The sequence below is a fragment of the Nocardioides convexus genome, from assembly GCF_011090295.1.
This window is the reverse complement of the sequence record NZ_JAAMYA010000001.1, coordinates 1,083,108-1,137,902: the sequence shown is the minus strand read 5'-3', so window position 1 is coordinate 1,137,902 and position 54,795 is coordinate 1,083,108. Positions and strand designations below refer to the sequence as shown.

Here is a 54,795-nt window from a genome sequence, read left to right as displayed (position 1 = left end):
GGCTGGCTGTGCCGCGACACCGCCCTGGTCGGGATCGCGGCGGTGGTGGTCGCCAGTGTCGTCGCCGCGGTGGCGATGACCCTGGTCGGCATCAGCCAGAGCCCGGGCGACCCGCAGGCCCAGGCGAGCGTCGCGACGATCGGCAAGGCCTTCCCGGGTCACCTGGAGGTGGCCGGGTTCACGCCGTACCTGGTGTGGCCGGTGGGTGCGCTGCTGGGCTTCCTGGTCGTGATGCTCTCGCTCACCTCCGGATCGTCGCGACCCGCGCAGCCGTCAGCCGCACCAGGCCAGCAGGGCTGAGACTCGACCTCCATCCCGCGCCGCCCGGCGGAGACGTAGACCGTCGGGTGGTCCAGCGCGGACGCGTCCACGACGGTCGGGTGCGCCCTGCGCTGCCCGAGCGGCGAGATGCCGCCGACGACGTAGCCGGTGGCGCGCTCGGCGGCCCGCGGGTCCGCCATCGCCGCCTTGCGCCCGTCCACGGCACGCGCCAGCGCCTTGAGGTCCAGGCTGGCCGGCCACCGGGACCACGCCCACGACCAGGGCACCGTCGACCTCGGCGAAGAGCGTCTTGAGCACCCGGTCGGGGTCGATGCCCAGCACCTCGGCCGCCTCGGTGCCGTACGACGCCGCCCGCGGGTCGTGGTCGTACTCGTGCACCGTGAACGCGACCCCCGCCGCCGTGAGCGCGGTCGTGGCCGGCGTTCCTCCGGGCTGCTTCCTCTTCGCCATGACTCCCCGTCCCGCTCAGCCGCGCAGGGCCTCGACCGCGACCCGTGCAGCGTGCCCGATCGCCAGGCTCCGCCTCCATCTGCACCGCGGCCGGCACCGCGGAGCGGGTGAGCACGGCGACCGCGACCCGCTCGCCGGTGCCCAGGCTCGACCACGCCGGCCTCGTGGCGCAGGTCCAGGAAGGTACCGGTCTTGGACCGCACCCGCACCTGGTCGCTCACGAGCTCGACGGCGAGGCGGTGCCGGACGAGCCTGGTGGCCGAGCATCTCGCGCAGCCGCTGCGCGACGCCGGGCGCGCCGACGCCGTCGGTCCAGACCCGGTCGAGCAGGGTGACCAGGGACCGGGCGGTGCCGACATTGGCCCGGGCCGGGTCGAGCTCGTCGATGACGTGCCCGCCGCCCGGCGTACGGCCCCCGCCGGTGAGCGCGAGCCCGGCCGCGGTGACGGTTCCCGAGGTGCCGTAGATCGCCCGCATCGGGTGGCGCAGCACGATCTCCGGGAAGCCGAGCGCGACGATCCGGGCGGCCACCTCGTCGCGGCCGAGCCGGTCCAGGAGCAGGTCGGTCGCGGCGTTGTCGCTGACCGCGAGCGCCAGCCTGCAGCAGGTCCTCGGCGGCGACCCGGCTCGGGTGGCGGAAGGCGGCGACGCCGGTCGGGCCGCTGGTGGTGACCTGCGGGTCCAGACTCGAAGGGCTCGGCCGGATCGAGCTCGCCGCGGGCGAAGGCGTCGAGGACGACGAGGGCGACCGGCAGGCTTCACGACCGAGGCAAGCGGCCACAGGCTCGTCGGCGCCGAAGCCGAGCTCCTGCCCGGTCCCGAGGTGGCGGGCCAGCAGCGAGCCGGTGAGCCCGACCGCGGCCCACTCGCGCTGGATGTCGGCGACCTGCGCCGCGTGCTCAGGACGCATCGCGGGCCGCCGTCCCGCCGAGTCCCTCGGCCAGGCGCCGGACCAGCGCGCGCTGCTGGTCCGGGTCCACGCCGGCGCCCTCCAGCCGGTAGCCGCGGACCAGGGGAGCGGCCAGCGGCGACCAGGCGACTCCCTCGCGGCCGGCCTCGGCCGCACTGGCGAGCACCACGTCGTCCCACTCGTGCACGCGGGTCCAGGCCTCCGTGCCCGGCGTGCCGACGACGACCTGGTCCGCGCGCAGGCCGGCGGCGAAGGCGGCGGTGCGCAGCGGGTCCCGGACGGCCGGTACGTCGTCCTCGGCGAGCAGGTGCACCGCCCGCGCCGGAAGGCTCGCGCTGGCGCACCGGCCGGCGCAGCCCGTCGAGGTGGAAGGTGCGCGGCGGCCGGGAGTCGACGTGCGCGATGCCGAGCGGGACGAGCACGTCGGCGGCGTCGGGCGCGGCGGGGAGCAGCGCCAGCGCGGCGGCTCCGGTGCGCAGCGCGGTCTCGCGGGCGGGCGGGTCGGCGACGGCGAAGCCCACGCGGAGGCCGGGCAGCCCGCGCCGTACGGCGGCCCGGGAGGCCGCCGCCACTCCCTCCGGTACGGCGACCACGAGGCCGCCGGCGTCCCCGAAGGCCCGCTCGATCCGCTCCACCCCGGCCAGCACGTCGTCGGCCAGCGGCAGCAGCCGCTCGCCCTCGGCGGTCAGGTCCACCTTGCGCGAGGAGCGCCGCAGCAGGCTCACCCCGAGGTGCCGCTCCAGCGCTGCCACCCGGCGGCTCGCGACCGGCTGCGGCTGGCCGCACGCCTCCGCGCCGCGGGTGAAGCCTGCGCTCGTGAGCGACCGCGCTGAACGTGCGCAAGGACGCCACGAGATCCATGCGGGAAACATACAGATCCGGCATGAATCGGGGCGCGTCTGTCTTGGTCCGGCAGGACCGGCAGGGGTCATCGTCGCGTCATGACTCCCCACTCTCGGATCACTCGCCGCTCGGCGCTGGGCGGTGCGGCGGTGCTCACCGGCACCGTCGTCCTCGCCCGTCCCGCGGCCGCCACCGCCGACGCCGTCGGCGCCATCGACGCCGTGCGTGCCGTCGAGGCCCGCCACCACCGCCGGGTCGGGCTCTACGCCCGCAACCTGCGCACCGGCCGGGTGCTCGCGCACCGCGCCGACGAGCGGTTCGCGCTCTGCTCGACCTTCAAGACCTTCGCGGTCGGCGCCCTGCTCGATGGCCGCCTGGTCGCCCCCGACCGGCACGTGCTCGACCGCCGGGCCTCCTACCCGCCCTCGCTGGTCCGGGGCGAGTCTGTGGGCGCCGGCGACCCGGCGCTGGCTGGCCGAGGGCCACGACCCGACCTTCGCGGAGGTGTGCGAGGCGGCCCTGCGCGACAGCGACAACGGCGCCGCCAACCTCGTGCTCCAGCGAACTCGGCGGCCCGGAGGTCGTGACCGGGCTGTTCCGCGACCTCGGCGACCGGACCAGCCGGGTGGACCGCTGGGAGCCGGACCTGAGCGGCTACGCGCCCGGGCAGGAGAACCGACACCAGCACCCCGCGCGCGCTCGGCACCAGCCTCGTGGCGCTGCTGCAGGGCCGGACGCTGGCCGGCCGTGAGCGCGCGCGGCTGCTCGGCTGGTTGCGCGAGACCCGGACCGGCTCGCCGTTCCGCACGGTGCTTCCGGCGGGCTGGACGATCGCCGACAAGACCGGCTCGGGGGACTGGGCGACGCGCAACGACGTGGGGATCGCGTGGTCGCCCGGCGGCGTACCGGTCCTGGTGAGTTCGCCTGACCCGTGCCGACGATCCGGACGCCGACCGGCTCGACGCCCCTGTCGCCGAGGCGTTCACGGTGGCCCTGGAGGCGCTGCGATGAGCGTACGGATCGCCGCCCTGGAGGAGCGGCACGCACGCCGGATCGGGCTGTACGCCCGCAACCTGCACACCGGCCGGGAGAACCAGCCACCGTCCCGACGAGCGGTTCGTGATGTGCTCGACGTTCAAGGTCCTGGCCGCGGCGGCCGTGCTCGACGGACGGCTGGTCACGCCGGACGCCCAGGTGCTGCGGCGCCGGGCGAGCCTGGCCGCCGTCGCTGGTGGAGGGCGCGGGCTACGCCGTGCGGATGCAGGCCTGGCAGGACGCGGGCCACCGGCCCCGGGTCGCGGAGGTGTGCGAGGCGGCGGTGGCCGAGAGCGACAACGCCGCCGGGAACTGGCTGCTCGGGCTGATCGGCGGGCCGGCCGCGATCACCCGGCTGGCCCGCGACCTCGGCGACCCCGTCACCGCGCTGACCCGCTGGGAGCCCGACCTCAACCAGTGGGTGCCGGGCGCCACCCGGGACACCACGACGCCGCGCGCCCAGGGCAGGAACTACGCCGCCCTCCTGCTCGGACGCGCGCTGGCTCCCTCGGACCGCCGGCGCCTGCACGCGTGGATGACGGCCAGCACGACCGGCGCGGCCGCACTGCGAGCGGGGCTGCTGCCGGGCTGGACGATCGCGGAGAAGACCGGCTCCGGCGACTTCGGCGCGCGCAACGACGTGGGCCTCGCCCGCACCCCGGACGGCGCCCCGGTCGTGATCAGCCTGCCTGACCCACGGCCTGCGCGGCACCGATGCCCCGCTCGATGCCGCGCTGGCCGACGTGGGCCGGGTGTGCGCGCAGGTGTTGGGGTGAGCGCGCCACGATGGGGGACATGAGTGAGCCCACCCCGCCCCGCCGACTCCGGCTGATCATCGAGGCCGACGACTTCGACGACGCCGTGCGCTACTTCCGAGACGTCCTCGGCATGCCCGAGCAGGCCGCCTTCGCCACGACCGGCGACGACCGGGTCGCCATCCTGCACGCGGGCCTGGCGACCCTGGAGATCGCCAGCCCCGCGCACGCCCGGGCGATCGACGAGGTCGAGGGTGCGCCGCCCACGGCCGGTCCGACGCTGCGGATCGCGATCGAGGTCGACGACACCCAGGCGGCGCTCGACGCCTCGACCGCGGACGGGCGGCCGCTGATCGCGCCGGCCGTCGAGACGCCCTTCCGCTCCCTCAACGGGCGGGTGCAGGGTCCGGCCGGATGGCAGGTGACCTTCTTCCAGGAGCTCGAGACGCTCGAGGAGCGCAGCGCGCGCGACGGCTTCGCCACCGACGACGAGCGGCCCTAGTTCGGCGACCAGCGGGTGCGCGCGACCTCGGTCGCGGGCAGCGAGGTGATCACGTTGATCGCCCGCAGGCTCCGCGCGGAGCAGGTCGGTGACCAGCACCAGCCGCTCGGCGGTGTCGGTGGCCTCCAGCAGCCTGCTGACGCTCGCCGAGAGGGAGCGGCGAGCAGGCCGCGAGGGTCCAGGACAGGAACGACGGGTCCTTCGGCGGCTCGCCCTCCAGCGGGTCGCCGGCGATCTGCCGCACCACCTCGCGGTACGCCGCGAAGGTGCTCCGGGCGCGCTCCACCGACTCGACCGGTACGTCGACGGGCGGCTCCGGCAACGCCTGCACCTCGCCCATCGGGAAGGTGTCGGTCGTGCGGAGCCGGTCGAGCCTGGATCCGGTCGCGGCCCACGGCCACCACGTCGAAGGTGCCGTCGGGGTGGGCCTCGACGTCGGTGAGCCTGCAGCCGCACGCCGACCCGGAAGAGCGACTGTGCTCCGTGGTCGCCCACCTCGTATCCCTCGCGGATCGCGACCGAGCCGAACACCCGCTCGGCCGGGTCGGGGATCCGGAGCAGGTGGTGGACCAGGGCGCGGTAGCGGTCCTCGAAGACGTGCAGCGGCATGCTGACCCCCGGGTAGAGCACCGCGTTGAGCGGGAACATCGGGAGCTCGTCCGTCACGGGTTCAACCTAGTCCCCGCCCGGTCGCGGACGCCGCGATCAGCCCGGCGCGCCCTCCGCGCTCGCCTTGATCCCGGCCAGCGTCGTGCGCATCCCCGCGCGCAGGCTCGCCGTGAACTGCTCCTGGCCGCCGAGGTAGCCCTCCGTCAGCCCCAGTGACAGCGGGGAGATTCCCTCCGGGGTGGCCCGGCGCTGGTGCAGGACGGTGCCGCCGTCCTCGGCCGGCTCGAGGGCGAAGGACCAGACCGACCAGTTCTCCTCGATCCGGAAGGCCAGGCGCCGCTCGGGCTCGTGGTCGACGACCTCGCCGTGGGTGATCCAGGCGAGTCTCGCCGTGCACGTTGCGGTTGGTGAAGCGGGTGCCCGGGCCCGTCGTACCGGGCTCGGCGAGGCGGGTGGAGTCGACCTGGGGGCTCCAGGCGGCCATCCGGGTGAGATCGCCGACCAGCGCCCACACGGCGGCGGGGGAGGCGGCGATCGTGACGTGCTCGTGGAGGTCCACACGCGTCCCTTCGAGATCAATGCGACCGATCGGTCGTAGATTGGGCAGCCTAGCAGACTTTGCGACCGGTCGGTCGGGTATCTTCGGCTCATGAGCGACGGACGACGCCGGCGGGGCGACCGGACCCGGCAGCGCGCGGCACGCGCCGCGGCCGAGCCTGGCGACGGTCGGTGGCCTCGAGGCGATCACAGTCGGTGGCCTCGCCGAGGCGACCGGCGCCAGCAAGAGCGGCCTGCTCACCGTCTTCGGCAACCGCGAGGAGATCCTGCTCGCCGCCGTCACCGAGGCCCGCGACCTGTACGTCGAGCACGTGATCGCCCCCGCCTGGCCGGCGGCCGCGGGCGCGCCCCGGCTGCACGCCCTGCTGGCGCAGTGGGTGGCGTACCTGCGTGCCGAGGTCTTCCCGGGCGGCTGCTTCGTGGCGAGCACCTCGGCGGAGTACGGCCATCGCACCGGCCGGGTCGCCGACGCCGTGCGCGCGCTCAAGCGCGAGTGGCTGGACCTGCTGGAGCGCGAGCCTGGCGACCGCGGGCGCCGCCGACCCGGCCGAGGCGGCGTTCCGGATCGACGCCTACCTGGTGGCCGGCAACACCCGTCGTGAGTTCTACGGCGACGACACGGCCCTCGAGGTCGCCCACCGGCTCGCTGCCGCGGTCGTCCCGGCAGGCGTCACCGGCACCGGGCGGAGTGCCCCGCGCCCGTAGAATCGGGGACATGTCCCTCATCCGCCGCATCGACCTGCGTGACGCCGGCCCCGACGTCGACTACCGCGCAGCCGTGCCCCGTGCCGACTTCGACATCGAGGCGGCGGTCCCGGCGGTGCATGCGATCTGCGAGGAGGTCCGCACCCGCGGGCTGGACGCGATCGTGGACTTCGGCGAGAAGTTCGACGGCGTCCGGGTCGACGACATCCGCATCTCCCCGGCGGCGCTGCGGACCGCGCTCGACGAGCCTGGACCCCGGCATCCGTGCCGGGCTGGAGGAGTCGATCCGCCGGCTGCGGGCGACCTGCGCCAACGAGCCTGGAGACCGACGCGGTCACCGAGTCTCGCCCCCGGCGCGCGGGTGACCCACCGCAAGATGCCGGTCGGCCGGGTCGGCCTCTACGTCCCCGGCGGCCTGGCGCCGCTGGTCTCCAGCGTGCTGATGAACGTCGTGCCCGCGCAGGTCGCCGGCGTGGAGTCGATCGCGCTGGCCAGCCCGCCGCAGAAGGAGTTCGGCGGTTCGGTGCACCCCACGATCCTGGCCGCGTGCGCGCTGCTCGGCGTCGAGGAGGTCTACGCCGTGGGCGGCGCCCAGGCGATCGCGATGTTCGCCTACGGCACCGGCCCCTGCAGGCGGGTGGACCTGGTGACCGGCCCCGGCAACATCTGGGTGGTCACCGCCAAGCGGATCCTCAAGGGCCAGATCGGCATCGACTCCGAGGCCGGCCCGACCGAGATCGCGATCCTCGCCGACGACACCGGCGAGGCGTCGTACGTCGCCGCGGACCTGATCAGCCAGGCCGAGCACGACCCGCTGGCCGCCTCGGTGCTGGTGACCACGTCCGAGCGGCTGGCCGCCGCGGTCGAGGGTGAGCCTGGAGACCCAGGTCGCCGCGACCAAGCACAGCGAGCGGATCACCACCTCCCTCGCCGGGCAGCAGTCCGCCATCGTGCTGGTGCGCGACCTCGAGCAGGGCCTCGACGTCGTCAACGCCTACGCCGCCGAGCACCTGGAGATCCACACCGAGGACGCCGCGGCCTGGGCCGCGCGGGTGCGCAACGCCGGCGCGATCTTCGTCGGCCCGCACGCCCCGGTCAGCCTCGGCGACTACTGCGCCGGGTCCAACCACGTGCTGCCGACCGCCGGTTGCGCGTGCCACTCCTCGGGGCTGTCGGTGCGCGCGTTCACCAAGTCGGTGCACGTCGTGGACTACTCCGAGGCCGCGCTGCGCGAGGTCGCGGGTCACGTGGTGACCCTTGCCGAGGCCGAGGACCTGCCCGGCCACGGTGCCGCGGTCACCGTGCGGGTGGCCCGATGACCTGGCCGCCGCTGCGCGAGGAGCCTCCAGGGCATCGAGCCGTACGGCGCGCCGCAGCCTGCCTGTCGACCAGGTCCCCGTCCAGACTCAACGTCAACGAGAACCCCTACGGCCCGTCGGCCGCGTGCGTCGCCGACATCGCGGCGGCCGCGGGGGAGGCGGCCGCGACCCTGAACCGCTACCCGGACCGGGAGTTCGTGGCGCTGCGCCAGGCACTGGCCTGGTACCTCTCCCGCGACACCGAGGCCGGCATCACGCCTGAGCAGGTGTGGGCCGCCAACGGCTCCAACGAGGTCATGCTGCAGCCTGCTGCAGGCCTTCGGCGGGCCGGGCCGCACGGCGCTGAGCCTTCGCGCCGACGTACTCGATGTACCCGGAGTACGCCCGTGACACCCACACCCGATGGGTCGCCGGGCACCGCGCCGAGGACTTCTCGATCGACCTCGACGCCGCGCACGACCTGGTCAAGACCGAGCAGCCGGGCGTCGTCCTGCTGCCCAGCCCCAACAACCCGACCGGCACCGCGCTGCCGCACGACGCGATCGGCGTACTCTGCGAGGCGGCGGGGGACGGGCTGGTCGTCGTCGACGAGGCCTACGGCGAGTTCCGGCGCACGGGGGTGCCGAGCGCGCTGGATCTCTTGCCGACGTACCGCAACCTCGTGGTGACGCGCACCATGAGCAAGGCCTTCGCGGGCGCCGGGCTGCGGCTGGGCTACCTCGCTGCGGCGCCAGAGATCTGCGACGCGATCCGGGTGGTCCGGCTGCCGTACCACCTCTCGGCCCTCACCCAGGCCGTCGCGCTGGCGGCGCTCAAGCACGCGCCCGAGCCTGCTCGGCCGGGTCGACGAGCCTGCGCGCCGAGCGGGACGGGCTGGTCGCGTGGCTGCGCGCCGAGGGGTACGACGTGGCCGACTCGGACGCCAATTTCGTGTTGTTCGGGCGATTCGCCGACCGTCATGCTGTCTGGCAGGGTCTCCTCGACCGGGGAGTCCTGATCCGGGAGACCGGGCCGGACGGCTGGCTGCGGGTCTCGGTCGGCACCCCGGACGAGATGGCGGCCTTCCGGGCCGCACTGCGAGAGGTCAGCACTGAAGTGAACGGAGAGCGCGCATGAGCCGCACCGCACGCATCGAGCGGCAGACGAGCGAGTCGAAGGTGCTCGTCGAGGTGGACATCGACGGCACCGGCCGTCACGACATCTCCACGGGTGTGGGCTTCTACGACCACATGCTCACCGCCTTCGCGCGACACTCCCTGGTCGACCTCACCGTCCAGACCGAGGGCGACGTGCACATCGACGCCCACCACACGACCGAGGACACCGCGATCGCGCTCGGCCGGGCGCTGCGCGAGGCGCTGGGGGACAAGAAGGGCATCCGCCGCTTCGGCGACGCGACCGTCCCGCTGGACGAGGCGCTCGTGCACGCCGTCGTGGACGTCTCCGGCCGGCCCTACTGCGTGCACACCGGCGAGCCCGAGGGACAGCAGTACGTCCAGACTCGGCGGCTCCGGGGTGTCGTACCTCGGCTCGCTGACCCAGCACGTCTTCGAGTCGATCGCCTTCCACGGGCACTTCGCCCTGCACGTGCGGGTGCTCGCGGGCCGCGAGCCGCACCACATCGTGGAGACCCAGTTCAAGGCCTTCGCCCGGGCCTTCCGCGACGCGGTCGCGCTCGACCCGCGCGAGACCGGGATCCCCCTCCACCAAGGGTGCTCTGTGACGGGTCCTTCCGTCGTCGTCCTCGACTACGGTTCCGGCAACCTGCGCTCCGCCGTCCGCGCGGTCGAGCGCGCCGGTGCCTCGGTGAGGTTGACGAGCGAGCCTGGACGCGGCGATGGAGGCCGACGGCCTGGTGGTGCCCGGGGTCGGGGCCTACGAGGCGTGCATGCGCGGCCTGCGGGCGATCCGCGGCGAGCGGATCATCGCGCGCCGGCTCTCCGGCGGCCGGCCGGTGCTCGGCATCTGCGTGGGCATGCAGGTCCTCTTCGACAAGGGAATCGAGCACGGCGTCGAGACCGAGGGCTGCGGCGAGTGGCCCGGTGTCGTCGAGCGGCTGCAGGCGCCGATCGTGCCGCACATGGGCTGGAACACCGTCGAGACGCCGCCCGGCACCCGGCTCTTCGCGGGCCTCGAGGACGAGCGCTTCTACTTCGTGCACTCCTACGGCGTGCGCGACTGGACGCTGGTCACCAACGACCGCACGCCCGACAGCCACCAGCCGCTGGTGACCTGGGCGGAGACGGGATCGGTGGAGGGGGCGGGCGACCGCTTCGTCGCCGCCGTCGAGAACGGACCACTCTGCGCCACGCAGTTCCACCCGGAGAAGTCGGGGGACGCGGGCGCCCAACTGCTGAGGAACTGGGTGACTTCACTGTGACTGCCTATCTGGGTCTGCTGCCCGCCGTGGACATCAAGGGCGGCCAGGCCGTCCAGGCTGGTGCAGGGCGTCGACGGCTCGGAGAAGCGTTTCGGCGACCCGATCGAGGCCGCCCTGCGCTGGCAGGAGGCCGGTGCGGAGTGGCTGCACCTGGTGGACCTCGACGCCGCCTTCGGGCACGGCGAGAACCGTGCCCTGCAGGCCGAGATCGTCGGCCGGCTCGACATCCAGGTCGAGATGAGCGGCGGCATCCGCGACGACGACTCGCTGGAGGCCGCGATGGCGACTGGCTGCCGGCGGGTCAACATCGGGACCGCCGCGCTGGAGCAGCCCGAGTGGTGCGCGAAGGCCATCGCGACGTACGGCGACCGGGTGGCGGTGGGCCTCGACGTCCGCGGCCGCACGCTGGCCGCCCGCGGCTGGACCCAGGAGGGCGGCGACCTCTACGAGACGCTGGCCCGGCTCGACGCCGAGGGCTGTGCCCGCTACGTCGTCACCGACGTCAACAAGGACGGCATGCTGCAGGGCCCCAACCTGCAGGCTCCTCCAGGACGTCTGCGCCGCCACGTCGCGCCCGGTCGTCGCCTCCGGTGGCGTCACCACCCTCGACGACATCCGGGCGCTGATGGACCTGGTGCCGATCGGCGTCGAGGGCGCGATCGCCGGAACCGCGCTCTACACCGGCCAGTTCACCCTCGAGGACGCGCTCGCGCTGACCAAGGGCGGGCTCGTATGACCCTCGCCGTCCGGGTGATCCCCTGCCTGGACGTCGACGGCGGCCGCGTCGTCAAGGGGGTCAACTTCCAGGACCTGCGCGACGCCGGGGACCCCGTCGAGCTCGCCAAGCCTGTACGACGCGGAGGGCGCCGACGAGCCTGACCTTCCTCGACATCTCCGCCTCCCACGAGGGCCGGGCAACGACGATGGAGATCGTCTCCGCCACCGCCGAGCAGGTCTTCATCCCGCTCACCGTCGGCGGCGGCGTCTCCTCCGTCGAGGACGTCGATCGCCTGCTGCGCGCCGGTGCCGACAAGGTCGCCGTGAACACGGCCGCGATCCGCCGGCCCGAGCTGGTCGCCGAGATCGCCCAGCGCTTCGGCAACCAGGTGCTCGTGCTGTCCGTCGACGCGCGCCGTGTCGGCCCGCACGGGCCGGCGACCGGATCGGGCTTCGAGGTCACCACCCACGGCGGGCGTCAGTCCGCCGGCATCGACGCCGTCGAGTGGGCGGTCAAGGCCGCCGAGTACCGGCGCGGGGGAGATCCTGCTGAACGCCATGGACGCCGACGGCACCACCGACGGCTTCGACCTGGAGCCTGATCCGCGCCGTGCGTGCCGAGGTCTCCATCCCGGTCATCGCCTCCGGGGGCGCCGGCGCCGTCGAGCACTTCCCGCCCGCCGTCGCGGCCGGCGCGGACGCCGTGCTCGCCGCCACCGTCTTCCACTTCGGCACGCTGCGCATCGCCGACGTCAAGCAGACCCTCGCCGGCGCGGGCGTGCCCGTCCGCTGAGCGGGTAGGAGGCGGCCATGACCTACCAGCCGTACGACCCGGCCGGCGCCGCTCCCGCAGCCGTGCCCGGTGAGGACCCGCTCGGCAGCGCCGGCCCGTGGCGCGTCCTCGTGGAGTACTCCAACCAGGGCCAGGCCAAGCCCGCCACCATCGTGCAGATCGGCCGCACCCTCCACGCCGACCGCTCGAACGCCCTGCTGGCAGCCCGCCGTGCGGCCTTCGAGTACGACCCGCCCGACCCCTGGTCGCCGAAGAGCCGCGAGGTCTTCCGCGACGGCCCTGACGGGTTCCTGGTGATCATCGAGGGCGCGACCTCGACGTTCCACATGAGCGTGCGGATCGTGGCTCCGGTCGCCGAGAGCCTGAGCCACGACGACACGGCGTCCCGCACCGAGCCGGTGGGGGACGCCGTGTCGCTCGCGCGCGGGCTACTTCTGCCAGCCGACCGTCTCGGGGAGCGGTGTCGCGAACAGCGTGCCGCCGATGTTGGCGAGGCCGCGGGACACGCCGTAGATCGAGGGGCCACTGAACAGTGGGAGCGAGCCGTAGAGCGCCAGCGCCTTGCGCTCGACGACATTGGTCTGCTTCAGCCTGCTCGGCCAGGTCGGGGATGTTCGCGAGTGCGGCGATCTCCTTGTCGAGCTCCGGCGTGCCGGTGCCGGTGATGTTCTCGTCGCTCGTCGAGCCGTAGGTCGGGAACATGTAGTGCGCCGAGAACGGGTCGGTGAGCCGGTTGCCGGCGAGGAAGATGTCGTACTTGCGCCCGCTGATGACCGCGTCGAACTCGCTGTCGGCGACGGTCTTGATCGTGAGCTTGATGCCGACGGTCTTCAGGCTGGGCGGCCAGGGCGTTGGCGGTGGCCTTCTCGAGCGGGTCGTCGCCGATCAGCGTGTAGGTCAGGTCCAGCGGCTCGCCGTCCTTCTCCCGGATGCCGTCGTCGCCAGGCTTCCATCCGGCGCCGTCGAGCAGGTTCTCCGCGTCGGCCGGGTCGTGCGGGATCACCTTCGAGACGTTGTCCTCGTAGCCCTTCTGGAAGGAGAAGACCACCGACGAGCCCGGCAGCGGCTCCTTGTAGTCCAGGCCCTGCAGGTTGATCGCGGCGATCTGCTTGCGGTCGACGGTCTCCAGCACCGCCTTGCGGACGTCGATGTCCGAGAGCAGCGGGGACTTCGCGTTGACGTAGAAGTAGTACTCGAAGGGACTGCCGGACTTGCGGACCTCGGTGCCGGAGACCCCGGAGATCTGCTTGAGCCCCTCGGCGTCACTGGCGCTGACGTAGTCGAGTCTCGTGGTTGCGGAAGGCGTTGATGGTCGCCTGCGAGTCGTCGCCGAGCCCGACGTAGACCCGCTTGTCGAGCTTTGCCGCGGCGCCCCCACCACTTCGGGTTCCGCTCGAACACGGCGTCACCCGTCTGCTGGTTGTAGGCTCTTCACCACGTAGGGACCGGCGCCCCACTGCGGCTGCACCTTCTTGAGGTACGCCGTGTTGAACGTGCTCGCGTCGGCGGCGGCCTTGGGGTGGAGCAGCGTGGTGAACAGGGCCGACCAAGCGGGGTTCGCGCCCTTGAGCCGATCACCGCCTGCCGGTCGCTCGTGCCGGCGTGCACGGACGTGATCTGGGCGTAGGAGAGGGGATCGGTGCCGACGTAGGCCTTGTCGGAGCCGTTGTTCGCCTTCCAGGTCGCCTCGACGGCGCGCCAGTCGATCGGCGTGCCGTCGTTGAAAGCCGCCTTCGGGTTGATGTCGATCGTCACCGTCTGGTTGCCGCCGGCCGTGGTGACCTTCACCTTGCTGAAGTAGTCGGGGTTGTACTGCACCTCGCCGGTGGGCGAGTAGGTGATGGTGTCGGCGTTGTACCAGAACCAGAACCGCTGCGCGCTGAGGTTCGCGTCGGCCTGGAACGGGTTGCCCTGCTCGAAGACCGAGCCTGGCACGCGCAGCGTGCCCCCGTCCTTGACCTTGTCGTAGGGCTGCGGGTTGTAGTCGACGGCGGCCGAGGCGGCCGTGACGCCGGACGAGGTGTCCTGGTCCCCGGACTTGTCAGCGGTGCAACCAACCAGACCGAGGGTGAGGGCGGCGGCCGTGAGGGCCACCAGCCCGCCTCGCTGGTTCCTGAGAGCGGTGCGCATTCGTGTTCATTTCCTTCCTGGGTGGACGACACCGGTCGGTGCCGGATCGGGCTGCGCCGCGGACGCTCCGGCAGGGGAGGCGTCCTCGGTGGCGTGGCACGCGGCGTGGCTGCCCGCCCCGGTCTCGGCGAGGGCCGGGCGCTGGAGGCGGCACCGGTCCTGGACCGGCGCGGGCAGGGTCGGTCGCAACGGGCACCGGTCGGCGAACACGCAGCCCGGCGGGAGTCGTGCGGCACTCGGCGGCTCGCCGGTGAGCACGATCCGCCGCCGTGACCGCTCCCGGGCCGGATCGGGGATCGGCACCGCCGACAGCAGGGCCTGGGTGTAGGGATGCCGTGGGCGGGTGAAGATCTCGTCGGCCGAGCCGCTCTCGACGATGTGACCGAGGTACATCACCGCGACCGAGTCGGCGATGTGGCGCACGACTGCGAGGTCGTGGGCGACGACCAGCAGGGCCAGCCCGAGCTCGTCGCGCAGTCGCGCCAGCAGGTTGAGGATGTCCGCCTGCACCGAGACGTCGAGGGCCGAGACCGGCTCGTCGAGCACCAGCAGGCGGGGCCGGGTCGTCAGGGCACGAGCGATGGCCAGCCGCTGGCGCTGACCGCCCGAGAAGGCGGACGGGAACCGGTCGAGCGAGTCGGGCGAGAGCCCGACCAGGCTCGAGCACCTCCGCGACCCGACGCCGCGTGGTCGCGGCGTCGTGCCCGGTCGCACGCAGGGGCTCCGCGAGGAGGTCGAACGCGGGCAGCCGCGGGTCGAGTGCGCCGGCGGGATCCTGCATCACGATCTGCACCGACTGCCGGAGGCGCCGTCGCTCCTGGCGCGTGGCCACGGTCCCGGCCCCGTTGCCGAGGATGGTGATGGTGCCCGCCTCCGGCCGCTCGAGGCCCAGGATCTCCAAGAGGGTGGTGCTCTTGCCGGAGCCCGACTCGCCCACGAGGCAGAACGTCTCGCCCGCGTGGACGGTGAAGCCCACGTCGCTGACCGCTGCGAGGGTGCCGACCCGGCGCCGCGTCAGGCTCCCGCGCGTGATCGGGAAGGTACGCCGAAGACCCTCGACGCTCAGCACGACCTCGGCCCCGGTACGGCGCTCGGGCGGCGTCGTGGCCTCGGCCGTGAACACCTCGCCCGGTGAGCGGCCGAGCACCTCGCCGGTGTGCAGGCACGCCGCTTCGTGCCCGGGCCCGACGGGTGCGAGCGCCGGCTCGGTCTCGAGGCAGGAGGGGGTCTGCAGCGGGCAGCGAGGCGCGAACGGGCAGCCGGTCGGGGCGACCAGCGAGGACGGCGGATCGCCGTGGATCGGCGCCAGGCTCCGCGCGCGCCGGGCGCTCGGGGTCAGGGACGGACCCGAGCAGGCCGAGCGTGTACGGCGCGGCCGGAGCGGCGAAGAGGTCCTCGACGCCCGCGCGCTCGACGACACGGCCGGCGTACATGACGGCGACGTCGTCGGCGTGGCCGGCGACGATCCCCAGGTCGTGGGTGATCAGGAGGACCCCGGCGCCGGTCTCGGCCTTGGCGACCTCGAGCACCTCGAGGATCTGCGCCTGCACGGTCACGTCGAGTGCCGTGGTCGGCTCGTCGGCGATGATCACGTCGGGGTCGTTGGCGATGGCCAGCGCGATCACGACGCGCTGGCGCATCCCGCCCGAGAACTGGTGCGGGAAGTCGCGGGCGCGAGATCGAGGGTCCGGGATCCCGACGAGGTCGAGCAGACTCGACGGCTCGCTCCCACGCGGCCTTCCGGGAGACCGGCGTGTGCACCCGCACCGCGTCGGCCAGCCTGACGGCCAATGTTGAGGATGGGGGTCAGCGCGGAGAGCGGGTCCTGGAACACCATGCCGATCCGCGCACCGCGGATGCGTGCCATGCCTCGCTCGTCGAGGCCCAGCAGGGGCTCGCCGTCCAACCGGACCTCGCCGGATGTCCGGGCGCCCGGCGGGAGCAGGCCCATGATCGCCGTGGCCGTCGCGGACTTGCCCGAGCCCGACTCGCCGACCAGCGCCAGGGTGCGACCGCGGTGCAGGTCGAGGTCGACGCCGCGCACGGCGGCGACCGGGCCGTGCTCGGAGGCGAAGCCGACCGTGAGGTCCCGCACGGTGAGGAGGGGTGCGCTCATCGTCGGCCTCCCGCCGAGGACGTGGGGTCGAGGGCATCGCGCAGCCCGTCACCGATGAGGGTGACCGACACGGTGAGCAGGACCAGCAGGACCGAGGGGACGACGAAGAGCCAGGGTGCCGACGTCACGCTGTCCGAGCCGTCGGCGAGCATCGACCCCAACGACACGTCCGGGGTCTTCACCCCGAAGCCGAGGAAGTCTCAGCGACGTCTCGCTCAGCACGGTGCCGACGACGCCGAGCCCGAGGTTGACGATGAGCAGCGCCCCGAGGTGGGGTACGACGTGGCGCAGCACGATCCGCCACGGCGCCACCCCCATGAACTCCGCCATCCGCACGTAGTCCCGTTCGCGCAGCGAGGTCGAGACCGACCACACGACGCGGGCCGTGAACATCCAGCCGAACAGGGTCAGCACGCCGATCAGCACGCGCCAGTCGCCGCCCACACGGTTCGAGACCAGCGCCAGGATCAGGAACGACGGCACGACCAGCAGGAAGTGGACGAGGGTCAACGCCCACCGCTCGGTACGTCCACCCAGGTACGCCGCACCGGCGCCGACGACCGTCGCGATCAGCAGGGTCAGCACCGACACGCTCACCGCGATGATCAGCGAGCGGCCCAGTCCGTGGGCGGCCTGCGCGAACACGTCGTTGCCTCCTTGCGTCGTCCCGAGCCAGTGCTGGCTGCTCGGCGGCTGGGTCAGGGCGAGGAAGTCCTGCTCGTCCCACGCCCACGGCGTCATCAGGTGTCCGAGGGCGGCGTACAGCACGAGGAGGCCGAGGATGCCGACGCCCGCGAGCGCGGCCCGGTTGCGCGCGAACCGGCGCGCGTAGAGCCGGCGGCGGCCGAGGCGCACGTCGACGAGTGCGCCGGGGTTCGTGAGGTCCATCGCTCAGGCTCACCCGGACCCTCGGGTCGAGCAGCACCGTGGCGAGGTCGGCGAGGATGGCGCCGACGGCGGTCATCAACGCCCCGAACGCAGCCACCGCGACAACGCCGTGGACGTCGTTCTGCGCGATCGTCGAGGTGAAGTAGGACCCCATGCCCTGCCAGCCGAACACCGTCTCGGTGATGATCGCGCCGGTGAACACGGCCGGGATCGTGAACGCGACCGACGTGGCGGTCGGGATCAGCGATGCGCGCAACGCGTGGCGCCGGATCGCCTGGGCGCGGGTGAGCCCGGTCGCCCTGGCGGTCCGGACGAAGTCGGCGTTGAGGGTGTCGAGGAGGAGCGAGCGCTGGGTGAGGTGCCAGCTGGCGTAGCCCACCACCACCAGGTTCAGGGTCGGCAGGACGAGGTGGTCGACCCGGTCGACGACGCTCGGCCACCAACCGGTGACGCCGACGGTGCTCGCGCCGGCGACATGGAGCACGGTGTGGCCGACGAGGTTGTTGAGCCAGACGGCGATCCCGACCAGCCCGAGGGCGCTCACCGCGCTCGGGATGTTGTAGAGCACGACCGAGATGCCCTGCGTGAGGCGATCGGCGGCGCCGTACTGGCGGCTTGCGGTGTGCACCCCCAGCGCGATCCCGAGCAGCATCGACACCACGGTGCCGACGAGGACCAGCTCGCCCGAGGCCAGGACGCGGTAGCCGAGCTCGTCGTTGACGCGCACGCCCACCGGGGAGGTGCCCCAGTCGAAGTGCAGCACGACGTTGCGGAGCCAGAACCACCACTGGTGGAACACCGACCAGCCGGGGTCGAGCCCGAACGGGTGCAGCGCGCTGGCGACCTGCTCCTCGGACGGCCGCGGCCGCTTGTCCCGGTAGTTGGATCGCGGGTCCAGGAACCAGCCTGGCGAGGAAGAACGTCGCGTTCGTGGCGACGACGATCATCGCCAGCCAGCCGAATGCCTTCCTGGCGACGTAGCGGATCAAGGCAATTCCTCTATCTAGTTGACTGACTCACTCGACTTTTCACAGTCAATCATGCCCGCGCGCCACCGCGCCAGTCGACCGTGCGGCCGCCGCTGACGGGCCCCCTCAGCCCTCCCAGCCCGGCGGGCGGTGCACCTTCGGCAGCCTTCCCCACCACCGCCCGGTACGACGCGTCGACCGCCTCGAGGAGCTCGTCGTCCGGGATCGCTCCGGCCAGCGCGAGGTTGTTCCAGCCCGAGCGGCCGATGTAGGGCATCACGCTCGCGTCGTCGGGGTAGCGGTGCAGCCACTCGTCGGCGACCTCGCGGGTCGCGCCGGCCTTGACGCCGACGTGCTCGGCACCGAGGAACGCGAAGATCTTGGCGCGCTCGCCCTCGCCGACCTTCACCACCGGGTACTCGTGGTCCCAGGGGTTGTCCGGCCAGGCCCCGGGCTTGGCGAGGCAGTGCTCCAGCAGGGCGTTCACGTCCACACGGCGACGATATCCACCGGCGCATCCACCGGCGCGCGGATCGGCGAGGCGCGTGCACGCGCCGTCGGCGAGGTCGTTGTCCCCGGGTCGGAATAGGCTCGCCGCGGCCCCGGTTGGGCCCAGGTCGTGCAAGGTGAGAGCAGGGAAGAGTCTATTGGCAGCGTCTGGCAGCACCGGTACGACGTCGGCGGGTTTCGGCGTCCTGTGGGTGGCCATCAAGCGCGAGCCGCTGATCTTCACCCTCTCGACGGTGGGCAGTGTGCTCTTCGGTGCCCTGACCGTGGCGGACGCGTGGGTGCTGGGCTGGTCGACCGACCACGTCGTGCTGCCGGCGTTCCGCGACGGGGAGATCGGCGCGGGCCTGCTCTGGGCGGTGCTCGGGCTGTTCACCGGCGTGGCGATCCTGCGCGCGGTCGGCATCGTGGCGCGCCGCCTGGGCGCCGGCGTCATGCAGTACCGGATGCAGGCGCACAGCCGCCGCGCGGTCACCCGCCAGTACCTCCGCCTGCCGATGGAGTGGCACCAGCGGCACCCCACGGGCGAGTCTGCTGTCGAACGCCAACTCCGACGTCGAGGCGGCGTGGGGCCCGATCGCGCCGCTGCCGATGGCGGTCGGCACGATCGCGATGATGGTGATCGCCGTGGTCCAGATGCTGCTGACCGACCTCGCGCTCGCGGCCGTCGGGCTGCTGGTGTTCCCCGTCGTGATCGGCACCAATGTCGTCTACCAGCGCCTCGCGCAGGGCTGGGCGACCCGCGCGCAGCAGCTGCGCGCGGAGCCTCTCCGAGATCGCCCACGAATCCTTCGACGGCGCGCTCGTCGTCAAGACCCTGGGCCGTGAGCCGGAGGAGACCGCGCGCTTCCGGGCGAAGGCGGCCGACCTGCGGGAGGCCAACATCAAGGTCGGCCGGATCCGGGCGGCGTTCGACCCCACGCTCGCCGCGCTGCCCAACCTGGCGGTGCTGGTGGTGCTCGTGCTCGGCGTCCACCGGGTCACCTCGGGGGCGACCGTCGCCGGTGACGTGGTCACGGTGACCTACCTGCTGACCGTGGTCTCCTTCCCGATCCGCTCCATCGGCTGGCTGCTCGGCGACTTCCCGCGCAGCGTCGTGGGCTACCGCCGGGTGGCGGCGGTGCTGCGGGCCACCGGGGCGATGGAGTACGGCGACCAGCGCCTCCCCGCGCACACCGGCGGCGCCCGCCTCGAGGTGGACCGCGCCGCCTTCGGCTACACCCCGGAGCGACCGCTGCTGCGCGAGCTCTCCTTCGACGTCGAGCCCGGCCGCACCGTGGCCCTGGTCGGCGCGACCGCGTCCGGCAAGAGCACGCTCACCACCCTGCTCGCGCGGCTCGTCGACGTCGACGAGGGCGCGATCCGGGTCGACGGCAGGGACCTGCGCGACCTGGACCGCGGGGCGCTCGCGGAGTCCCTGGCCGTCGTCCCGCAGACCGCCTTTCTCTTCGACGACACGGTGCGCGGCAACGTGACGCTCGGCCTCGACGTACCGGACGAGGCGGTGTGGGCCGCGCTGCGCACCGCCCAGGCCGACGGCTTCGTCGCCGCCCTGCCCGAGGGCCTCGACAGCCGGCTGGGGGAGCGCGGCACCACGCTCTCGGGCGGCCAGCGACAGCGGCTGTCCCTCGCCCGCGCACTGGTACGACGCCCGCGGCTGCTCGTCCTCGACGACGCCACCTCCGCGGTGGACCCCGAGGTGGAGGCCCGGATCCTCGGCGCGCTCGGCGAGGAGGACACCACCCTGGTCGTGGTGGCCTACCGCAAGGCGACGATCGGGCTGGCCGACGAGGTGCTCTTCCTGGTGGACGGGGCGATCGCCGACCGCGGTCCCCACCGCGACCTGGTCGCGCGCAACGCCGACTACGCCCGGCTGGTCAACGCCTACGAGAGCGACGAGGTGCCCGCATGAGCACCACCACGAGCACCACCATGAGCACGGCCCCGAGCACGGCCACGAGCACCGCGCTGAGCTCCGGTGAGGAGATCGGCGCCTGGGAGACCATCCGCCGCGGCGTGCGGCACTCGCCCGAGCCTGGTCGAGGGGATCGGCTGGACGCTGGCGCTGGCCGTGCTCGCCTCGGTCGGCCAGGTGGTGGTCCCGATCGCCGTGCAGCAGACCGTCGACAAGGGGCTGCGCGGGCCCGACGGCCCGGACCTGACCTACACGACCTGGCTGGCCTTGGCCGCGGCCGCCGCGATCGTGGTGACCAGGCTGGGCGTCGTACGCCATGACGGCGCGGCTGTTCTCGACCGCCGAGCGCGGCCTGGCGACGCTGCGGGTCAAGGCCTTCCGCCACGTGCACGACCTGCCCCTGCTCACCCAGAACACCGAGCGTCGCGGCGCCCTCGTCTCGCGCGTGACCAGCGACGTGGACCAGGTCAGCCAGTTCCTGGTGTTCGGCGGGCTGCTGTTCGTGGTGAGCATCGGGCAGATGCTCATCGCCACCGTGGTGATGGTGTTCTACAGGCTGGCAGTCTCGCGATCGTCGTGTGGGTCTGCTTCGCCCCGCTCTTCCTCAGCCTGCGCTTCTTCCAGCGCAAGTCGGCCGCGGCCTACGGCGTCGTACGACGCCAGGTCGGCGTGCTGCTCTCCGCCGTCTCCGAGCCGGTGGTCGGTGCCGCGGTCGTGAAGTCGTACGCCGTCGAGGAGCGCACCCAGGCCCGGATCGACACCGCGATCGAGACGCACAAGGCGGCGAGCACGCGCGCGCAGGGGTTCACGGCGTTCTCGTTCAGCCTGGGCGGCATCTCGGCGGGCTTCGCCAACGCCGGCGTGCTGATCGTGGGCATCTGGCTGGGCCAGGGCTTCGCCTGGGGCGGCGGGATCACGGCCGGCGAGGTGCTGGCCTTCGCCTTCCTCGTCACCCTCTTCGTCGGGCCGGTGCAGATGGGCACCCAGATCCTCACCGACGCCCAGAACGCGATCGCCGGCTGGCGCCGCGTGATCGGCATCCTGGACACCCCCGCCGACCTGGTCGACCCCGGCCCGGACGGCCGCACCCTGCCGAAGGGCGCCATCGACGTCCGCTTCGAGGGTGTCGGCTTCGCCTATCCCGGAGGTGCGGAGGTGCTCTCCGACGTCGACCTGGTCGTCCCGGCGGGGCAGCGGGTCGCGGTCGTCGGGGAGACCGGGTCCGGCAAGTCGACCATCGCCAAAGCTTGCTCACCCGGCTGATGGACCCCGGCCGGGGCCGGGTCCTGCTCGACGGCGTGGACCTGCGAGAGATCAGCGAGACGGCGCTGCGCAGCAGCGTGGTGCTGGTGCCGCAGGAGGGCTTCCTCTTCGACGACACCCTCGCCGCCAACGCCCGCTACGGCCAGCCTGGGCGCCACCACCGCCGAGATCGAGCAGGCCGCCGATGCCATCGGCCTCGGTGACTGGCTGGCCGGGCTTCCCGACGGGGTCGAGACCCGGGTCGGCCAGCGCGGCGAGGCGCTCTCGGCGGGGGAGCGCCAGGCCGTCGCGCTGCTGCGCGCCCAGCTCGCCGACCCCGACCTGCTCGTGCTCGACGAGGCGACCAGCGCGGTCGACCCGGAGCCTGGAGACCCGGATCGCACGAGCCCTGGAGCGCCTGATGTCCGGCCGCACGTCGGTCACCATCGCCCACCGGCTCTCCACCGCCGAGGCCGCGGACGTCGTCGTGGTGGTCGACCGGGGCCGGATCGTGCAGCACGGGCCGCACGACGAGCTGGTCGCCCAGCCGGACACCCCTTACGCGAGGCTGCACGCCTCGTGGGTGGCGCAGCACGGATAATGGAGCCCGTGAGCCTTCCCGCCGACCTGGCCGACCGCCTCAAGCGCACCCCCGACGGGTTGGTGCCCGCGATCGTGCAGCAGCACGACACCGGTGAGGTGCTCATGCTCGCGTGGATGGACGACGAGGCGCTGCACCGCACGCTGACGACCGGCCGGGCGACGTACTGGAGCCGCTCGCGGCAGGAGTACTGGGTCAAGGGGGAGACCTCCGGCAACCCCCAGCACGTGCACGAGGTCCGCCTCGACTGCGACGGCGACACCCTGCTGGTGAAGGTGGACCAGGTCGGTGTGGCCTGCCACACCGGCGCCCGGACCTGCTTCGACGAGGGGTTGCTCGGTGGCTGAGCCGGGGCGCCGCGCCTTCGGGCCGACAGTGCTGCTCGGCCTCGCCGGAGCCGGCCTCGCGGCTGTCGCCGGTCACCGGCAGATGCTGACCGTGCCGGAGTCGACGCTGGTCGCGGCCGGCGGGCTGGCCCGCGGCGTGGAGGACCGGTCGGTGCAGTTCCCGCTCGCCGGTGCGCTGGCGCTGGTCGCGCTCGCGGCGTGGGGGGTGCTGCTGGTCTCCCGGGGCGTCGTACGACGCGTGGTGGCGGTGCTCGCGCTGCTCGCCGCCGCCGGCATCGGCGCCGTGGTGATCGTCGGCGGCTTCGTCCAGGACGACCAGGCACGCACCGACCTGGCCGTCCGGCTCGGCCTCGACGGCGCGAGCATCGACGTCGAGCGCACCCCGTGGCTCTGGCTCGCCCTCACCGGCGCCCTGGTGGCGCTGGTGGCCGCCGGTCTCGCGGTCCGGCTGGTCCCGTCGTGGCCCGAGATGGGCACCCGCTACGACGCCCCGACGGGTGCCGGCCCGCTCCCGGAGAGCCCCGGCGCGGACCCGGCGGAGCGGAGCAACCTCGACCTGTGGAAGTCGCTGGACGAGGGCAGCGACCCGACGCAGGAGTGACCCCCTAGAATCGTCCCGACCGACCCGCTTGAACGAGGAGTTCCCACTCATGGCCGACAGTCACGGCAACACCCCCGCCGCTTGGACCGCAGTCCTGGTCTCGCTGGTCGGCTTCGTGATCGGCGCCGTCGGCACCTCGCTCTCGCCCATCAACTGGCCGCTGTTCTGGATCGGCGCGGTCATCGCGGTCGGGGCCGGCCCGCTCTTCCTCGTCCTCGCCAAGATGGGCCTGCACGAGTCGGGCCACTGATCCCGTGACCCTCACGGCACCTCCCGCGCCCGCCGGCGAGCAGACTCGCCGGCGCCGGATGGTGCCGCCCCTGGCCCTGGCCGGGGGTCTGGCGGCCGTCACGGTCGCCCTGCACTTCCGCGACCCGCACGAGAAGGGCACGTGGGGGCTGTGCCCGACGGCGGCGCTCGGCTTCTCCTGCCCGGGCTGCGGCGGCCTGCGCGCTGTCAACGACCTGACGAACCTCGACCTCGGCGCCGCCGCGTCGAGCAACCTGGTCTTCGTCCTGTCGATCCCGCTGCTCCTGCTGGCCTTCGGCCGGTGGTCCTACGGCCGGTGGACCGGCCGGCCCTGGGAGCCCTCGCCGCGCGCGATGCGGATCGGGCTGAGCATCGTCGCGGTGGTGCTCGCTGTCTTCACGGTGGCGCGCAACACGCCGGCCGGCGCCTGGCTCGCTCCCTGAGCCGCCCCGTTCCGCACCAAGCACTCCGCACCAAGCACACGACGCCCGGACCCTGTGGGTCCGGGCGTCGCGACGACGATCGCCTGTAGAGCGAGTTGCCGCTCGCGAGCAGCGCGATCTGCAGGACGAGGCCGATCACGGACAGCGCGGTGCCGATGATGCCGCAGATCCAGCCGCCCTTGATGATGCCCTCGTTGGCGTAGTGGGCGCTCTTCGACTCGTCGAGAGCCTTCTTGCCCATGATGATGGCCGGGATGCCGGTGAACAGACCACAGCAGATGATGCTGAGGATGCCCAGCACCAGGATGGTGGTGCCCCGCGGGTGGTTGCCGCCGGCGGCGAAGTTGCCACCGCCGTAGCCACCGCCGGGCGGCGGGGGAGGGGTTCCGTAGTTGGGCGGCTGGTTGTAGGCCAACGTGGTTCCTAACCGTCGGGCCCGGCGAAGTCCGGGCGGTCGCAGGAGCCTAACCGGGCAGACGCCTCCCAAACCACCGCGAACCACCGGGAATCGCCGTCCAGAACCCCGGCCACCCTGCGAGGCGTTCCCTGCTGCGTGGAACACTGACGACGATGGGAACTGTGCTGGACGAGATCGTCGCCGGTGTTCGAGAGGACCTCGACCTCCGGCGCTCGCGCGTGCCCGAGGCCGACCTGCGGGCGGCGCTGGCCGACGCGCCACCGCCGCGTGACCCGATGCCGCACCTGCGCGGCGCGGGCTCGAGCGTGATCGCGGAGGTCAAGCGGAAGAGCCCGAGCAAGGGCGCCCTGGCCGACATCGCCGACCCCGCAGCGCTCGCCCGGGCCTACGCCGACGGCGGAGCCGCCGCGATCAGCGTGCTGACCGAGCAGCGGCGCTTCGGCGGCAGCCTGGACGACCTGCGCGCGGTCCGGGCCGCGGTCGACGTACCGCTGCTGCGCAAGGACTTCATCGTCACCGAGTACCAGCCTGCTGGAGGCCCGCGCTGCCGGTGCCGACCTGGCGCTGCTCATCGTGGCCTCGCTGCCGGGCGACCGGCTGGACCGGCTCCACGACGCCGCCCGGGCGCTGGGGCTGACGGTGCTGGTCGAGGTGCACGACGAGGCGGAGACCGAGCGCGCCGTCGCGCTGGGCGCCGAGCCGATCGGCGTCAACGCCCGCAACCTCAAGACGCTCGCGGTCGACGCGGCCACCTTCGGCCGGCTCGCACCGCTCATCCCCGACGACCGGGTCAAGGTCGCCGAGTCCGGGATCTCCGGGCCCGAGGACGTGCAGCGCTTCGTCGAGGAGGGCGCCCGCGCGGTGCTCGTCGGCGAGGCGCTGGTGAAGGACGGCGCCCCCCGCGAGGCGGTCGCCGCGATGACAGGGATCCGACGATGACGTACGACGCCGACGCACTCGGCTGGTTCGGGGGCACCGGTGCCTTCGGCGGCCGGTTCATGCCCGAGGCCCTGATGGCCGCCCTCGACGAGCCTGGACGTCGCCTGGCAGAAGGCCATGGCCGACGCCAGGCTTCGTCGCGGAGTTCGAGACCCTGCTGCGCGAGTACGCCGGCGTCCCGAGCCTGCTCTACGACGCCACCCGGCTCTCCGAGCGGGCCGGTGCGCGGATCCTGCTCAAGCGCGAGGACCTCAACCACACCGGCGCGCACAAGATCCGCAACGTGCTCGGCCAGGCCCTGCTCACCAAGCGGATGGGCAAGACGCGGGTGATCGCGGAGACCGGCGCCGGCCAGCACGGCGTCGCCAGCGCGACTGCCGCGGCGTACCTTGGCCTGGACTGCACCGTCTACATGGGCGAGGTCGACACCGAGCGCCGGGCGCTCAACGTGGCCCGGATGCAGTCTGCTCGGTGCCGAGGTGATCCCGGTCAAGAGCGGCTCGCGCACGCTCAAGGACGCCATCAACGAGGCGCTGCGCGACTGGGTCGCCAGCGTCGACCACACCGCCTACCTGTTCGGCACGGCCGCCGGGCCGCACCCGTTCCCGAGCCTGGTGCTCAGGCTCCGTGCGCGGCATCGGCGACGAGGCCCGCCAGCAGTGCCTGGACCAGTACGGTGCCCTGCCGGACGCCGTCGCGGCGTGCGTGGGCGGCGGGTCCAACGCGATCGGCCTGTTCGCGGGATTCGTGGACGACCCGGACGTGGCGATCTACGGCTTCGAGGCCGGTGGGGACGGCGTCGACACGGGTCGCCACGCGGCGACGATCTTCGCCGGTTCCATCGGCGTGCTGCACGGCGCGCGCACCTTCGTGCTGCAGGACGAGGACGGCCAGACCGTCGAGTCGCACTCCATCTCCGCGGGCCTGGACTACCCGGGCGTCGGCCCGCAGCACGCCGCACTGTCGGCGGGTGGCCGGGCGACGTACCTGCCGGTGACCGACGCGGAGGCGATGGACGCGATGTCCCTGCTGGCGCGCACCGAGGGCATCATCCCGGCGATCGAGAGCGCGCACGCCGTCGCGGGGGCGCTGCGGGTCGCGAAGGAGCGGCCCGGCCAGACCATCCTCGTCAACCTCTCCGGCCGCGGCGACAAGGACATGGGCACCGCCCTGGAGTGGTTCGGGCTCGGCACCGCGGGGGAGCGGAAGTGACCAGCAGCAGCATCGCCTACGACAAGGCCCGCGCCGAGGGCCGCGCCGCGCTGGTGGGCTACCTGCCTGCCGGCTTCCCCGACGTCGCGGGCAGCGTCGAGGCGTTGAAGGTGATGGTCGACGCCGGCTGCGACGTGATCGAGCTCGGCCTGCCCTACAGCGACCCGGTCATGGACGGCCCGATCATCCAGGCCGCCGCCCAGCAGGCGCTGGAGGCGGGGGTGCGCACCGCCGACGTGCTGCGCGTCGTCGAGGCGGTCGCCGCGACAGGCGTGCCCGTGCTGGTGATGACCTACTGGAACCCGATCGAGCGCTACGGCGTGGAGCGGTTCGCCCAGGACCTGGCGAACGCCGGCGGGTCCGGCCTGATCACCCCCGACCTGACGCCCGACTTCGCGCCGGAGTGGGTCGAGTCCGCGGACCGGCTCGACCTCGACAAGGTCTTCCTCGTCGCGCCGTCGTCCACCGACGAGCGGATCGCGATGACCACCGCGGCCAGCCGCGGCTTCGTCTACGCCACCGGCATCATGGGCGTGACCGGCACTCGCCAGGCGACCGCTGCCGGGGTGGCTCCGCTGATCGCGCGCACCAAGGCGACGACGGACCTGCCGGTCGGCGTGGGCGTCGGAGTGAACACCGGCGCGCAGGCCGCGGAGCCTGGCGTCGTACGCCGACGGGGTGATCGTGGGCTCGGCCTTCGTCCGCGCCCTGCAGGAGCACGCCGGCGACCACGCCGCGGGACTGGCCGCGGTCCGGGCGCTCGCCGAGGACCCGGCCGCCGGAGTGGCGGGAGGCGTGCGTGCGTGATCGGCTGAGGGCGACGCTGGCACTGGTCGTCGTCGGGCTGCTCGCCGCGGGCTGCGGCACGGGCGGCGCGGAGAAGGGCTTCACCGGCACCCGGCTCGAGAGCCCCTACCAGGCGGCGGACATCGCGCTGACCGACACCGCCGGCCGGCCCTACTCCCTGGGTGCAGATGCCGACAAGCCGCTCACCCTGGTCTTCTTCGGCTACACCCACTGCCCGGACTTCTGCCCGCTGGTGCTCAACAACATCGCGGCCGCGGTCAACCTGCTCGACGCCGAGGACGCGAAGAAGGTCGACGTGGTGCTCGTGACCACCGACCCGACCCGCGACGACGAGAAGACGATGCGGGCCTACCTGGACCGCTACAACAAGTCCTTCATCGGGCTGACCGGTGACCTCGACACCATCATCAAGGTCGGCGAGCCGCTGCACGTCTACGTCAACGACGGCAAGAAGCTCGCCGACCGGGGGCTACGACCTGGGTGGCCACTCGACGTTCACGCTCGCCCTCGACGGCTCGCACCGCGCCGTCACCCTGTGGAACCAGGAGACCTCGGCCAAGGAGTTCGCGGCCGACATCCACACCCTGCTCACCGACGACTGACCCACGACTGATCGAGACCGAGGACCCGCCGTGCTCACCCAGGCTTCTCACCGCCAGCATCCCGAGCCCGGCCAACGGCGTGTGGCACATCGGGCCGTTCCCGCTGCGCGGCTACGCGCTGTGCATCATCTTGGGCATCGTCGTCGCGATCTGGCTCGGTGAGAAGCGCTGGCAGGCCCGCGGCGGCACCCTCGGCGAGATCCAGGACGTCGCGCTGTGGGCCGTCCCGTTCGGTCTCGTCGGAGCGCGGCTCTACCACGTCGCCACCGACTGGAAGAAGTACTTCGGCGCCGGTGGGGAGCCGATCGAGGCGCTCTACGTCTGGCACGGCGGGCTCGGCATCTGGGGCGGTGTCGCCCTCGGTGCGCTCGGCGCCTGGCTCGGTGCGCGCCGCAAGGGCATCCGGCTGCTGCCGCTGCTCGACGTGCTCGCGCCCGGGGTGCTGGTCGCCCAGGCGATCGGGCGATGGGGCAACTGGTTCAACCAGGAGCCTGTACGGGCGCCCGACCGACCTGCCGTGGGGCCTGGAGATCGACAAGGACCACTACAGCGGCGCCTACCTGGCCAGCAAGGACTACGCCGACGCGCTGGCGGCCAACGGTGGGGTGCCGCCGGCCATGGAGACCTTCCACCCGACCTACCTCTACGAGTGCATCTGGAACCTCGCCGCCTTCGCGCTGATCATCTGGCTGGAGCGGCGCTTCCGCCTCGGCCACGGCCGGGTGATGGCGGCGTACGTCATGGCCTACACGCTGGGTCGCGGCTGGATCGAGTACATCCGCATCGACGACGTCCAGGCTGAACGACGTGCTGGGGCTGCGCTTCAACGTGTGGACCTCGATCGTGCTCTTCGTCGCCGCGGCGGCGTTCTTCGTCTGGTCGCTCAAGAACCGGCCCGGCCGCGAGGAGAGCGTGTACGTCGACGGGCGGAGGCCCGCGCCCGAGGGAGCCGGCGAGAGGACCGGGGAGAAGACCGGCGAGGAGACCGCGGAGAAGACCGGCGACGAGCCCTCCGAGGACACCGCCGAGGACGATCCGTCCACGATCTGAACTCATTTATCCAAATAAATACAGCCGAACCACTAGACTTAAGGTCTTCACTGGTTCGGCCATCGGGGGCCGCGAGCGGGTAGGGGTGCCCCCGTCATGTCGCGTGCTGCTGTTTCCACGCCTGCGCCGTCCCCGGACGACGCCTGGCCCGCGGAGGACGTCCCTCGCGTGCTCGGTGTGCGCTACTCCCTGCAGGACCGGGTGTTCCTGCACGTCGTCCGGGTGCTGGCGTTCACCGTCCTCGCAATCACCTCCGGCATCGGCATCTTCCTCGGCGCGCAGTCGGTGCCGACCCTGCGCCACTACGGGCTCTCCTTCTTCACCGAGTACCGCTGGCTGCCCAGCCAGGACATCGTCGGCATCGCCGCGGTCGTCCTCGGGACGCTGCAGGTCGCGGTCATCGCGCTGCTGCTCGCCTTCCCGCTCTCGCTGCTGACCGCGCTCTTCATCACCGACTGGGCGCCCGCCTGGGCCCGGCCCCTGCTGGTGCGGATGGTCGACCTGATGGCGGCGGTGCCGGGCATCGTGTTCGGCCTGTGGGTGCTCATCGTGATCCAGCCGCACGCCACTGTGGTGACCCACTGGATCAGCAAGCACTTCGGCTGGATCCCGTTCTTCCACGTGCGCACCGACGTGGACTACCCGATCTGGACGCAGGCGCCGGGCTACCCGTCGTACGCCGGCTCGGCGGCCATCGCCGCGCTGGCCGTGGCGATGATGATCTTCCCGATGGCCACCTCGGTGATGCGCGAGGTGTTCGCGGAGGCGCCGGCAGGGGAGAAGGAGGCCGCGCTCGCGCTCGGTGCCACCCGCTGGTCGATGGTGCGCACGGTGGTGCTGCCCTTCGGTCGCGGCGGCATCATCGGCGGCACGATGCTGGCCCTGGGCCGCGCACTCGGCGAGACCATCTCGGTGGTGATGGTGATCTCGCAGGCCTTCGAGATCAAGCCGTACGTGCTGGAGTCCGGCACCGCGACCATCTCCGCGCTCATCGCCTCCGGCTTCAAGGAGGCCTCGCCGGCGCAGACTGTCCGCGCTGCTCACCGCCGGCTTCCTGCTGTTCGTGATGACGCTGGTCGTCAACAGCCTGGCCGCCATGGTCGTGGCCCGCTCCCGTGGCGGCGGGGTGACCGAGCTGTGACCACGCTCGCGCCCCCCGCCGCGCCACCTCGCCGAGCCCGAGGCGCCGCCGGCCGAGACCCTGCGCCAGGCCGGCCACCGCACCCGCGAGGACGTGCTGACGCTCGTGGGAGCGGTCGTCGGGTCCGTGGCGACGACCTGGCTGCTCTACACCCAGATCCTGCCGTTCTCCGGCGCCGTCGGGTTCACCGTGTGCTGGTACGCCGTCTTCGTCGCCTTCTACGCCGGCCTCACCGCGCTCACCCAGCCCCGCCGGATCGTGGTCGACCGGGTGGTCACCGCCGTGGTGATGGCCGCGCCCGCGCTGATCGGCCTGGCGCTGCTCAGCACGGTGGTCAGCACGGTCTGGAAGGGCCTGCCCGCGCTGAGCCACCTCAACTTCTTCACCGACGACATGGCGGGCGTGCGCGCCGAGGACCCCTTCACCCGGGGCGGCATCGCGCACGCCATCCTCGGCACCGTCATCGAGGTCTGCATCGCCGTGGCCATCGCGATGCCCCTGGGCCTGGCGACCGCGGTCTACATCTCTGAGGTCGGCGGCAAGGGTGCGGTGCTCGTCCGCACCGTCGTCGAGGCGATGACGGCGCTGCCCTCGATCGTGGCCGGCCTGTTCATCTACTCGATCTGGATCGTCAGCCTCGGCATGGAGACGAGTGGGCTCGCCGCCTCCCTGGCGCTGGCCGTGATGGCGCTGCCGATCATGGCCCGGGCGAGCGAGGTCGTGCTCCGCGTCGTCCCGAACGGGCTGCGCGAGGCGTCGTACGCCCTCGGGGCGGGGCGCTGGCAGACGGTCTGGAAGGTCGTCCTGCCGACCGCCCGGCCCGGTCTGGCGACCGCGCTCATCCTCGGCGTGGCCCGTGCGGTCGGCGAGACCTCGCCGCTGCTGCTGACGTCCGGCGCGTCCACCTTCTTCAACGCCGACCCGCTCCACGACCCGATGAACTCGCTGCCGCTGTTCGTCTACTCCGCCGTCACCACGGGCAGCCCGCAGATGGAGCAGCGGGCCTACGCCGGTGCCGCGGTCCTGCTCGTGGTCGTGCTCTCGCTGTTCCTGCTCGCCCGCGTGGCGGCCAGGGGAAGGAAGAACCGATGACCCCGCTGCTGCGCCGAGGTGCCCGCACCGTCGCGCTCGCCCTCGCCGGCTACCTCGCCGTCGCCGCCGGTCCTGGTGCCGCGGTGGCCGCCGCACCGACGTACGAGCCTGATCAAGGGCTCGGGCTCCTCCTGGGCCGGCAACGCCGTCGCCGAGTGGGTGGCCGAGGTGGACGCCAAGGACATCAAGGTGGTCTACACCGCCAACGGTGCCGCGCAGGGGCGCAAGGACTACGCCAACAAGTCCAGCGACTTCGGGGTCACCGACTCGCCGTACCGCGGCAAGGACCCGTCGACCGGCGCGGTGGACTCCTCGCTGGGCCGCTCCTTCGCCTACCTGCCGATCGTCGCGGGCGGCACGGCGTTCCCCTACAACGTCACCGTCGGCGGCAAGAGGGTGAAGAACATCCGGCTGTCGGGGGAGACCCTGGCGAGGATCTTCACCAACCAGATCACCAACTGGAACGACGCGGCGATCACCAAGGACAACAACGGCCGCGCGCTGCCGTCGATCCCGATCATCCCGGTCGTGCGCGCGGACGGCGCGGGCGTCACCAACCAGTTCACGACCTGGATGGTGAGCCAGTACCCCGCACTGTGGAAGGACTGCAACGGCGGGCGGCTCGCCGCGACGGACTACTTCCCGCTCAACTGCGGCGAGGCCCGCGGCCAGCAGCGTGCGCAGACCGGCTCCGACGGCGTGATGAACTTCCTCAAGTCCAAGGGCTCCGTGGGCGCGATCGCGATGGAGGAGTACTCCTACCCTCTCGCCGCCGGCTACCCGGTCGCCAAGTCTGCTCAACAAGGCCGGCTACTTCACGCTGCCGACGCAGTACAACGTCGCGGTGGCGCTCACCCGTGCGCAGATCAACGACGACCCGAAGGATCCGAACTACCTCACCCAGAAGTCTGGACCAGGTCTACGTCAACCCGGACAAGCGGACCTACCCGCTGTCGTCGTACGTCTACGCGATCATCCCGACCGCCGCGAACGACTCGAAGATGACGACCCCGAAGCGCCAGGCGCTGACCGACTTCCTCCAGCACTCGGTCTGCGTGGGCCAGTCGGCGATCGGTCCCATCGGCTACTCGCCGCTGCCCGTCAACCTGGTCCAGGCCAGCCTCACCCAGGTCAACAAGCTCAAGCTCGCCGACCCGAAGGTCGTCTTCGACGCCTCGATCATCAAGAACGTCAAGAACTGCCACAACCCGACCTTCGTGCCGGGCAAGCCGTCGGAGAACTACCTGGCGAAGATCGCGCCCTTCCCGGCCGAGTGCGACCGGCCCGGCCAGGGCCCGTGCGGCGACGACGTCGGCACGTTCAACGACAACCCCGGTGGCACCGGCACCAAGACCCCGAGCGGCGCGCCCGCCGCCGGCGCCGCGCCGGGCGCCGGGCCGGCGGCCGGCCCGGGTGCCGGGGCGCCGGCGGTCGACACCGACGGCGACGGCGTGCCGGACGCTCCGGCCGCCGCGGGTGGCGCGCCGGTGGTCGGCGCCGACGGCTCCACCACCGGTACGACGAGCGACGGGATCACCACGGTCGCGACGACCCTCGACCCCGACGCCCGCTCCGGCCCGCCGAAGGTGCTCGCTGCCCTGGTGCTCGGGCTCTTCCTCGGCGTGCTCGTCGTACCGCCGGTCGTCGGGCGACTCGCCGGGACCCGCAGGCGGTCGCGATGACCACCCTGCGCCGGCGCGCCGAGCGCGTCTGCTTCGCCGTCGCCGTGCTGCTGGGCGTGCTCGCGGTGGTCGCCCCGTCCGGCACCGCACCGGCCGGCGCGGCCGGTGGCCTGACCCGGACGGTGACCGCGCAGCGAACCTTCGTCGACGCCGACGGCAGGACGACGGTCGCCAGCACGAACAAGATCACCCTGCACGTCTCCCAGGCCGACAACCTGCGCGGACGCCAGGAGATCAAGGTCAGGCTGGGAGGGCGCGACCCCGACCGGCGCGGTCGTCGCCGACCCGAACTCCTCCGAGGGCCGCAACCAGGAGTACCCCTTCGTGCTGCTGCAGTGCCGCGGCGTGGACGCCGACAAGGTGCCCGCGGGCCAGACCCGGCTCAGCCCGGAGACGTGCTGGACGCAGACCTCGCCCGAGCGCTACCTCGCCGCCGCCTCGACGACCCCGGCCTGGCGCTTCGACGCCTATGCCAGCGCCCCTGACCGCGCCCCCGTGGTGGGTGAGCCCGCCGACCTGCCGGACGCCTGCACCAAGGCTGGCTCCGGCGACGACCGCACGCTGGGTGCCCTTCAAGGCCGCCGGCGGCAAGACCTACTACGGCGGCCCGGACCCCGAGGCCGGCTGCACGCCTGCGGCGCCGGAGACCGACTCCGCCGAGCGCGGCGGCGTGCCGAGCAACACGACGTACGGCATCACCGGCAAGGACGGCAAGGGCAGCGCGGACTTCGCGGTGTGGACCCGCGCCGAGAACGGCTCGCTGGGCTGCTCGGCGAAGGTGCGCTGCGCCCTCGTCGCGGTGCCCGTCGTCGGGGTCAGCCTGCGACGCCTTCGGCTACGAGTCGCCCGCCGGTCAGCCGCAGACCAACAAGGCCGGCGTGCCGCTGACCGACGCGCAGAAGACCAGTGCGGACACGACCTGCCGCCGCACCGGCGCCTACGCGCCGGGGGAGCCCGCCACCACCCGCAGACTCGGACCAGGCGGTGCGCGGCAACCTGTGGTGGAGCGCGTCGAACTGGCGCAACCGGATCACGGTGCCGCTGACCTTCGCGCCCACGGCCGAGGTCTGCCCGCCGGAGTCGGCGGAGAAGCCGCTGGAGCCTGATGGGCTCGGTCGTGCTCAACGAGCCTGACCGCCTCCTGGCGCCCGAAGTTCTGCACCACCGACAGCCTGTTCTCCTTCACCCACGTGCAGCAGTCCGAGTCGCTGGCGCGCAGCCTGCTGGAGAGCGGCGAGATCACCGGCGCGTTCAGGCTCCACCCCGCAGCCGGGCGGCTACCAGCGCCCGGTCGTCCAGGCACCGGTGGCGCTCGGCGGCTTCGCGATCGCCTTCTCCATCGACGACGCCGACCAACGACGGCGGGAGAGCCTGCGGCTCAACGCCCGCCTGGTCGCCAAGCCTGCTCAGTGCGTCCTACCCCGCCACGTCGTTCGTGCGCTCGGGCCACGCAGGGCTGGGGGACAACCCCTACAACCTGACGGTGGACCCGGAGTTCAAGGCGCTCAACCCGGGGATCGCGGAGAGCACGACGCTGGAGTCCGCGGCGGCGCTGCAGGTCTTCTCCTCCAACTCCGACATGGTCTGGGCGCTGACCCGGTGGATCGACGCGGACCCGGAGGCCCGGGCCTGGCTCGACGGGAAGCCCGACCCGTGGGGGATGAAGGTCAACGCGGCGTACCAGCGCATCGAGTCTGCCGGTCGACAACTGGCCGCTGCTCGACGAGTTCCTCGCGCCGCAGTGGTACATCGACCAGAACCGTTGCTATGCCAACAGCCCCACGCCGTACCTGCAGACTGGTCGCGAACCCGCTCTCCGGGCTCGGCCCGGTCAGCCTCAACCTGCAGTTCGCCAACTCCGCCGTCGCCACCGTGTGCCGCTACGACGGCAACGACGCGACCACGCTGCCGCTGCGCACCGAGGGGCGCCAGGCCGTCGGGCACCGCTTCGTGCTCGGCCTGGTCTCGCTGTCGGCCGCGCGCCGCTACAACCTGCGCACCGCGGACCTGCAGACCGCCACCACCCTCGCGCCGACGGCGACCTTCGCCGACGCGGGCGGGCGCACGTTCGTCTCCGGCGACTCCGCCGGCCTCGCCGCGGCCGCGCCGCTGCTGAAGCCGGATGTCGAGGACGGCACCTGGGCACTGGACTACGCCGCCCTCTCGACCGCCAAGGGCAGCAAGGCCTACCCGGGCGCTTTGCCGGTCTCCGCGGTCTTCCCGACCAGTGCCCTGGACGCCGCGACGGCGGCCAGGCGGCGCGCTTCCTGTGCTACGCCGGTGGCCCGGGTCAGCGCCCCGGCCAGGCCAACGGCGAGCCTGCCGGCGGGCTACCTGCCGCTGACCGCGGAGAACGGGTTCGGCGGCGAGGAGTCCTACCTCGCGAGCGCGGTGGTCGCGGTGCGCACCCAGAAGGGCGCTGTCCCGGCCGTGGGCGCCGCGCCGGCGACCACGCTCGCGAAGGCGTGCGACTTCTCCAAGGCCGCCCCGCCGGTGAAGACGCCGCCGAAGAACACCGACCAGAGCGGGCCCGGCACCGGGGTCGCGCCGGCGGTGGCCGGTCCGGCGGGCGTCGTACCGTCGGCGGCGGGCGGGGGACCGGCCGTGGCCGCGCCGTCCGCCGCAGCGGCGGGTGACCAGGCTCGCGCTCACCTCGGGGGAGCGCTCCTCCCTGGGCCGGGTCGGGCTGCCGACACTGCTGCTGATGGCCGCGCTGTGCGCGGTGGCCGGTGGCGTGCTGCGCTGGCTGGAGTCTGCTGCAGACCGGCCTCGCGGCCGCCTGGGCGCATCGTCCGCGGAGGTCGCGATGACCCTCGCGCCCACCGGGCCCGCCCGGACCGAGGTCCACAGCGGTGAGGTCGACGCCTCCCCGCCGCCGGGCATCGCGGACCGCCAGATCCGGGTCGCGGGCGGCCGCGTGCTGCTCGGCGTCTCCCTGGTGCTGGGCTGGGTCCTGCTGTACCTGCTGGTTCTGAGCGACTTCGAGCAGAACCACGCACAGAACGTGCTGTACGGCGAGCCTACGCACCCAGGCTCGCCGAAGGCACGGCACCGACGGGCGCGCCGGTGGACACCGGCGCGCCCGTCGCGCTGCTCTCGATCCCCTCGCTCGACGTCGAGGACCTCGTCGTCGTGGAGGGCACCCGCTCGCGCCAGGCTGCAGGACGGTCCGGGCCACCGGCCCGGCACCGTGCTCCCGGGTCAGCAGGGCGTGAGCGTGGTCGCGGGGCGCTCGGTGTCCTACGGCCGGCCCTTCGCCCACCTGCCGGAGGTCCGGCGCGGCGCGCGGGTGGTGGTCACCACCGCGCAGGGCCGGTTCACCTACGACGTGACGGGCATCCGCCGCGAGGGCGACCCGTCACCGGCGCCGCCTGGCGCCGGAGCGAGCCGGCTGACGCTGATCACCGCTGCCGGCAAGGGCTCGCAGGTCTCCCTGCTCCACTCCTCCGAGACCGTGTACGTCGACGCGGTGCTCTCCTCCGGCGCGGTCGCCGCCGGCCCCCGCTCCGGCACCGACCCCCGCCCCGAGTCTGCTGGAGTCCCACGTGGACTCCGGCACGCTCGCCGAGCTCGCGCTGAGCCTGCAGGCTGCTGCTGGCCACGCTCGCGGGCTTCGCCTGGTCCTGGACCCGCTGGTCCCACCGGGCCGCCTGGATCGCGGGTGCGCCCGCGGTCGTGGGTGCGCTCTGGTTGGCCTCGTCGATCGGAGCCCGCCTGCTGCCCGCCCTCCTCTAGCCGGGCAGGTCTCGCGATGCGAGACCGAGGACCACGGGAAGCGCGTGCCGCGGTTACCGTCCTCCTCACGCTCGGGAGTATCTCTACTGGATTACTAAAAATAGGTCATCCGATGTTGATTCCCCGGAAGTCTGCTTCCGTCGCGTTCGTGGGGCTGGCCACCGCCGCCGGGCTCACCCTCACCTTCACCCCCGCGCAGGCCGACCCGGCCCCGCAGCCCCAAGACGTCGTCGCCACCGGCTCCGACATCATCCAGAACTCCTTCAACTTCCTCGCCGACGGCTACCACGAGCCTGCCGGGCTACAACACGGCCGGCAACCGCTGGCGCTTCGTCAACTTCGACTCCTCCGGCGACGCCCAGGGCCGCAGCGCCTACACCGATCCGCGGCGACTCGCCACGATCACCGGCAACGGCACGATCGGCGAGAACGGCGTGAAGTACATCAAGCAGTCGGACGTGAAGCCTGCTCAACCCGACCGTCGGCCTGCGCGCCGGCCAGGACCTCGTCGTGCGCCCCTCCGGCGGCGGCGCCGGTGGACGCGACGCGATCATCAACGACGACCAGGGCTGGATCGACGTGGGCCGCAGCCCCGACGGCCTCTCGGCGGACAACCAGAACACGATCCAGGCCAAGCAGGGCACCAAGGCTCTACCGGGTCCAGATCGCCACCGACCGCCAGGCTCATCGCCGTCGCCGCGACCACCAACGCGCCGGCCACGCTCAGCGCGGACGACATCCTCAAGATCTACACCGGGCAGTACACCAAGTGGAGCGACGTCCCGGGCTACACCGGCCCCGCGCCCGACGACACGATCATCCCGCTGACGCTGCCCTCCGACGCCGGCATGTGGAACACCTTCCTCGCCAACGTCAAGCGGCAGAACCCGGGCAACAGCACCTTCACCGGTCGCAACAACCCGAACTCGTTCAACGTCCAGCAGAACGACCCGACCGCCATCGCGCTGCTGCCCGAGGCCCAGCGCAAGAACGCGATCGTGCCCTTCCCGCGCGGGCGCTACCGCACCCTGAACAAGGGCTACTACACGCTCACCTCGGACGGTCAGAAGACCAACAACTACAACACCGAGGACGGCCACCGCACCGCGGCCGACGCCAGCGCCATCAAGGCTGCTCGACGGTGACAGCACGGCCGACAACAACACCCCCACGGCGCCGTACGGCGGCAACTTCGCCTACAACGCGCTGATCCGGGAGTCGGACCTGACCTCCACCACCCCGTGGCAGCCGGGCAGCACCCTGAACTGGGTCAAGGCGCTGTTCTACAACCCCGACGGCCCGGCGCCCTTCGTGCGCACGCCCGCCGGCCAGGCCCTGCTCGAGGCAGCCGGCGTGACGCCGGACTACCACGTGTTCGGCACCGACAACGCCGAGATCGCCGTCGACTGACCGCGCCCGGGAACCAGGAACCGTCATGACGAACTCCACCCTCGCCCGTCCGCGGGTCCGCGTGGCCGCCGTGCTGCTCGTGCTGGCCGTCGGCGTCGCCGGCGTGCTGGTGTGGCGCCTCGGCAAGGACCCCGTGGCGCCGTACGACGACGCGCGGTCCACGGGCTTGCTCACCCTGTGCAAGCACGGGGAGCGGGTGAGCGGCGGCAAGGCTCGACGCGCGGCCGTTCGCCGACGTCGTGCTGGGCTCCACGGCGCTGCCCGCGGGCAGCGACCCGGAGGGCGCGGTGGCGACGCTGTTCGCCTACCAACCGCGTGAGGGCGTGGGGCCCGAGGAGTTCAGCGGCTCGCCGATCACCGCAGCGGTGGCCTTCGCCGACCCGGCCCGGCCGGCGACGCGGATCACCAAGGAGGCGTGGACGCTGCAGGACTTCGTCACCGCCTTCCCGGCGGACCTCGACGGCTTCGTCCAGGCTGCGGCTCGTCCTCGGCACTCCCGCCGGCGGCACCCTCGCCGACCACTACGACACCGCCGACATCGAGGTCGACGGCGACTCGTGGGAGTCTGGTCGGCGGCGGGGACGCCTCCTGCGCGGATGCCGGCTCTGCCGTGAGCGGTTCCTGACCCAGCGGTCAGCACAGACCTAGGAGACACACATGCAGACCATCAAGAAGAGGTGGAGCGCGGCCCTCGGGCTCGCGCTCGTCGCCTCGGCGCTCGGCGGCATCGCCGTCGCGGCGCCCTCCTTCACCGGCGACCCCGACAGCCTGGAGTGGTACGTCGGCGACAACGCCTCGGTCGACGACCCGGCCCGCACCGCCGTCGGCCTGCACCTGTACGACGCCTCCGGCACCGAGGTCACCTCGGGCTCCGTGAACGCCGCGCTGCCGCCGTTCGCGGCCGCCGGGGGCACCGTGCGCGCCGACGACACCTACGCCACGCTGTTCGTCCACGCCGCCCGCTCGGGCAGCGCGGCCGGCGCGTGGCCGGGCGTGCAGGCCACCGGCACCGACAAGTTCAGCGGGACCGGCGCGGTCAGCGCTCCCGCGGCGCTCGCCGGCAAGCCCTACGTCCGCACCGCCGGCGGGGCGAGCCTCGCCGACGCCGTCGCCACCTTCCCGGCCTCGGGCCAGGGCACCTACGGCGGTGTCTTCGAGCCTGCGCCTGCGCACCAGGCTCGCCGGCCCAGGGCGTGACCGACCGCTACGCCTCGGCGTTCGTCAAGGTCACCGGCGACCAGTGGTCCGTCGTCAGCGGCCCGGTGGTCACCCCGCCGAAGTCGGCGACGACGACCAAGGCGGTCGCCCCGGCGAGCTCCTACTGGGGCCGGGCCTACGCCGTGACGGTCACCGTCACCGGAGCCGGCGCCAACGGCGGCACGGTCGTGGTCAAGAGGGGCACCACCGTGCTCGCGACCAAGGCGCTGGACGCGGACGGCGTGATCACGCTGCCCGTCGCCGGCACCCGGCTGGCGCCGGGGACGCACACCCTCAGCGTCACCTACGGCGGCACGGCGCAGACCCTACCGAGCCAGACGACCCGTGCGATCCGGATCCTGCAGGCCCCGTCGGTCACCTACGGCAAAGCTCGCGGCGACGACGATCAAGCGCACGACGTACCCGAAGATCACGGCGCGGGTCGCCGCGACGAGCGTGCCGGTGGCGTACCTCACCGGCACCTTCACGGTGTACGACGGCGCCAAGGTCATCAAGCGCGTGACCCTCAAGGCGGCGAACCTCGGCAGGCTCACCGTCACCCTGCCGAGGCTGGCGAAGGGGACCCACAAGATCCGGGTCCTCTACTCCGGCAACGGCTACGTCGCCCGCAGCGCCAGCGCGTACTCGACGCTGATCGTCAAGTAGCACCCGCAGCAGCCGGTCGGCCGCCGGGGGAGACCCCGGCGGCCGGCCACCCCACGAAGGAGAAGTGCCGTGTCCGATTCCACCCTCGTCATCCCCGCCGTCGGCCCGGAGTCGCCGCCCGCGCCGCCGGTTCCGGAGTCGCACGGCCCGCTGCCCGGCCGTCTGGAGGCAGAGGCGGTGTCCGCCTGGTTCGGGCAGCGCAAGGTGCTCGACCGGGTCTCCATCGACGTGCCCGCCGGCCAGGTGACCGCGCTGATCGGGCCCTCGGGCTGCGGCAAGTCGACCTTCCTGCGCATCCTCAACCGGATGCACGAGTCTGGTGCCGGGCGCGGCGCTGGCAGGGGAGGTGCGCCTGGACGGGACGGACATCTACGACCCCGACCGCCGGCTCACCGACGCCCGCCGGGCGATCGGCATGGTGTTCCAGAAGCCCAACCCGTTCCCGGCGATGTCGATCCAGGACAACGTGCTCGCCGGGCTCCACCTGGTCGGCGCCAAGATCCGCAAGTCCGAGCGCGAGGACCTGGTCGAGGAGTCGCTGACCCGGGCCGGGCTGTGGGCCGAGGTCCGCGACCGGCTGCGCCAGCCCGGCTCGGCGCTGTCGGGCGGACAGCAGCAGCGGCTGTGCATCGCGCGCTCGCTCGCCGTACGGCCCCGGGTGCTGCTGATGGACGAGCCGTGCTCGGCCCTCGACCCCACCTCCACCCGCGTGGTGGAGGAGACGATCCGCGAGATCGGGTCCCAGGTGACGATCGTGATCGTCACCCACAACATGCAGCAGGCGGCCCGGGTCTCGGACCGCTGCGCCTTCTTCCTCGCCGCTCACGGGACCCCCGGCGTGATCGTCGAGCAGGGCCCGACGGGCGTGATCTTCGACGACCCGCAGGACCCCCGGACGGCGGACTACGTCAACGGCCGCTTCGGCTGAGCGGTCCCGCGGTGTCCAGGACCGCGTCACCTCGGCGAGACACGGCGTCACAGAGTGGTAATCTGAGCGCTCCGCCGCGTGGGCCAGTGCTGTCCCTTGCGCCCCACCTTCCGTGGACGTCCTCGCTCGCTCAAGGCGACGGGGTGACACGGACGTAGTCGACGGGAGAACCCTGGTGCCCTATTCGCACGCGTTCCCGCCGCCGGAGGGTCTTTACGACCCGCGTCACGAGAAGGACGCCTGTGGCGTCGCCTTCGTCGCGACGCTGACCGGTGAGGCCAGCCACGACATCGTGGTGAAGGCCCTGACGGCCCTCCGCAACCTGGATCACCGCGGTGCCGCCGGCGCCGAGGCCAACTCCGGCGACGGTGCCGGCATCCTGCTGCAGGTCCCGGACGCCTTCCTGCGCGCCGTGGCCGCCGACGCCGGGGTCACCCTCCCCGCCGCCGGCTCGTACGCCGTGGGCACGGCCTTCCTGCCCGGCGACGAGGAGCAGGTGGCCAAGACCCGTGGCCGGATCGAGGAGCTCGCCGCCGAGGAGGGCCTGACGGTCCTCGGCTGGCGCGAGGTGCCGGTCAACCCGGACATCCTCGGCACGATGGCGCTCAGCGTCATGCCGACCTTCACCCAGCTTGTTCGTGCAGGCGCCCGGTGGCGCACTCAACGGCATGGACCTCGAGCGCCTGGCCTTCTGCCTGCGCAAGCGCGCCGAGCGCGAGACCGACGTCTACTTCCCGTCGCTGTCCTCGCGCACGCTCGCCTACAAGGGCATGCTGACCACCGACCAGACTCGACAACTTCTTCCCGGACCTGCGCGACGAGCGCATGGCCTCCGCGATCGGTGTCGTGCACTCGCGGTTCTCGACGAACACCTTCCCGAGCCTGGCCGCTCTCGCACCCGTTCCGCTTCATCGCGCACAACGGCGAGATCAACACCGTCATGGGCAACCGCAACTGGATGCGGGCGCGCGAGGCGCTGCTGGAGTCCGAGGAGATCCCGGGCGACCTGGAGCGGCTCTTCCCGATCTGCACCCCGGGCGCCTCGGACTCGGCGTCCTTCGACGAGGTCCTCGAGCTCCTCCACATGGGTGGTCGCAGCCTGCCGCACGCGGTGCTGATGATGATCCCGGAGGCGTGGGAGAACCACACCGAGATGGACGCGCAGCGGCGCGAGTTCTACAGCCTTCCACTCCACGATGATGGAGCCGTGGGACGGCCCGGCCTGTGTCGTCTTCACCGACGGCACCCAGATCGGCGCGGTCCTGGACCGCAACGGCCTGCGCCCCTCCCGGTTCTGGGTGACCGAGGACGGCCTCGTCGTGCTGGCCTCCGAGGTCGGCGTGCTCGACCTCGACCCGGCCACGGTGGTCCGCAAGGGCCGGCTGCAGCCGGGCCGCATGTTCCTCGTCGACACCGAGGAGCACCGGATCATCGAGGACGAGGAGGTCAAGGACCAGGCTGGCCGCCGAGCACCCGTACGGCGAGTGGCTGCACGCCGGGATGATCCACCTCGACGACATCCCCGAGCGCGAGCACATCGTGCACACCCACGCCTCGGTGACCCGTCGTCAGCAGATCTTCGGCTACACCGAGGAGGAGCCTGCGCGTCCTGCTCACCCCGATGGCCAACACCGCCGGGGAGCCGCTCGGCTCGATGGGCACCGACACGCCCATCGCGGCGCTGAGCGAGAAGCCGCGGCTGCTCTTCGACTACTTCAGCCAGGCTCTTCGCGCAGGTCACCAACCCGCCGCTGGATGCCATCCGCGAGGAGCCTCGTCACCTCGCTCTACGGCTCGATCGGCCCGGAGTCGAACCTGCTCCACCCGGCCCCGGCCTCGTGCCGGCAGATCGTGCTGCCGTTCCCGGTCATCTCCAACGACGACCTGGCCAAGATCCGCCACATCAACCGCGAGGGCGACCACCCGGGCTTCATCACCCACGTCTCCCGCGGCCTGTACGACGTGCAGGGCGGCGGCGCGGCCATGGCGGCCCGGATCGACGAGATCTGCGCCGAGGTGTCCGCGGCGATCGCCAGCGGCGCGCGGATCATCGTGCTCTCCGACCGGCACTCCACCGCCGACCTGGCTCCGATCCCGTCGCTGCTGCTGACGGGCGCGGTCCACCACCACCTGGTGCGCGAGAAGACCCGCACCCAGGTGGGGCTGCTCGTCGAGGCCGGCGACGTCCGCGAGGTGCACCACGTGGCGCTGCTGGTCGGTTACGGCGCGGCCGCGGTCAACCCGTACCTCGCCATGGAGACCGTCGAGGACCTCGCGCGCGAGGGCTACTACGTCAAGGCCGAGCCCGAGCAGGCCGTGAAGAACCTGATCAAGGCGCTCGGCAAGGGCGTCGTGAAGGTGATGTCCAAGATCGGCGTGAGCACCGTGGCGTCGTACACCGGTGCGCAGATCTTCGAGTGCATCGGCCTCTCCCAGACGGTCGTCGACAAGTACTTCACCGGCACCACCTCCAAGCCTGGGCGGCGTCGAGACTCGACGTCATCGCCGAAGAGGTGGCCGCACGCCACGCCAAGGCCTACCCGCCGGCCGGGATCGTGCCCGCGCACCGCGAGCTCGAGATCGGCGGCGAGTACCAGTGGCGTCGCGAGGGCGAGCCGCACCTCTTCAACCCGGAGACGGTGTTCCGCCTGCAGCACGCCACCCGGACCGGTCGCTACGACATCTTCAAGCAGTACACCGCGGCCGTGGACGAGCAGTCCGAGCGGCTGATGACGCTGCGGGGACTGTTCAAGTTCAAGGACGCCGGTGCGTTCGGCCGGACCCCGATCTCCATCGACGAGGTCGAGCCGGTCAGCGAGATCGTGAAGCGGTTCTCGACGGGAGCCATGTCGTACGGCTCGATCTCGCGGGAGGCGCACGAGACCCTCGCCATCGCCATGAACCGGCTCGGCGCGAAGTCCAACACCGGTGAGGGCGGCGAGGACTCCGAGCGGCTGCACGACCCCGAGCGGCGCAGCGCGATCAAGCAGGTCGCGTCCGGCCGCTTCGGCGTCACCAGCGAGTACCTCACCAACGCCGACGACATCCAGATCAAGATGGCGCAGGGCGCGAAGCCCGGTGAGGGCGGCCAGCCGCCCGGCAACAAGGTCTACCCGTGGGTCGCCAAGACCCGGCACTCCACGCCGGGCGTCGGCCTGATCAGCCCGCCGCCGCACCACGACATCTACTCGATCGAGGACCTGGCGCAGGCTGATCCACGACCTCAAGAACGCCAACCCCTCGGCCCGCGTCCACGTGAAGCTGGTCTCCGAGGTGGGCGTCGGCACGGTGGCCGCGGGTGTGTCCAAGGCGCACGCGGACGTCGTCCTGGTCTCGGGCCACGACGGGGGAACCGGCGCCTCGCCGCTGACCTCGCTCAAGCACGCCGGTGGTCCCTGGGAGCTCGGCCTCGCCGAGACCCAGCAGACGCTGCTGCTCAACGGCCTGCGCGACCGGATCGTGGTGCAGACCGACGGCCAGGCTCAAGACCGGGCGGGACGTGGTCATCGCCGCGCTGCTCGGTGCCGAGGAGTTCGGCTTCGCGACCGCCCCGCTGGTGGTCTCGGGCTGCATCCTGATGCGGGTCTGCCACCTCGACACCTGCCCGGTGGGCGTGGCGACGCAGAACCCCGCGCTGCGCTCGCGGTTCAGCGGCAAGGCCGAGTACGTCGTGAACTTCTTCGAGTTCATCGCCGAGGAGGTCCGCGAGTCTGCTCGCGGAGCCTGGGCTTCCGCTCGATCGAGGAGGCCATCGGCCAGGTCGAGGCGCTCGACACCGTCGAGGCCGTCACGCACTGGAAGGCGCAGGGTCTCGACCTGGCGCCGATCCTGCACAAGGTCGACATCGCCGCGACGCACTTCCCCGAGCAGGACCTGCGCAACACCGGCACCCAGGACCACGCGCTGGACAAGTCCCTCGACGTGACGGAGATCCTGCCCCTGGCGGCTCCGGCGCTGGAGCGGGGCGAGCCGGTGCGGGCCCAGGCTGGCGATCCGCAACGTCCACCGCACCGTCGGCACCATCCTCGGCCACGAGGTCACCAAGAGGTACGGCGGCGACGGGCTCCCCGAGGGCACCATCGACCTGACCTTCCTCGGGTCGGCGGGCCAGTCCCTGGGCGCGTTCCTGCCGAAGGGGATCACCCTGCGGCTGGAGGGCGACGCCAACGACTACGTCGGCAAGGGCCTTTCCGGCGGCCGGATCGCGATCCGGCCCGACCGCGCGGCGACGTTCAAGGCCGACGAGCACATCATCGCCGGCAACACCATCGCCTACGGCGCGACCTCGGGTGAGATCTTCATCCGCGGCGGCGTCGGCGAGCGGTGCTGCGTGCGCAACTCCGGAGCCACGATCGTGACCGAGGGCGTGGGCGACCACGGCTGCGAGTACATGACCGGCGGCCGGGTGGTCGTGCTGGGCAAGACCGGGCGCAACTTCGCGGCCGGCATGTCCGGCGGCATCGCCTGGGTGCTCGACCTCAAGGACTTCCGGGTCAACGGCGAGTCTCGTCGACCTGCGTCCGGTGAGCGAGGAGTACGCCGGCGAGCCTGCAGGCCATCGTGCGCAAGCACTTCGAGGAGACCGGCTCCGAGGTTGCCGGTGCGCTGCTGGACGACTGGGAGGCCGCACTGCCGCGGTTCACCGAGGTCATGCCGCGCGACTACGCGAAGGTCCTGGCGGTCCAGGCCGAGGCGGAGGCCGAGGGCCTCGACGCCGACGCCGCCGCCAACCGAGTCATGGAGGTGCTGTATGGCTGACCCGAAGGGTTTCCTCAAGAACACCCGCGAGGTCGCGACCCGTCGCCCGGTCGAGGAGCGGGTCAACGACTGGAACGAGGTCTACCCGGGCGGGATCGGCCGCGCGCTGCTGCCGATCATCAACGTCCAGGCGAGTCGCTGCATGGACTGCGGCATCCCGTTCTGCCACTCCGGCTGTCCGCTGGGCAACATCATCCCGGAGTGGAACGACCTGGTCTGGCGCGACGACTGGGAGGGCGCGATCGAGCGCCTGCACGCGACCAACAACTTCCCGGAGTTCACCGGTCGCCTCTGCCCGGCTCCCTGTGAGACCGCCTGCGTGCTCGGCATCAACCAGCCGGCCGTGACGATCAAGAACATCGAGGTCTCGATCATCGACAAGGCCTTCGAGTCCGGCTACGTGCGGCCGCAGCCGCCGGAGTGGCTCTCGGGCAAGACGATCGCGGTCATCGGATCGGGGCCCGCGGGCCTCGCCGCCGCTCAGCAGACTCACCCGGGCCGGACACACCGTGGCCGTCTACGAGCGGGCCGACAAGCCCGGCGGGCTGCTGCGCTACGGCATCCCCGAGTTCAAGATGGAGAAGAAGCACCTCGACAAGCGCCTCGAGCAGATGATGCGCGAGGGCACGGTGTTCCGCTCCGGCGTCACCGTCGGCGAGGGCAAGGCTCACCGGCCAGGCGCTCAGGGACCGGTACGACGCCGTGGTGATCGCCGTCGGCTCGACCGTCCCGCGCGACCTCCCGGTGCCCGGGCGCGAGCTCAAGGGCATCCACCAGGCGATGGAGTTCCTGCCGCAGGCCAACCGCGTCGCGCTGGGGGAGGAGGTCGAGGGCCAGATCCGCGCCGACGGCAAGCACGTCGTGATCATCGGTGGCGGTGACACCGGGGCCGACTGCCTCGGCACCTCGATCCGCCAGGGTGCTGCCTCCATCACGCAGCCTGGAGATCATGCCCCAGCCGACGGAGGACCGTCCGACCAACCAGCCGTGGCCGACGTACCCGATGCTGTTCCGGGTCTCCTCCGCGCACGAGGAGGGCGGCGACCGGGTCTACGCCGTGTCCACCCAGGAGTTCCTCGGCGACGAGGACGGCAACGTCCGGGCGCTGCGCCTGGTCGAGGTCTCCTTCGAGGGCGGCAAAGCCTGGTCGAGCACGAGGGCACCGAGCGGGAGATCCCGGCCGACCTGGTGCTCTTCGCGATGGGCTTCGTGGGCCCCGAGCAGCCCGGCCTGGTCGAGCAGACTCGGTGTCGAGCCTGGACGAGCGCGGCAACGTCAAGCGCGACAAGAACTACGCGACCAACGTTCCCGGCGTCTTCGTCGCCGGTGACGCGGGCCGCGGCCAGTCGCTCATCGTGTGGGCGATCGCGGAGGGCCGGGCGGCCGCCGCCGGTGTGGACACCTTCCTCACCGGCAGCACCCAGCTGCCCGCCCCGATCCCGCCGACGGCGCGCCCGCTGGTGGTCTGAGGCACCGCTTCCGTCGAGACGGCGCAGACTTCATCTCGAGTTTGCGTCGTCTCGACTTTTTCTACCCGCCGGTCACCGATAGGGTTTGGAACGTGCGAAGAGCCAAGATCGTGTGCACCCTCGGCCCGGCGACCGACTCGGAGCGGAGGATTCGCGAGTCTGGTCTACGCCGGCATGGACGTGGCGCGGCTGAACATGAGCCACGGCAGCCACGCGGACCACGCCGAGGTCTACCGCCTGGTCCGCGAGGCCTCCGACGCCAGCGGTCACGGCGTGGGCATCCTCGCCGACCTCCAGGGCCCCAAGATCCGTCTCGAGCGGTTCGCCGACGGCCCCGTGCCGCTCAAGCGCGGCCAGCGCTGGACGATCACCACCCGCGACGTGCTCGGCGACGCGACGATCTGCGGGACGACGTACAAGGGGCTGCCCGGGGACGTCGCGCCCGGTGACCCGCTGCTCATCGACGACGGCAAGGTCCGGCTGCGGGTGGTCGAGGTCGTCGACGGCACCGACGTCGTCACCGAGGTGCTCGTCGGCGGCAAGGTCAGCAACAACAAGGGCATCAACCTGCCCGGGGTCGCGGTCTCGGTGCCGGCGTTGTCGGACAAGGACGAGGCCGACCTGCGCTTCGCGCTGCGCATGGGCGTGGACTTCATCGCGCTGAGCTTCGTGCGCAACGCCAAGGACGCCGAGGACGTGCGCGCCATCATGCGGCAGGAGGGCGTCGTCGTCCCCGTCATCGCGAAGATCGAGAAGCCGCAGGCCATCGAGAACCTCGACGAGGTCGTCGCCGCCTTCGACGCCTTCATGGTCGCCCGCGGTGACCTGGGCGTGGAGTGCCCGCTGGAGGAGGTGCCCTTCCTGCAGAAGAAGATCATCGTCGCCGCCCGCAGCAACGCCAAGCCGGTCATCGTCGCCACCCAGATGCTCGAGTCGATGGTCACCAACCCCGCCCCGACCCGCGCCGAGGCCAGCGACGTGGCCAACGCCGTGCTCGACGGCGCCGACGCCGTGATGCTCTCCGGCGAGACGAGCGTGGGGGAGCACCCCATCCACACCGTCGAGACGATGGCCCGGATCGTCACCGCCACCGAGGAGCACGCCCTCGTCGACGAGACCTTCAGCCGCTTCGGCCGCATCGAGTGGGACCCGCACACCCGCTCCGGCGTCATCGCGAAGGCCGCCGAGGAGGTCGCCCAGCGGGTCGGCGCCAAGTACGTCGTGGCGTTCACCCAGTCCGGTGACTCCGCCCGCCGCCTGGCCCGGCTGCGCAGGCTCCATCCCGGTCCTCGCCTTCACCCCGGAGGCCCGCTCGCGCTCCCAGGCTCGCCGTCTCGTGGGGCGTCGAGGCCTTCCAGACCGGCACCGTCGAGCACACCGACGAGATGGTCCGCCAGGTCGACGAGGAGCCTGCTCAAGATCGGCCGGGTGCAGGAGGGCGACCTCGTCGTCATCGTCGCCGGCAGCCCGCCCGGCATCCCGGGCTCGACCAACGCGCTGCGCATCCACCGGATGGGGGACGCGATCAACGAGGTCGCTCCGGCGTACCGGCGCCGCTAGGAGGGTGGCCGCAGGGTCCCGCGATCACCCCAGGCTTCCAGGCTGCTCCTGCGTCTGCGGGCGCACCTCGATGAACACGTAGCCGGCGTTCTGCAGATCGAGGTCCGAGCCCTTCGTCCCACATCCGAGGTCCATCGACGTCAGCGGGCTCACCGACGACGTCCAGCCGAGCTCGGCAACCTGTTCCCGCAGCGCGTCGCACTCGACGCCGCTCTCGACGACCAGCGATCCGCTGACGTCGGCACCCGACGTGCCCTGTGCCTTGGTGTAGTCTGGGTTCGACGACCTGCACCACGCCGGGGAGGCTTCGCGAGTGCCGCCGCGAGGACCGCGACCTCCGCGGTGCATCCGTCGGCCGCACAGGAGGGCAGACTTTGTCCTCCCGGTCGGCGAGTCTCAGAGTTGAGGTGCGACTTCTCGGACCGGCTGCAGGCCGTGAGCACGAGCAGCCCGACGAGCGGGAGGACCAGCCAGGAACGTCTTGCGGGCCGTCTCATCGGTCCCGCGCGATCGTGTAGGTGGTGGTCGTCACCGGCCCGCTGTTGCCCACGAAGCCATCCTTGCGCAGGCTGGTCCTTCGACTCGACCAGGGAGGGATCGTCGGACTGGTCGACGAGCCGGCCCCCGGCGGTGTAGGTGTCGAGCGAGTGGTTGCCGCCGATGCTGTCGGTCGGGTGGTCGAAGCGGACCGTCGTGCGGTTGGGCTGGTCCGGGTTGTCCTCGCCGTCGGTCAGGGGCACCAGGTCGCCGGTGTTCTCCAGGGACAGCGTCTGGATGCCGTCGGGCAGGTGCGGCACCTGAGCAGTGGGGGCACCGGCGGTGACCACGTCCTTGACGTTGAAGCGGTCGGTGAACGAGCCTGTCGTTGGCGAGGTGGACGGCGGTCATCCCGCCCTGCGAGTGCCCGACCAGAGCGACGGGGGCGTCCGGCGGGATGCCGGCGCGCTCCATCGCCTCGCGGATGCCGCGGGAGTAGGCCGTGTCCTGCCCGCCGATCAGCCTGCAGGTTCGCCAGTCCGTCGCGCGCGTCGGGGCTGCCGGGCGGGAAGGTGTCGGTGCCGGGCAGGTTCACGATGTAGCGCGCGTCGTCGCCCTCGCCGATCTTGATGATGTCGATCTCGCCGTTTCCACCGCCGTTGGTGTCGCGCAGGTTCCTGATCAGTTTGTTCGATCGAAGCGGGTGCTGGCAGGTGACGGTCACCGGTGCCGCCCTCGGTGACGACCGGGTCGGTGTCGTCGAACAGGCCGGCGAGGTCGCCGGCGATGTCGTTCGTGGTGAGGTGCGTCGGATCGAGCCCGAGCCTGGGCGAGCAGCGCCTCCCGTACGCCGGGAGGCAGGTTGCTGATCAGTCCGTCCGCCAGTCCGCCGCCGCCGTTGATGAGGTGCTGGACGACCTCGGGATGATCCTGCAGGAAGTCGATCAGTCTGCTCCTGGGTCATCTTCCCGAGTCTGGTCGCGGTGGTCGTAGAGCAGGCTTCGCCAGCAGCGGGTTGCGCGCAGCGGTGAGCAGGGCGCCGACGCCGCCGATCAGCAGCAGGCTCGGCAGCACCGTGCCCAGCAACCGTCCGCCCAGGTAGTCGAGCGCCTCGAAGGCCTGGCGCTGGAGATCGTCGACCCCACGCAGGATGGTGACGTTGGCGCGCATCGCGAGCGCGTCGACCTCGAGGTCGACGGCCTCGAAGGCGACGCCACCAGGGCCGATGGTGGCGCCGAGCACGGCGGACTCGGCGCTGGCGAAGGTGCCGGGGGAGAGGATCGAGGACTCCACGAGGTCGCCGTTCGCGGCGATGCCCTTGTCGTCCCAAGCATAGGTCCGCATGTCGTCGCCGGTGTCGTCGAAGAGGCGCGCGAGGGTCTCGATGTCCTCGTACCTCGCCTCGATCCCGCCGGCGCCGCCGGTGACCGAGACGATCCCGCCGCCCTCCTCACCCATCGACCTCACCCTCCTTGCCCCGGACCCGCGCGAGCACCGGCCCGACCCAACGGGCCAGGTCGCGCGGCTCGACCGCGGTGGCGCGCGCCACCGGGATGCCGGCGACCAGGTCGGGGTCCAGCGCGAACCACTGCGCGCCCACCCGCATCCAGACCACGACCCCGGCCCCGCTCAGTCGCGTGCCGTCGTCCTGCAGTCCGGGCACCAGCACGCGCAGCCGGGCGGTGAGCCGGTCGTGGACCGCGTTGAGCAGGCCGAGCGTGTCGGCGGCACCGTAGGCCTCGCCGTCGGCACCCGTGGTCGCGCGGGGGAAGCGCTCCACCAGCGCCGGCAGCAGGTCGTCGCGATGTCGCTGGGCGCCCACCTCCACCGCGGCCATCAGGCTCGACCGGCAACGTGAAGCGCGAGGGTACGACGGGCTCCGCGTCCTCCTCCGGCGGCGTCGTCACGGGCAGGCGCACCAGGTGGGCGAGCATCTCGGGCAGCGCGGCGACCGCACCCCAGGAGAGCTCGAAGTCGGCGCCGCTGACCGTCCCGAGCGAGACGGCCGTCTGGCCGTGGACCGCGACCCACGCCCGCACCTGCTCCGGTGCCCCGGCCCCGAGCCGGAGCCCGAGCTCGACCTCCAGCAGCGCCTCGGGGCGGCCGAGGACGGTGAGCGCCTCCCGCAGGGCGGTACGCCCCGCCTCCGCCTCGGGCTCGGGATCGTCCGCCGCGGCGTGTGCCCGTCCGGCTTGCTGGGCGAGCAGGCCGGCGAGCGCGTCCTCCGGCGACGGCGTCTCGGAGGAGAGCCGGGCGTACCAGGCGCGCCGTGCCTCGTCGGCAGCGGTGCCGGCGGTCCCGTCCGCCGGGTCGACCGCGAGGGCCGCCTCGACGGCCGCGACGTCGAAGGGCAGCCGGACGGAGGCGTCCTGCGCGAGCGCCACGAGCCGGGCGAGCTCCAGCCGCACCCGCCCTGGTACGACGACGGGGGACTCGGACCCGGGGACGGGGCCCAGGTTGACGGTGGGCATCAGACCTCGATCCCGAGATGGTCGGGTGCGTCGAGCCAGGCCTTGTCTCCTGGCGGCGGCGACTTGTACTGCGCCAGCCGGACGTCGCGCGGGTCGGGCTCGTCGCCGCCACCGCCGAGTCCCACCAGGTTCCCGACCGCGCGGACGCCGTCCTTGACGCCCTCGACGATGGCGTGCCCGGCCTCCTTGAGCCGGTCGAGGGCACCCTCGACGAGGTTGCCGACCATCCGCTCGATCCGGTCGATCAGTGCCTTGATCTCGTCGACCTTGTCGGCGTGCGCGCGCAGGCTTTGTCGGCGGCGTCCTCGTAGTCCGCGGCGATCCCGCGCAGGCGGGTGGCCCGCTCGCGCACCTGGGCGCGCATCCGCTCGCCGCTGACCGACCACCAGTGCGCGGTGTCCGCGGAGCCGACCAGGCTTGTCCGCGGTCGCGCGCAGGTCGGTCGCCCGCTCGTCCATCTTCGTGGCGAGCCGGCGGATGACGGCAGTGTCTCCGTACATGACCCCCCTTAGGCCTTCCGGCCCCGGTCATGCCCCTTGCCCACGCTTGTCAAACCGCCGGCTTCGCAGGGTGGGTGCCCCGGGTGGGATTCGAACCCACACTGGACGGTGTTTGAGACCGCTTCCTCTGCCGTTGGGATACCGGGGCGGCAGCGCCAGAACGGTAGCCCAGATCCGAACCGACCCCCACACCGCCCGGCCCGATAGCCTTGCCTCGTGACCGAGACCGCCCCGACCACCCCGCCGGCGCCGCGCACCGTGGTGATCGCCGAGGACGAGACCCTCATCCGGATGGACCTCGCCGAGATGCTCGCCGAGGAGGGGTACGACGTCGTCGGCCAGGCCGCAGACGGGCAGAAGGCCATCGAGCCTGGCCGAGCAGCACCGCCCCGACCTGGTGATCCTCGACGTCAAGATGCCCGTCCTCGACGGGATCGCGGCGGCGGAGGCGATCGCCGGGCAGCGGATCGCCCCGGTGGTGATGCTGACCGCCTTCTCCCAGCGCGAGCCTGGTCGAGCGGGCGCGGGAGGCCGGCGCGATGTCGTACCTCGTCAAGCCGTTCTCGCAGAGCGACCTGGTCCCCGCCATCGAGATGGCGGTGAGCCGGTTCGCCGAGATCCGGCAGGCTGGAGACCGAGGTCGCGGACCTCACCGAGCGGCTGGAGACGCGCAAGGCCGTCGACCGGGCCAAGGGCGTGCTCCAGGAGCAGGCTCTCCCTGAGCGAGCCGGAGGCGTTCCGGTGGATCCAGAAGACCGCGATGGACCTGCGGATGTCCATGCGGGAGGTAGCCGAGGGTGTGGTCACCCACGGTGTCCCCGGTGGGTCTTCCTCGTAAAAAATCCGTGTGACGGGGGTCTCAGGTAACAGATTCGTCAGGATTCGGCCCGAGAGACGCCGAGTTGCTTCCGGATGCCCACCGACCGGTGTAGGTTCCCGCGGCAGGACATCTCGGTGGGTGGCGAGGTCTGCCTGCCGCAACGACACAGGAAGTGGGATTGTCTTGAGGCGAAACAAGGTATTCGGGGTCGGCGTCGCGGTGCTGGCCCTCAGCCTTTCCATGACCGCGTGCGGCTCGGACGACGGCGACAACGGCAGCGACGCCAAGGGAGGCAGCCTCTGCGGCAAGAACCTCGCATTCCTGGGCGCGCTCACCGGTGACGCCGGTGCGCTCGGCCAGAACATGGTCAACGGCATCGACCTGGCGCTGAAGGAGTACAACGCCGACAACGCCGACTGCAAGATCAGCCTGAAGAAGTTCGACTCGCAGGGCAGCCCCGACAAGGCGCCGGCGCTGGCGACCCAGATCATCAACGACGACTCCATCGTCGGCCTGATCGGCCCGGGCTTCTCGGGTGAGTCGCTCGCCACCGGCAAGACCTTCTTCGAGGCCGGCCTGCCGTCGATCTCGCCGTCGGCCACCAACGTGACGATCACCCAGCAGGGCTGGACCACCTGGCACCGCGTCATCGGCAACGACGACGCGCAGGGCAAGGCGGACGCGAAGTACCTGACCGAGACCGCGGGCGCCAAGAAGGTCTTCGTCGTCGACGACGGCCAGGACTACTCAAGGGCCTCGCCGGCACCGTCAAGGACGCGCTCGGCGACGCGCTCGTCGACTCCGACCAGATCTCGGTCGGCGACACGAACATGTCCGCGATCGTCCAGGGCGTGAAGTCCTCCGGCGCCGACGCCGTGTTCTACGGCGGCTACTACACCGAGGCCGGCCTGCTGGCCAAGCAGACTGCGCCAGGGTGGCTTCAAGGGCACGTTCATGTCCGGTGACGGCTCCGAGGACCCGAACTTCGTCAAGGTCGCCGGTGCCGAGGGCGCCAACGACGCGGTCCTCTCCGCCCCCGCCGCCCCGGCCCCGGCCGACTTCGGCGCGACCGGTCTCTACGCGACGCAGGCCTACGACGCGGCGAACATCTTCCTCGCCGCGATCAAGGACGGCGCGAAGGACGGCAAGGCCATCAACGAGTTCATCGGCAAGTACACCGGTGACGGCGTCAGCGGCCCGATCGCCTTCGACGAGAACGGCGACATCAAGGAGTCGAAGATCTTCGCGTACTTCGTGAAGAACGGGAAGGCTCGACGTGGAGAAGCCCGAAGAGATCAACTGATCGTCCCTGAAGCACTGACCAGACTGCGGCCGGAGGCGATCCCTCCGGCCGCAGTCGAGCACAATCGCGGAGGGAACTCCTTTGGACTTCGGCAACCTTTTCGGGAGCCCCGAGAATTTCTTGAGCCTACACCATGGGTGGGCTCGTGTTCGGCGCGATCTACGCGCTCATCGCACTCGGCTACACGATGGTCTACGGCGTCCTGCAGGCTGATCAACTTCGCCCACTCCGAGGTCTTCATGTACGGGACCTTCGCCGTGGCGTGGGTGTTCATCCTGCTGCACGGCACCGGCAGTGCGACCTGGAGCCTCGGTGAGGCCGTACCTGTCTTGCTGGTCGCGCTGGTCGCGGCCTGCGCGCTGTCAGCAGGCGTGGCGCTCCTGCTCGAGCGGGTGGCCTACCGCCCGTTGATGAACAAGAACGCGCCCAAGCCTGATCGCGCTGATCTCGGCGATCGGCGCCTCGTTCGCGCTGGCGGAGGCGATGGGTCTTCGTGACCGCTTCGCCGAGATCTTCCACCTCGACGACGACCTGGCGAACTACGTCGCGCCCGGCAAGGCCCGCGACGTCTTCTCCAACCCGGTGACCATCCGTGAGCACGACCTGTTCAGCATCGGTGGCTACCAGGTGTCCGACGTCGACCTGGTGATCGTGGTCGCAGCGCTGCTCATGATGGTCGCGCTCGACCAGTTC

55 protein-coding genes, 1 tRNA gene and 25 pseudogenes (2 of these 81 running past the window's edge) are annotated in these 54,795 nt (G+C 72.2%); 56 read left to right on the top strand and 25 right to left on the bottom strand.

Going from position 1 to position 54,795, the window contains the following annotated elements; translation table 11 throughout:
- On the top strand, positions 1-300 hold the end of the coding sequence (locus tag G5V59_RS08395) for a hypothetical protein (protein ID WP_278256155.1). 327 nt of this gene lie to the left of the window's left edge; only the last 300 of its 627 coding nucleotides appear in the window; its start codon lies off the left edge, out of view; the stop codon is at positions 298-300.
- Here the strand turns inward: G5V59_RS08395 and ybaK are convergent.
- Together ybaK and G5V59_RS08385 are read right to left on the bottom strand one after the other, a co-directional pair.
- Positions 242-732, bottom strand: a pseudogene (ybaK, locus tag G5V59_RS08390) (Cys-tRNA(Pro) deacylase). The gene G5V59_RS08395 and the pseudogene ybaK overlap by 59 nt on opposite strands.
- A 15-nt stretch (positions 733-747) precedes the next feature.
- A complete protein-coding gene (locus G5V59_RS08385; protein ID WP_278256154.1) occupies positions 748-2,514 on the bottom strand; it encodes a serine hydrolase in 1,767 nt (588 codons plus the stop codon).
- Between the two features lie 69 nt (positions 2,515-2,583).
- Here G5V59_RS08385 and G5V59_RS08380 point away from each other — a divergent pair, with 69 nt between their 5' ends.
- The 5 genes from G5V59_RS08380 to G5V59_RS08360 are packed head-to-tail and all read left to right on the top strand — an operon-like array spanning position 2,584 to position 4,777.
- Positions 2,584-3,072 (top strand): serine hydrolase, encoded by a 489-nt coding sequence (locus G5V59_RS08380; protein ID WP_278256153.1) that lies wholly within the window; start codon positions 2,584-2,586, stop codon positions 3,070-3,072.
- A complete protein-coding gene (locus G5V59_RS08375) occupies positions 3,069-3,236 on the top strand; it encodes a hypothetical protein (protein WP_278256152.1) in 168 nt (55 codons plus the stop codon). Before G5V59_RS08380 ends, G5V59_RS08375 begins: the two co-directional genes overlap by 4 nt.
- Positions 3,199-3,849 (top strand): serine hydrolase, encoded by a 651-nt coding sequence (locus G5V59_RS08370; RefSeq protein ID WP_278256151.1) that lies wholly within the window; start codon positions 3,199-3,201, stop codon positions 3,847-3,849. Before G5V59_RS08375 ends, G5V59_RS08370 begins: the two co-directional genes overlap by 38 nt.
- Complete coding sequence (locus G5V59_RS08365) at positions 3,744-4,319, top strand: serine hydrolase (RefSeq protein WP_341350884.1); 576 nt, start codon at positions 3,744-3,746, stop codon at positions 4,317-4,319. Before G5V59_RS08370 ends, G5V59_RS08365 begins: the two co-directional genes overlap by 106 nt.
- Positions 4,316-4,777, top strand: coding sequence for a VOC family protein (locus G5V59_RS08360; protein ID WP_278256149.1), 462 nt, complete (start codon positions 4,316-4,318; stop codon positions 4,775-4,777). The genes G5V59_RS08365 and G5V59_RS08360 overlap by 4 nt, the downstream gene beginning before the upstream one ends.
- Before the next feature lie 49 nt (positions 4,778-4,826).
- Here the strand turns inward: G5V59_RS08360 and G5V59_RS08355 are convergent, their stop codons facing one another.
- The 3 genes and pseudogenes from G5V59_RS08355 to G5V59_RS08345 form a co-directional block, all read right to left on the bottom strand.
- Complete coding sequence (locus G5V59_RS08355; protein WP_278256148.1) at positions 4,827-5,117, bottom strand: hypothetical protein; 291 nt, start codon at positions 5,115-5,117, stop codon at positions 4,827-4,829.
- 155 nt (positions 5,118-5,272) lie between these two features.
- Positions 5,273-5,386: pseudogene (locus G5V59_RS08350) on the bottom strand (peptidase S16); the annotation flags it as partial.
- 61 nt (positions 5,387-5,447) lie between these two features.
- Positions 5,448-5,945 (bottom strand): SRPBCC family protein, encoded by a 498-nt coding sequence (locus tag G5V59_RS08345; RefSeq protein WP_278256147.1) that lies wholly within the window; start codon positions 5,943-5,945, stop codon positions 5,448-5,450.
- Between the two features lie 310 nt (positions 5,946-6,255).
- Here G5V59_RS08345 and G5V59_RS08340 point away from each other — a divergent pair, with 310 nt between their 5' ends.
- The 10 genes and pseudogenes from G5V59_RS08340 to G5V59_RS08290 all read left to right on the top strand — a co-directional run bounded on the left by G5V59_RS08340 (position 6,256) and on the right by G5V59_RS08290 (position 12,523).
- On the top strand, positions 6,256-6,546 hold the full coding sequence (locus G5V59_RS08340; RefSeq protein ID WP_278256146.1) for a hypothetical protein: 291 nt from the start codon (positions 6,256-6,258) through the stop codon (positions 6,544-6,546).
- A complete protein-coding gene (locus G5V59_RS08335; protein WP_278256145.1) occupies positions 6,524-6,649 on the top strand; it encodes a hypothetical protein in 126 nt (41 codons plus the stop codon). The genes G5V59_RS08340 and G5V59_RS08335 overlap by 23 nt, the downstream gene beginning before the upstream one ends.
- Positions 6,650-6,659: 10 nt before the next feature.
- A pseudogene (gene hisD, locus G5V59_RS08330) lies at positions 6,660-7,463 on the top strand (histidinol dehydrogenase); the annotation flags it as partial.
- Between the two features lie 55 nt (positions 7,464-7,518).
- On the top strand, positions 7,519-7,968 hold the full coding sequence (locus G5V59_RS08325) for a histidinol dehydrogenase (protein WP_278259723.1): 450 nt from the start codon (positions 7,519-7,521) through the stop codon (positions 7,966-7,968).
- Positions 7,965-9,084, top strand: a pseudogene (locus G5V59_RS36150) (histidinol-phosphate transaminase). Before G5V59_RS08325 ends, G5V59_RS36150 begins: the two are co-directional and overlap by 4 nt.
- A pseudogene (gene hisB / locus G5V59_RS08310) lies at positions 9,081-9,681 on the top strand (imidazoleglycerol-phosphate dehydratase HisB); the annotation flags it as partial. The pseudogenes G5V59_RS36150 and hisB, both read left to right, overlap by 4 nt.
- Positions 9,682-9,687: 6 nt before the next feature.
- Positions 9,688-10,348: pseudogene (gene hisH / locus G5V59_RS08305) on the top strand (imidazole glycerol phosphate synthase subunit HisH).
- Positions 10,345-11,084, top strand: a pseudogene (priA, locus tag G5V59_RS08300) (bifunctional 1-(5-phosphoribosyl)-5-((5-phosphoribosylamino)methylideneamino)imidazole-4-carboxamide isomerase/phosphoribosylanthranilate isomerase PriA). The pseudogenes hisH and priA overlap by 4 nt, the downstream one beginning before the upstream one ends.
- A pseudogene (gene hisF, locus G5V59_RS08295) lies at positions 11,081-11,858 on the top strand (imidazole glycerol phosphate synthase subunit HisF). Before priA ends, hisF begins: the two co-directional pseudogenes overlap by 4 nt.
- A gap of 17 nt (positions 11,859-11,875) precedes the next feature.
- Positions 11,876-12,523 (top strand): hypothetical protein, encoded by a 648-nt coding sequence (locus G5V59_RS08290; RefSeq protein WP_278256144.1) that lies wholly within the window; start codon positions 11,876-11,878, stop codon positions 12,521-12,523.
- Here the strand turns inward: G5V59_RS08290 and G5V59_RS08285 are convergent.
- The 11 genes and pseudogenes from G5V59_RS08285 to G5V59_RS08235 form a co-directional block, all read right to left on the bottom strand.
- Entirely contained in the window at positions 12,445-13,236 is a 792-nt protein-coding gene (locus G5V59_RS08285; protein ID WP_278256143.1) for an ABC transporter substrate-binding protein, read from the bottom strand. The two genes, G5V59_RS08290 and G5V59_RS08285, sit on opposite strands and share 79 nt — an antisense overlap.
- A gap of 53 nt (positions 13,237-13,289) precedes the next feature.
- Positions 13,290-13,952: a hypothetical protein gene (locus G5V59_RS08280; RefSeq protein ID WP_278256142.1), complete on the bottom strand. Its 663-nt coding sequence runs from the start codon at positions 13,950-13,952 to the stop codon at positions 13,290-13,292.
- A gap of 42 nt (positions 13,953-13,994) precedes the next feature.
- Positions 13,995-14,534 carry an ABC transporter ATP-binding protein gene (locus G5V59_RS08275; protein ID WP_278259720.1) on the bottom strand — a complete coding sequence of 180 codons (540 nt, stop codon included), beginning with the start codon at positions 14,532-14,534 and terminating at the stop codon, positions 13,995-13,997.
- A gap of 36 nt (positions 14,535-14,570) precedes the next feature.
- Positions 14,571-14,702 (bottom strand): annotated as a pseudogene (locus G5V59_RS08270) (peptide ABC transporter ATP-binding protein); the annotation flags it as partial.
- A gap of 16 nt (positions 14,703-14,718) precedes the next feature.
- Positions 14,719-15,408, bottom strand: a pseudogene (locus G5V59_RS08265) (oligopeptide/dipeptide ABC transporter ATP-binding protein); the annotation flags it as partial.
- Between the two features lie 205 nt (positions 15,409-15,613).
- A pseudogene (locus G5V59_RS08260) lies at positions 15,614-15,682 on the bottom strand (hypothetical protein); the annotation flags it as partial.
- A gap of 146 nt (positions 15,683-15,828) precedes the next feature.
- A pseudogene (locus G5V59_RS08255) lies at positions 15,829-16,104 on the bottom strand (ATP-binding cassette domain-containing protein); the annotation flags it as partial.
- The gene (locus tag G5V59_RS08250; protein WP_278256141.1) at positions 16,101-16,286 is read right to left on the bottom strand and encodes a hypothetical protein; all 186 of its coding nucleotides are present in this window, start codon (positions 16,284-16,286) and stop codon (positions 16,101-16,103) included. The pseudogene G5V59_RS08255 and the gene G5V59_RS08250, both read right to left, overlap by 4 nt.
- Complete coding sequence (locus G5V59_RS08245; RefSeq protein ID WP_278256140.1) at positions 16,283-17,791, bottom strand: ABC transporter permease; 1,509 nt, start codon at positions 17,789-17,791, stop codon at positions 16,283-16,285. Before G5V59_RS08245 ends, G5V59_RS08250 begins: the two co-directional genes overlap by 4 nt.
- Positions 17,792-18,030: 239 nt before the next feature.
- Positions 18,031-18,447: an MmcQ/YjbR family DNA-binding protein gene (locus tag G5V59_RS08240; RefSeq protein WP_278256139.1), complete on the bottom strand. Its 417-nt coding sequence runs from the start codon at positions 18,445-18,447 to the stop codon at positions 18,031-18,033.
- 157 nt (positions 18,448-18,604) lie between these two features.
- Positions 18,605-19,072 (bottom strand): hypothetical protein, encoded by a 468-nt coding sequence (locus G5V59_RS08235; RefSeq protein WP_278256138.1) that lies wholly within the window; start codon positions 19,070-19,072, stop codon positions 18,605-18,607.
- Between the two features lie 98 nt (positions 19,073-19,170).
- Here G5V59_RS08235 and G5V59_RS08230 point away from each other — a divergent pair, with 98 nt between their 5' ends.
- The 10 genes and pseudogenes from G5V59_RS08230 (at position 19,171) to G5V59_RS08185 (ending at position 23,865) form a co-directional block, all read left to right on the top strand.
- Positions 19,171-20,379, top strand: a complete 1,209-nt coding sequence (locus G5V59_RS08230) for an ABC transporter ATP-binding protein (protein ID WP_278256137.1) — start codon at positions 19,171-19,173, stop codon at positions 20,377-20,379.
- Complete coding sequence (locus G5V59_RS08225) at positions 20,376-20,702, top strand: hypothetical protein (protein ID WP_278256136.1); 327 nt, start codon at positions 20,376-20,378, stop codon at positions 20,700-20,702. Before G5V59_RS08230 ends, G5V59_RS08225 begins: the two co-directional genes overlap by 4 nt.
- Positions 20,699-21,100, top strand: coding sequence for an ABC transporter transmembrane domain-containing protein (locus G5V59_RS08220; RefSeq protein WP_278256135.1), 402 nt, complete (start codon positions 20,699-20,701; stop codon positions 21,098-21,100). The genes G5V59_RS08225 and G5V59_RS08220 overlap by 4 nt, the downstream gene beginning before the upstream one ends.
- Positions 20,992-21,645: an ABC transporter ATP-binding protein gene (locus G5V59_RS08215; protein ID WP_278259719.1), complete on the top strand. Its 654-nt coding sequence runs from the start codon at positions 20,992-20,994 to the stop codon at positions 21,643-21,645. The genes G5V59_RS08220 and G5V59_RS08215 overlap by 109 nt, the downstream gene beginning before the upstream one ends.
- On the top strand, positions 21,645-21,848 hold the full coding sequence (locus tag G5V59_RS08210; protein ID WP_278256134.1) for a hypothetical protein: 204 nt from the start codon (positions 21,645-21,647) through the stop codon (positions 21,846-21,848). Before G5V59_RS08215 ends, G5V59_RS08210 begins: the two co-directional genes overlap by 1 nt.
- Positions 21,793-21,933, top strand: a pseudogene (locus G5V59_RS36145) (hypothetical protein); the annotation flags it as partial. The gene G5V59_RS08210 and the pseudogene G5V59_RS36145, both read left to right, overlap by 56 nt.
- A 291-nt stretch (positions 21,934-22,224) precedes the next feature.
- On the top strand, positions 22,225-22,572 hold the full coding sequence (hisI, locus tag G5V59_RS08200; RefSeq protein ID WP_278259718.1) for a phosphoribosyl-AMP cyclohydrolase: 348 nt from the start codon (positions 22,225-22,227) through the stop codon (positions 22,570-22,572).
- Positions 22,565-23,173, top strand: coding sequence for a Trp biosynthesis-associated membrane protein (locus tag G5V59_RS08195; RefSeq protein ID WP_278256133.1), 609 nt, complete (start codon positions 22,565-22,567; stop codon positions 23,171-23,173). Before hisI ends, G5V59_RS08195 begins: the two co-directional genes overlap by 8 nt.
- Positions 23,174-23,222: 49 nt before the next feature.
- The gene (locus G5V59_RS08190) at positions 23,223-23,423 is read left to right on the top strand and encodes an HGxxPAAW family protein (protein ID WP_278256132.1); all 201 of its coding nucleotides are present in this window, start codon (positions 23,223-23,225) and stop codon (positions 23,421-23,423) included.
- Positions 23,424-23,427: 4 nt separating this feature from the next.
- On the top strand, positions 23,428-23,865 hold the full coding sequence (locus G5V59_RS08185; protein ID WP_278256131.1) for a DUF2752 domain-containing protein: 438 nt from the start codon (positions 23,428-23,430) through the stop codon (positions 23,863-23,865).
- Here G5V59_RS08185 and G5V59_RS08180 read toward each other — a convergent pair.
- Positions 23,819-24,280 carry a DUF4190 domain-containing protein gene (locus tag G5V59_RS08180; RefSeq protein WP_278256130.1) on the bottom strand — a complete coding sequence of 154 codons (462 nt, stop codon included), beginning with the start codon at positions 24,278-24,280 and terminating at the stop codon, positions 23,819-23,821. The two genes, G5V59_RS08185 and G5V59_RS08180, sit on opposite strands and share 47 nt — an antisense overlap.
- 155 nt (positions 24,281-24,435) lie before the next feature.
- Here G5V59_RS08180 and trpC point away from each other — a divergent pair.
- The 13 genes and pseudogenes from trpC to G5V59_RS08115 all read left to right on the top strand — a co-directional run bounded on the left by trpC (position 24,436) and on the right by G5V59_RS08115 (position 33,853).
- Positions 24,436-25,222 (top strand): annotated as a pseudogene (trpC, locus tag G5V59_RS08175) (indole-3-glycerol phosphate synthase TrpC).
- Positions 25,219-26,434: pseudogene (trpB, locus tag G5V59_RS08170) on the top strand (tryptophan synthase subunit beta). Before trpC ends, trpB begins: the two co-directional pseudogenes overlap by 4 nt.
- Positions 26,431-27,241 (top strand): annotated as a pseudogene (gene trpA / locus G5V59_RS08165) (tryptophan synthase subunit alpha). The pseudogenes trpB and trpA overlap by 4 nt, the downstream one beginning before the upstream one ends.
- Positions 27,234-27,854 (top strand): SCO family protein, encoded by a 621-nt coding sequence (locus tag G5V59_RS08160; RefSeq protein ID WP_278256128.1) that lies wholly within the window; start codon positions 27,234-27,236, stop codon positions 27,852-27,854. The pseudogene trpA and the gene G5V59_RS08160 overlap by 8 nt, the downstream one beginning before the upstream one ends.
- 68 nt (positions 27,855-27,922) lie before the next feature.
- Positions 27,923-28,273: pseudogene (locus G5V59_RS08155) on the top strand (prolipoprotein diacylglyceryl transferase family protein); the annotation flags it as partial.
- Positions 28,194-28,577: pseudogene (locus tag G5V59_RS08150) on the top strand (prolipoprotein diacylglyceryl transferase family protein); the annotation flags it as partial. The pseudogenes G5V59_RS08155 and G5V59_RS08150, both read left to right, overlap by 80 nt.
- A gap of 73 nt (positions 28,578-28,650) precedes the next feature.
- Positions 28,651-28,893 (top strand): hypothetical protein, encoded by a 243-nt coding sequence (locus tag G5V59_RS08145; protein WP_278260285.1) that lies wholly within the window; start codon positions 28,651-28,653, stop codon positions 28,891-28,893.
- Positions 28,894-28,989: 96 nt separating this feature from the next.
- Positions 28,990-29,862 (top strand): annotated as a pseudogene (locus tag G5V59_RS08140) (ABC transporter permease subunit); the annotation flags it as partial.
- A gap of 460 nt (positions 29,863-30,322) precedes the next feature.
- Positions 30,323-31,126: a phosphate ABC transporter permease PstA gene (gene pstA / locus G5V59_RS08135; protein ID WP_278259717.1), complete on the top strand. Its 804-nt coding sequence runs from the start codon at positions 30,323-30,325 to the stop codon at positions 31,124-31,126.
- A gap of 18 nt (positions 31,127-31,144) precedes the next feature.
- A complete protein-coding gene (locus tag G5V59_RS08130) occupies positions 31,145-32,131 on the top strand; it encodes a substrate-binding domain-containing protein (protein ID WP_278256127.1) in 987 nt (328 codons plus the stop codon).
- Entirely contained in the window at positions 32,128-32,808 is a 681-nt protein-coding gene (locus tag G5V59_RS08125) for a hypothetical protein (RefSeq protein ID WP_278256126.1), read from the top strand. The genes G5V59_RS08130 and G5V59_RS08125 overlap by 4 nt, the downstream gene beginning before the upstream one ends.
- A complete protein-coding gene (locus tag G5V59_RS08120) occupies positions 32,805-33,293 on the top strand; it encodes a hypothetical protein (protein WP_278256125.1) in 489 nt (162 codons plus the stop codon). Before G5V59_RS08125 ends, G5V59_RS08120 begins: the two co-directional genes overlap by 4 nt.
- Before the next feature lie 80 nt (positions 33,294-33,373).
- Positions 33,374-33,853: a hypothetical protein gene (locus tag G5V59_RS08115; protein WP_278256124.1), complete on the top strand. Its 480-nt coding sequence runs from the start codon at positions 33,374-33,376 to the stop codon at positions 33,851-33,853.
- Positions 33,854-33,929: 76 nt separating this feature from the next.
- Here the strand turns inward: G5V59_RS08115 and G5V59_RS08110 are convergent, their stop codons facing one another.
- Positions 33,930-34,070, bottom strand: a complete 141-nt coding sequence (locus G5V59_RS08110) for a hypothetical protein (protein ID WP_278256123.1) — start codon at positions 34,068-34,070, stop codon at positions 33,930-33,932.
- Between the two features lie 43 nt (positions 34,071-34,113).
- Between G5V59_RS08110 and G5V59_RS08105 the strand changes: the two genes are divergently transcribed.
- The 13 genes and pseudogenes from G5V59_RS08105 (at position 34,114) to pyk (ending at position 48,531) form a co-directional block, all read left to right on the top strand.
- Positions 34,114-35,664 (top strand): hypothetical protein, encoded by a 1,551-nt coding sequence (locus tag G5V59_RS08105; protein WP_278256122.1) that lies wholly within the window; start codon positions 34,114-34,116, stop codon positions 35,662-35,664.
- Positions 35,615-37,753, top strand: coding sequence for a sortase (locus tag G5V59_RS08100; RefSeq protein ID WP_278259716.1), 2,139 nt, complete (start codon positions 35,615-35,617; stop codon positions 37,751-37,753). Before G5V59_RS08105 ends, G5V59_RS08100 begins: the two co-directional genes overlap by 50 nt.
- Positions 37,754-37,784: 31 nt before the next feature.
- Positions 37,785-37,982: a hypothetical protein gene (locus G5V59_RS08095; protein WP_278256121.1), complete on the top strand. Its 198-nt coding sequence runs from the start codon at positions 37,785-37,787 to the stop codon at positions 37,980-37,982.
- The gene (locus G5V59_RS08090; RefSeq protein WP_278256120.1) at positions 37,979-38,272 is read left to right on the top strand and encodes a hypothetical protein; all 294 of its coding nucleotides are present in this window, start codon (positions 37,979-37,981) and stop codon (positions 38,270-38,272) included. The genes G5V59_RS08095 and G5V59_RS08090 overlap by 4 nt, the downstream gene beginning before the upstream one ends.
- A complete protein-coding gene (locus G5V59_RS08085) occupies positions 38,193-38,567 on the top strand; it encodes a hypothetical protein (RefSeq protein WP_278256119.1) in 375 nt (124 codons plus the stop codon). The genes G5V59_RS08090 and G5V59_RS08085 overlap by 80 nt, the downstream gene beginning before the upstream one ends.
- Before the next feature lie 43 nt (positions 38,568-38,610).
- Positions 38,611-39,150, top strand: a complete 540-nt coding sequence (locus G5V59_RS08080) for a hypothetical protein (RefSeq protein WP_278256118.1) — start codon at positions 38,611-38,613, stop codon at positions 39,148-39,150.
- Positions 39,147-39,488: pseudogene (locus tag G5V59_RS08075) on the top strand (Ig-like domain repeat protein); the annotation flags it as partial. The gene G5V59_RS08080 and the pseudogene G5V59_RS08075, both read left to right, overlap by 4 nt.
- A 151-nt stretch (positions 39,489-39,639) precedes the next feature.
- Complete coding sequence (locus G5V59_RS08070) at positions 39,640-39,816, top strand: Ig-like domain-containing protein (RefSeq protein WP_278256117.1); 177 nt, start codon at positions 39,640-39,642, stop codon at positions 39,814-39,816.
- A gap of 150 nt (positions 39,817-39,966) precedes the next feature.
- A pseudogene (locus G5V59_RS08065) lies at positions 39,967-40,744 on the top strand (phosphate ABC transporter ATP-binding protein).
- Between the two features lie 175 nt (positions 40,745-40,919).
- Positions 40,920-45,224 (top strand): annotated as a pseudogene (gene gltB / locus G5V59_RS08060) (glutamate synthase large subunit); the annotation flags it as partial.
- Between the two features lie 80 nt (positions 45,225-45,304).
- The gene (locus tag G5V59_RS08055) at positions 45,305-45,502 is read left to right on the top strand and encodes a hypothetical protein (protein ID WP_278260284.1); all 198 of its coding nucleotides are present in this window, start codon (positions 45,305-45,307) and stop codon (positions 45,500-45,502) included.
- A pseudogene (locus G5V59_RS36140) lies at positions 45,495-46,971 on the top strand (glutamate synthase subunit beta). The gene G5V59_RS08055 and the pseudogene G5V59_RS36140 overlap by 8 nt, the downstream one beginning before the upstream one ends.
- A 174-nt stretch (positions 46,972-47,145) precedes the next feature.
- Positions 47,146-48,531 (top strand): pyruvate kinase, encoded by a 1,386-nt coding sequence (pyk, locus tag G5V59_RS08040; RefSeq protein WP_278256115.1) that lies wholly within the window; start codon positions 47,146-47,148, stop codon positions 48,529-48,531.
- Between the two features lie 24 nt (positions 48,532-48,555).
- On the opposite strand, the gene G5V59_RS08035 is transcribed toward pyk, so the two are convergent.
- The 7 genes from G5V59_RS08035 to G5V59_RS08005 all read right to left on the bottom strand — a co-directional run bounded on the left by G5V59_RS08035 (position 48,556) and on the right by G5V59_RS08005 (position 52,127).
- Entirely contained in the window at positions 48,556-48,684 is a 129-nt protein-coding gene (locus tag G5V59_RS08035; RefSeq protein ID WP_278256114.1) for a hypothetical protein, read from the bottom strand.
- Entirely contained in the window at positions 48,681-49,271 is a 591-nt protein-coding gene (locus tag G5V59_RS08030) for a hypothetical protein (protein ID WP_278256113.1), read from the bottom strand. The genes G5V59_RS08035 and G5V59_RS08030 overlap by 4 nt, the downstream gene beginning before the upstream one ends.
- The gene (locus G5V59_RS08025) at positions 49,262-49,972 is read right to left on the bottom strand and encodes a hypothetical protein (RefSeq protein WP_278256112.1); all 711 of its coding nucleotides are present in this window, start codon (positions 49,970-49,972) and stop codon (positions 49,262-49,264) included. The genes G5V59_RS08030 and G5V59_RS08025 overlap by 10 nt, the downstream gene beginning before the upstream one ends.
- Positions 49,969-50,466: a hypothetical protein gene (locus G5V59_RS08020; protein WP_278256111.1), complete on the bottom strand. Its 498-nt coding sequence runs from the start codon at positions 50,464-50,466 to the stop codon at positions 49,969-49,971. Before G5V59_RS08020 ends, G5V59_RS08025 begins: the two co-directional genes overlap by 4 nt.
- Positions 50,467-50,471: 5 nt before the next feature.
- Positions 50,472-51,479, bottom strand: a complete 1,008-nt coding sequence (locus tag G5V59_RS08015; protein WP_278256110.1) for a hypothetical protein — start codon at positions 51,477-51,479, stop codon at positions 50,472-50,474.
- Complete coding sequence (locus G5V59_RS08010; protein ID WP_278256109.1) at positions 51,479-51,979, bottom strand: hypothetical protein; 501 nt, start codon at positions 51,977-51,979, stop codon at positions 51,479-51,481. The genes G5V59_RS08015 and G5V59_RS08010 overlap by 1 nt, the downstream gene beginning before the upstream one ends.
- A 75-nt stretch (positions 51,980-52,054) precedes the next feature.
- Positions 52,055-52,127, bottom strand: a tRNA-Leu gene (locus tag G5V59_RS08005).
- Positions 52,128-52,270: 143 nt separating this feature from the next.
- Here G5V59_RS08005 and G5V59_RS08000 point away from each other — a divergent pair.
- The 4 genes and pseudogenes from G5V59_RS08000 to G5V59_RS36135 form a co-directional block, all read left to right on the top strand.
- Positions 52,271-52,817, top strand: a pseudogene (locus G5V59_RS08000) (response regulator).
- Between the two features lie 222 nt (positions 52,818-53,039).
- Entirely contained in the window at positions 53,040-53,654 is a 615-nt protein-coding gene (locus G5V59_RS07995) for a branched-chain amino acid ABC transporter substrate-binding protein (protein ID WP_278256108.1), read from the top strand.
- Positions 53,655-53,753: 99 nt separating this feature from the next.
- Complete coding sequence (locus tag G5V59_RS07990; RefSeq protein ID WP_278256107.1) at positions 53,754-54,599, top strand: hypothetical protein; 846 nt, start codon at positions 53,754-53,756, stop codon at positions 54,597-54,599.
- Positions 54,586-54,795: pseudogene (locus G5V59_RS36135) on the top strand (branched-chain amino acid ABC transporter permease) (its annotated part continues 30 nt past the right edge of the window); the annotation flags it as partial. The gene G5V59_RS07990 and the pseudogene G5V59_RS36135, both read left to right, overlap by 14 nt.

Coding starts and splice junctions, on each gene's coding strand:
- G5V59_RS08365 (WP_341350884.1), top strand. CDS start 3,744: ATGCAGGCCTGGCAGGACGCGGGCCACCGGCCCCGGGTCGCGGAGGTG.
- G5V59_RS08080 (WP_278256118.1), top strand. CDS start 38,611: ATGCAGACCATCAAGAAGAGGTGGAGCGCGGCCCTCGGGCTCGCGCTC.
- G5V59_RS08355 (WP_278256148.1), bottom strand. CDS start 5,117: ATGGGCGAGGTGCAGGCGTTGCCGGAGCCGCCCGTCGACGTACCGGTC.
- G5V59_RS08015 (WP_278256110.1), bottom strand. CDS start 51,479: ATGCCCACCGTCAACCTGGGCCCCGTCCCCGGGTCCGAGTCCCCCGTC.
- G5V59_RS08010 (WP_278256109.1), bottom strand. CDS start 51,979: ATGTACGGAGACACTGCCGTCATCCGCCGGCTCGCCACGAAGATGGAC.
- pyk (WP_278256115.1), top strand. CDS start 47,146: ATGGACGTGGCGCGGCTGAACATGAGCCACGGCAGCCACGCGGACCAC.
- hisI (WP_278259718.1), top strand. CDS start 22,225: ATGGAGCCCGTGAGCCTTCCCGCCGACCTGGCCGACCGCCTCAAGCGC.
- G5V59_RS08100 (WP_278259716.1), top strand. CDS start 35,615: ATGACCCTCGCGCCCACCGGGCCCGCCCGGACCGAGGTCCACAGCGGT.
- G5V59_RS08025 (WP_278256112.1), bottom strand. CDS start 49,972: ATGACCCAGGAGCAGACTGATCGACTTCCTGCAGGATCATCCCGAGGT.
- G5V59_RS08190 (WP_278256132.1), top strand. CDS start 23,223: ATGGCCGACAGTCACGGCAACACCCCCGCCGCTTGGACCGCAGTCCTG.
- G5V59_RS08220 (WP_278256135.1), top strand. CDS start 20,699: ATGACGGCGCGGCTGTTCTCGACCGCCGAGCGCGGCCTGGCGACGCTG.
- G5V59_RS08385 (WP_278256154.1), bottom strand. CDS start 2,514: ATGTTTCCCGCATGGATCTCGTGGCGTCCTTGCGCACGTTCAGCGCGG.
- G5V59_RS08290 (WP_278256144.1), top strand. CDS start 11,876: ATGACCTACCAGCCGTACGACCCGGCCGGCGCCGCTCCCGCAGCCGTG.
- G5V59_RS08120 (WP_278256125.1), top strand. CDS start 32,805: ATGACCACCCTGCGCCGGCGCGCCGAGCGCGTCTGCTTCGCCGTCGCC.
- G5V59_RS08090 (WP_278256120.1), top strand. CDS start 37,979: ATGACGAACTCCACCCTCGCCCGTCCGCGGGTCCGCGTGGCCGCCGTG.
- G5V59_RS08210 (WP_278256134.1), top strand. CDS start 21,645: ATGGACCCCGGCCGGGGCCGGGTCCTGCTCGACGGCGTGGACCTGCGA.
- G5V59_RS08225 (WP_278256136.1), top strand. CDS start 20,376: ATGAGCACCACCACGAGCACCACCATGAGCACGGCCCCGAGCACGGCC.
- G5V59_RS08380 (WP_278256153.1), top strand. CDS start 2,584: ATGACTCCCCACTCTCGGATCACTCGCCGCTCGGCGCTGGGCGGTGCG.
- G5V59_RS08230 (WP_278256137.1), top strand. CDS start 19,171: ATGTCGTCTACCAGCGCCTCGCGCAGGGCTGGGCGACCCGCGCGCAGC.
- G5V59_RS08125 (WP_278256126.1), top strand. CDS start 32,128: ATGACGACCCCGAAGCGCCAGGCGCTGACCGACTTCCTCCAGCACTCG.
- G5V59_RS07990 (WP_278256107.1), top strand. CDS start 53,754: ATGTCCGGTGACGGCTCCGAGGACCCGAACTTCGTCAAGGTCGCCGGT.
- G5V59_RS07995 (WP_278256108.1), top strand. CDS start 53,040: ATGACCGCGTGCGGCTCGGACGACGGCGACAACGGCAGCGACGCCAAG.
- pstA (WP_278259717.1), top strand. CDS start 30,323: ATGGCCGCGCCCGCGCTGATCGGCCTGGCGCTGCTCAGCACGGTGGTC.
- G5V59_RS08360 (WP_278256149.1), top strand. CDS start 4,316: ATGAGTGAGCCCACCCCGCCCCGCCGACTCCGGCTGATCATCGAGGCC.
- G5V59_RS08020 (WP_278256111.1), bottom strand. CDS start 50,466: ATGGGTGAGGAGGGCGGCGGGATCGTCTCGGTCACCGGCGGCGCCGGC.